The organism is Campylobacter sp. US33a (genome assembly GCF_004378855.1).
In the GTDB taxonomy this organism is placed as follows: Bacteria; Campylobacterota; Campylobacteria; order Campylobacterales; family Campylobacteraceae; genus Campylobacter_D.
The window spans coordinates 115344-171476 of the sequence record NZ_RYYL01000005.1 but is presented as its reverse complement, the minus strand read 5'-3'; the positions used below and the strand labels follow the sequence as shown (position 1 = coordinate 171476).

The following is a 56133-nucleotide window of genomic DNA, read 5'->3' as shown; positions in this document are numbered from 1 at the left end:
TATCAAGGCTTTTCTTATATTTGAATCACTAATTACACCTAAGAATTTATCATTTTTATCCACGATGATGCCAAGGCGAACACGTTCAAGTCCTACGATTTTTAAAGCTTCTTCTATACTAGAATTTGGAGTAAGCTTGAGTTTATTTATATCCAAAATTTACCTTAAGTCAATGAAATTCTTTTGTAAAATTGTATCTAAATTTGCTTTTTTTAAGGTGTCTTTTATGATTTTATTTGGATTTTTTTTACTTTCATAAGGATTTTCTAAATTTTTTAAACACTCTTTAAAATCTTTGCCTTCAAGTTTTTTTAAAGCTTTATCCAAGTCTTGCATAGTGCAATCAATGATATTTTTTGTTCTCAAACGCCCATTTTGACGATCGCCTATATTAATACAAGGGGTTTTAAAAAAAACACTTTCATAAATTCCACTAGAAGAATTTCCTATCATAGCTTTTGAAATTTTCATCAAACTTAAATATCTTTGTGAACCAAGATTGTCAAAAAGTTTAGCTTTGCTAGGATTTTTTTCACAATAAGCTTTTAAAATTTCATTGATTAAAAGTCCGTTTTCATCGGCATTTGCCTTAGTAAAAATCAAACTAGCATTTTCAAGTTTGTCTAAATTTTCTAACAAGTTTTTAATTTCTTTTTGAGTATTTTCTAAATTTAGCGTTACAGGATGATAGGTGATTAAATAAATATTTTGTTTTAGCTTAAATTTTAAAGTATTTTCAAGCTCTTGCTTTTTTAAAAAAAATATATTTTTTATGATAGGACCTGCCAAAGCACCTACATTAAATACACGATTTTCTTCTTCGCCAAGTTGCAAAAGGCGGTTTTTATAAGTTTTGGTGCTTACAAAATGCAAATGTGCCATTTTAGAAATACTATGCCTTATGCTATCATCGATCGCACCTAGAGTGAGCTCCCCGCCACAAAGATGTGCAATAGGAATATTCATCATAAGACACACACTAGCCACGCTTAGCATTTCGTAACGATCGCCTAAAATAACTACAATATCAGGCTCTAATTCGTCAAATGCCTCGCAAAAGCCAATATTTGCTAATCCCATAGCTTTACAAAGACTTATCTTATCATCACTTGCGAGTAAAATGGAGATTTTTTTAGCTATTTTAAATTCCTTTTCTATTTCTTTGTAAGTTAGTCCAAACTCAACACTTAAATGTGCTCCTGTAATGATGATTTGAAGTTCTAAATCTTCATCATTTTCTATTTCTTTACATAAATTCCTTAAAAGATACCATTCAGCCCTTGTTGCACTTACTATCATAATTTTTCTAACACCTTTCTTTGAGGAGCATAAAGCTTTCCGCGTATTTAACATTTGCTAAAGCCCCCCCCCATAAGTACATGCTCTAAATTGCGCCAAAGCTTTCATATTTTCTAAGCTTCTTGGAAAAGGAAAAGCGCCTAATTCACTCTCGTAAATTTGCATAATTTCGCATTTTTTTTCAAAAAATTCGCTAATATCTACAAAAACATTAGGTATAAAACTTTGATTTGCTAAAGCCGGTGCAAATTCACTTTCGCTTAAAGTTTCCATCATCAAAACGCGTTCTATGCTTGGATAGCGAAAACTTTTAGTGCAAGAAAAAGCTATTTCAAAAATAATTCTATGATCGCTATGCACATCATAAGCAAAAGGTAAATACACTATATTAGGCTCAATCTTAGCAAAAATTTCTGCCATTTTTTGCACCAAAAAACCTTTTTTGTAAATATCAACCTTAGCAGGTTTTAAGCCCAAAAAATAAATCCCATTAAAATTATACGCTTCACAAATTTGTTTAATTTGCTCTTCTTTTTTTAAAATATAATTTTTTTCATACTCAGGCTGGCTTGCACTAGTGCAAAATACGCAATAAATTTCATCGTTATTATTTTTATGCTTTAAAAGTGTCCCACCAGCTCCTAGGGTTTCATCATCATAATGTGTCGCAACAACCAAAACCTTTTTATTCATCAATTTCCTTTATAAATATTCGTCTTTTTTAGGCAAATCATTTAAAGTATGTTCATAAAGCAAAATAGCGCCATCATAAGTTTTAATCAAAATTCCTTTTTTATCTGCCTTTAAAACCTTACCGCATTCTAGATTTTTTTGAGAATTTTTTATGATTTTTGCCTTATAAACTTTATAATTTTTACCTTTATAAATAAACTCCGCCCCAATATAAGGATGCGTCAAGGCTCTGATTAGATTATAAATAGCTTCAGTGCTCATTCTAAAATCAATAATTCCGTCTTTAAAATCTCTTTTTCTCCAAGCATTTCCCGCACTTTGCGGGGTAGAAAGTTTGCGCAAAAGCTCTTTGAAATTTTTGTTTTTTAAAGCCTTTTGACTAAGTTTAAGAGTGAGTTTTTCTAAAAGCTTCAAAGCGGTTTTTGTGCTTTTTTTATAAAGACTTGCCGCATCATCTTTTTTTGAAATTTTTATACTTTTTTGGGCTAGGATTCTACCCGTATCTGCGTTTTTATCCATCACAAAAAAGCTCACACCGCTTTGTTTTAAACCTAAAAATAAAGCCCAAATTATCGGATGTCTGCCACGATTTTGCGGTAAAAGTGAAGGATGAAAACCAATGATAGGATAAGCCTTTAAAAGCTCTTCTTTGATTAAATAACTCCAACCCAAACAAAAGATAATATCAGGCTTGCATTTTTTTATAAACTCAATACTTTCTTTATCATTGATATTTCTTGAGTAAAGACAAGGGATATTTTGTGCATCTTTTTTAAGATCGTAAAAGTCTGCATTAAAATCTGATTTTTCTTTTGTTGCTATGCCTACAATTTTTAAATTTTCATTTTGTATTAAAAGTAGTTTTTCTAAAGCAAAATGCGAAAATTCCACACAACCTATAAAAAAAATTCTCATTTAATTTCCTTAATATCTGCCTTAAAATCAATATCGTAAAATTCTTTTTTAAGTATATGATCTAAATTTTCATTTTTTAAAATTTCCTTAGCTTTTCGTGCTGCACCACCTTGTCCGTAAGGATTTATGGTATTTTTTAAATTGAGTTGAAAATCAGATTTATTTAGGCTTTCAAATGCTTTGCAAATGCTTTTATAATCACTTTCACAATCAATCACAGAACTAGCTTTTATCCTTCCTTTTTGGCGATCGCCTATGTTAATTGTGGCGATTTTAAAGCTAGGAGCTTCACAAAGCCCACTCGATGAATTTCCAACAACTGCGTCAATAAATTGCATAGTGCTAAGATAATTTAACGCCCCCATAGAAACAAAAGAAATGGCATTTTGATGCTTTAAAACAAACTCATCAATCATTTCATTAATCACACGATTGTTAGTATCTGCATTTGCTTTTGTAAAAATAAAACCTGTATTTTGCTTTAAACTCTCATTTTCTAAGGCTTTAAGTAAGGCCTGCATTTGAATTTTAGGGCTTTGATTTTCTAAAGTAGTGGGGTGAAAAGTGATTAAAAAATTCTTTTTTTGGAATTTGAAATTTAAGACATTTTCCAATTCTTTTTTGTTTAAAAGTTTTAAATTTACAATATTATCAAGTCCAAAGCCACCTACATTAAAAACACGCTTAGGGTTTTCTCCAAGCTGAATCACTCTTTTAGCGTATTCTTTAGTCGCTACAAAATGAAAATGTGCCATTTTAGAAATACTATGTCTGATAGCTTCATCAATAAGTCCAAAAGTAGCTTCTCCGCCGTGCAAATGCGCGATAGGAATTTTGCAAATCATAGCGCAAGAAGCACAGGCTAAGCTTTCATATCTATCGCCTAAAAGTACCATAATATCAGGTTTTAACTCCATTAAAGCTTCGCTAAAAGAAATTTGTGCTAAGCCCATACTTTTACAAAGCCCAATTTCACTATCACTGCTTAAAAGCATTTCGATTTTTTTATCTATCTTAAATTCTTTTTCTATCTCTTTGTAAGTTAGTCCAAACTCAACACTTAAATGTGCTCCTGTAATGATGATTTGAAGTTCTAAATCTTCATCATTTTCTATTTCTTTACATAAATTCCTTAAAAGATACCATTCAGCCCTTGTTGCACTTACTACGCAAATTTTTCTTTTACTCATTGATTAGCTCATCTTCTTCGTAATTCTTATTAGCCTTTTTGCCTAAATACTCATCATATTTCATCGCACTTATGCCACTGGCTGGGCGTTTGGTGGTAAGATTTTCTTCGCTAAAAATCTCGCCTTTTTTGATTTTTCTCTTAGCCACTAAGCTTTTTCTAGCAATTTTGATATTTTTCTTTTCACTTTTACTCGCTCTTTTTATGCCATCGCCCATTGCACTTTCTATTTCTCTGATTTTAACGCAGAGCTCTTTTAGCTCATTTGGCTCTAAAGACGCTTTATGATCAGGTCCAATCATATTTTTATCAATTGTAAAATGCTTTTCTATCACGCACGCACCTAAAGCTACCGCTGCTAAAGAAATATGTATGCCTTTGGTATGATCTGAATATCCCACGCTTAAATTAAAAGCATTTTTTAAAGTTTGTATGGCTTTAAGATTGACTTCATCAAAGGGTGCTGGATATTCTGTAGTGCAATGAAGTAAGGTGATATTTGATCTTTTTGTGCCATTTTTAACTAAGATTTCTAATGTATTTTCCACTTCACCTAAATTTGCCATTCCAGTTGAGAGAATGATTTTTTTATTTAATTTTGCGATTTTTTTAAGATAAGGCAAATTGGTGATTTCTCCGCTTGGAATTTTAAAAATTTCAAGTCCTAAATCATCTAAAAGATCAATACTTTCTAAATCAAAAGGCGTAGAAAGAAAAGCAATACCACATTTTTTAGCATGAGAAATTAAAATTTTATGTGCGTTTAAATCAAGCTCTAATTTTTTAATCATTTCAAGCTGACTTTCATCTTTGTCGGTGGTTTTTAGCTGATAAGCTGCTTTTTTGGCATTTTTACTTACACAAAGTTCGCTTTTAAAGCTTTGGAATTTTACAAAATCAGCCCCAGACTCTGCAGCGATTTCTATTAACTTTTTGGCTAAATTTAAATCCCCATTATGATTAACTCCAGCTTCGGCTATGATTAAAGTTTTTTTCATTTTTCCGCCTTTGTTTTGCCCCAAAAAGAGCAAAAAAATTATTTTTTTATGCCAATATAAATATAATGATGGGCTGAGCCTTCAAAATTATAAAAATTAATAGGATCATAATCACCTAAAAATAGAGTTTCAAAAGGCTTAAAAAGCTCTGTTAGCTCATCGGTATTTTTAACAAAATGTATATAAGTTGTTTCATTTAAACGACCTTTTATACTCACTTTGCGTAATCCATTTTCATTTTCTTTTTCGCTATTTTTAAAATAATAATTTTTCTCGCTCATCATTGTAGCAAAAAGTATGCCATTTTGATTTAAAATTTCATAAAATTCTAAGATATTTTGTTTAAGCTTTGTTTTAGGGATATAATAAAGGCTTTGATTAGCAAAAATAATATCCATTTTTTCATCAAAAAGCCCCTTAATACTTGAGTTTGGTTCTATGATTTTACAATACCCCCCCCCAGAGTTTTAATCTTTTCATCCCAATTTTTTTGCAAACTTGGCACAATATCCACACCAAAAGGTTTAAAACCTTTACTTAAAAAATACCTAGAATGCACTCCATTTCCGCAACCAAAATCAAGCAAATTTCCGCTTGTAATGCCAAGTTTGTATTTTAAAATTCTTTCATAAAATCGTATTACATGAGAATCAGGATATAAAAGTCCATAGCCATTTTCATCGTATTTTTGAGTGTAAGTTTTGAGTGAGTCTCGCATCGTTCTTCCTTTATTTTAATTTGTTTTTAAGTTTAAATTCATTGAATTCATTTTTATAAAAAAGATCAAGATTATAGTGTTTTTCAACGATCTTCCAGAATTTTTCCCTACTAATGCCTGTAAATTGACAAAAGTCTTCTATGCATTTATTATCGAGTTTGTGATCTTTTTGCTGAATGATTTTTATTGCTTCTTCTCTGCTAATAAGGCCATATCTTACAAAACGAGATGCGTAATCACTTGCCATTGCATGGCCAAATTTTGGGTATTTCATCCAAGCATGTAAAATATATCCTATGCTGTCAATTTGATCAAAATTTTCTGCACAATGGCTTCTATCCCATTCACCTTCTAAATCATTAAATCCACGACTTTTGGCAAAGATATAATTTGCATAAGAATTCCATTTTACAAAATAACTAAGATAAATTGGGTCGAGTTGATTAAGATCGTCTTTTTGAGGATTAAAAAAGAGTTGAAGATTTTCTTCTTTTATTTCATCATCGATAAATTCACTAATATCTAAATCACTCGCTACGCCGTTTTCAAAAATAGCTTTTGCACTAGGGGTCTCTTTATCACCATCCCCCCCCCATACTCATAACTGACATTTTCGCCATAAACAAGCAAAGGAGTGTTAAATTTCAAAGCCATGCCAAAAGGAAAGCTATAAATAAGTCTATCAATAAACCAAGTAGGTTTGCCGTATTTTTCAAAGGTTTTTAACATCACTTTCTTTTGAGTCTTAATATCTGGCTTTAGCGTGATTAGATGACAACCAAAAGTTTCGCTTAAATTCCTTAAATTTTTCTTGCCAGCTTCTGTCATGGTGAAATTATCTTCTACGCTAAAAAGCACAGGATTCATACCTAATTTTTCTTTCATGATATGCACTTGGAGATGTGAGTCTTTTCCCCCGCTTACTGCTATAGCACAATCGTATTCAAATTTGCCATTCATTCTGCGGTATTTATCGCATAGTATTTCAAGCTCCTTAAATCTTGTCCTGTAATCAATCTTTTCTTTGTTTTTGTGATTTATACAAGCTGAGCAAATGTTTTTGCCATTCTCATCTTTGAAAAATTTAATGCCAGGGCGAGTGTTTGGCATCACGCAGTGTTCGCAATAAATCATTTTTTTCCTTTTTTATGAAGTATTGCAAAGTATAGCTAAAATTAATTAAAACGGTATTTTAGGAAAGTATTATTGTGGTGATTTTGGCATAATGAGTTGTAAATTTGTTCATTAAAAATTATTCCACCTATGTTAAAATCAGCATGGATGTTTGAAAATTTTTCTTTAAATTTAAAAAGCATATCATCATCTTTTACTCCGCCACCTAAAAGACAAAAATGAATTCCTTTTTGATGAGCATATTCAAAGAAAAAATCTAAAAGTGCAGCATTTGCGTTAGCTTTTAATTTATTTGCACTTAGATGATAATAGGCTAAATTTTGACACAAGAGAAAAGAGGCATAAGCAAGAATTTCTCCATTTAAACTTGCTTTTATGATTAAACTTTCTTTAAAAGAAAAAAGTTTTTCAAAATAATCTTGGTTGAAAAAATAAAAATCATTAGCATTGTTTCTTTGCATTGTTTTATCATAAAGTTGTTTAAAGGCTGTGGCTTCATTTTGGGTGCAAAATTCAATCTTAAGTTCTTTCCGTGCTTTTTTTACATAAGATCTAATGCGTGGGCTGTAATGCAATCTTATATTTTGAAGTTCTTCGTGTGTGGCTACGACGATAATGCTTTTATTTTTGGTGAAAAAATGAAGTTGCGGTTTTAGTGTAGTGCAGATAAAATCAAAAGGGTGAAAGCGGATAAAAAATGCGATGATATTTTCTTTTAAAGCCTTTTCTTTTAGTTTTTCTAAGGCTTGTTTTAAAAAAGTTAGATCGTTAGTGTTACTATAAAATCCACTGTATCCATAGGGACTTTGTAAATCATAAAATGAGGTATTTGGAATTTTTTCTTTTATTGCTATGGTTTTAAAATAAAAATTATCTTTTTTTAAATTCAAATTCAAAAACTTCGCCATAAAGCTTAGCATAAAAATTTTGAAAATAAATATCATCTTTAAAATGAGTTTGGAGTTTGGGATTTTGCTTTAGAAATTCTGCAAGGCTTGTTTTGCTCATTTTCCAAGCCTCGTAATTTGTAGATCCCCCCCCCCAGTAGCTTTAGGGTTGATTTTTTCGCCTTCTACGATAAAAAGCCTATCAATCAAGCCTGTTTCATCTTCTATGCTTTGAATTTTAAGACTTGTTTGAGTAAAATTATTATTTTTATAAAGTTTTGCAATATCTTCTTTATTTGAAAATCGTATCATTCCTACATGAGTATAAATTCCACCATTTGGAAGTTGAAAATCATCTTTACTCTTATCATAACCCACGATACCTTTTGCTATAGTGCTAGAATAAAACTTACTGCCTATTTTAAGCTTTGAAATAGCCTTATCAAAAATGCGTTTTGTCTTGTTAAAATCATTACAGCAAAGCGAACAGCTATCGATAATACAATCAAAACTCTCATCTTTAAATTCATCTAATTTCACTTCATAATCGCCGGTTAATATTTCATCAATTTGTATGCTTAAATTTTCATCATCTAAGCGCTTTTTAAATCTCTCTACCCCCGTTTTACTCCACTCAATCCCACTTACCCTAAAACCTTCTCTTGCACAAAACCATAAATTAGCTCCTGTACCAAGTCCTAGTTCTAAGATATGAATTTCATTTCTATTTTTAGCATTATAAAAATTCCTTGCGATAAATCTTATTAAGTTTTCGCTAGGGTATTTACCCCATTCTTTGTTAGTAAAAATTTCATTCCATAAATTTGCACTATTCATATTTTGGTTTATCCCATTCTATTATTTAAAATTTGATTTTTCATTTTTATCCTTTAATTAAATTCTAAAACTTCTTTATATTTATCTTGTTTAGTGTTAATGATTTGATTTTTATCGACTAAAAAAGAATTTCCATCTAAATATATTGTCCGCTCCACACTTAAGGTGCTTTCTTTGATATGATTTAAATTTTTAGAAAAACTCACTTAAGTACAATGATAAAATCCGTTTTATATTTTTGCCTTCTTTCTTCTAAAAATTGTTTTAAAAGCACATTTTGTATGATTTATAATTTTTGCCCTTCAATAATATAAAGCTCGTTAAGATTTTTCTCTAAACTTGCAAAACGGGCGATTTTAATGTCGGTGATTTTATAATTTTTGCCATTATAAAGCTCTTTTAAATCCTTCTCATCACAATACCTTATAACACCTGTAAATGCATCACTGCCAAGAGTTGGTTTGCAAAGATGATAGCCTAAACTTTCATTTTGTTCAAAGCCTTCGTTATTAAAACTAGGGGTTATAGAGAAAAATTTACCTCCACTTTTTAGCTTTGACACGGCTTTTTCTACAATGGTTTTAGTTTTTTTAAAATCATTATAAGCTAAAGAATAGCTATCTATCCACGCATCAAAACTCTCATCTTTAAATTCATCTAATTTCACTTCATAATCGCCGGTTAATATTTCATCAATTTGTATGCTTAAATTTTCATCATCTAAACGCTTTTTAAATCTCTCTACCCCCGTTTTACTCCACTCAATCCCACTTACCCTAAAACCTTCTCTTGCACAAAACCATAAATTAGCTCCTGTACCAAGTCCTAGTTCTAAGATATGAATTTCATTTCTATTTTTAGCATTATAAAAATTCCTTGCGATAAATCTTATTAAGTTTTCGCTAGGGTATTTACCCCATTCTTTGTTGGAAAAAATATTTTCCCAGATTTCTTCATTACTGCCGATATTTTTTGAAATTTCTTCGTTGCTTATAAATTTTTTCATTAATTTACCTTTTTAATTAAAAAGAGTTGCTAATCTTGTTTTATTCTTTTTGCCTAAAATACCACAAGATAAAGCTTTTTTAAAGATTTTTGGATGATAAAAACTTGGATCTTGTTCTTTGATATTTTGACAAATTATATCACAAAGTTCTATACCAATAGTATCAATGATATTAAAAATATTTCTTTTATCATAAAGTAAATCATAAATTTTTTGACAGTCTTCATATGGATAATTCCACACTTCTATCATTTTAAAAAAGGTTGAAATTTCATGAAAAAGAAGTAAATTTCCTAAAGCACCACGATTTGTTTTTGAGTGCAAGAGGTAAAATCCTATTTTTTCTAAATCTTTAAGCAAAATATTATCATGTGAGTATTCTACTAAGGGAATAAAAATGGGATTAAAAAAGTGGAGCAAAGCACAATCTAAATCTTTTACACTAAAAGAGCTAGAATTTGAAAAAATTTGATTGTGGTTTTGTTTGAGTTGCGTGATATAGTGAAGTTTTAATTCCAAATTCTCTTCTAAACTTTCTACGACAATGCAACGGGTGATTTTATCAAGTTCTTTAATGACTTGCATTGAACCTTTTTCAAAGGCTGAAAAATCAAGTTTTTTTGACAAAATTTTAATGAATTTATCGCAATCTTGGATACAAATAGGGCTTTTATTATAAATTTTAACTTCATAGCCCATTAAATAAAACAAAGCAGTAATTTGCTTTCCCATATTTCCAAAACCTAAAATGCTAATTTCTTTCATTGTTTTTTCCTTGTTTTAATGAGAGTTTTTGAAAAGATAAGTTGTTTTTCTTCATATGATTTTGATAAAACAGTGTGAGCGCTTACGGTGCAATCATCTGCCAGTATTACATTAGATAAAATACTTGATCTTGTACTTACAAAGCAGTTTTTTCCTATTTTTGCATTTCCATTAAGTGTTGCATAAGGGCTTAAAATACTGCCGTTTCCCACTTGACAATCATGCGCAATGCTAGAATAAATATTACAAATTACAAATTCGCCAACCAAAGAATTTGCACCCACAAAAGCAAAAGGACAAATGATACTTCCTTTGCCTATTTTAGCGTCTTTTGCCACAAAAGCACTGGGGTGAATGAAAGTGAAAAAAGAGCAGGATTTTAGAGAAAGTTTTTTGATGATAGTGTTTCTGATTTTTATTTGTCCTATGGCAATGATAAATTTAGCTTGTGAGATAAAGCGAGTGTCAAAATTATCTTCATTTCCCAAATAAGCTAAATTATAAAATTCATTTTCTTTGATGTCGATATAGCCTAAAATTTCGCAATTTTCACCTTGAAGATAAGAGTAAATTTCTTTTGCAAAACCTCCACTTCCAACTATAATAAGCTTTTTCATGCACTTCTCCTAAAAGAAGTAAAAATGCTAATTCCCCCCCCCCATAATAGAGAGTTTATTATAAAAAATGCTTCTTTCTTCTAAAATTTGAGTGTGTTTTAAATGAGTGTTAGAACCCAAAAAACTACCTTTTTTAACAAAACATTCTCCATTGACTACCGCAGCAGTGGAAATATGACAAAAATCTTGCACCGTGCTATCGTGCTCTATGAGTGCCTTAGAATTAATAATGCAAGCTTTGCCAATCTTTGCATTGACATTGACTAGGGCTTGATGCATTATAATACTTGCCTCATCAACAAAAGCATAAGGTGAAACATAGGCTAGGGGTGATACGATGGTAGGAAGCTTAAAACCTATGCTTTTTAATTTTTCATAAATTTGCATTCTTTTGTATGCGTTTTTAATTTGCCCTATGGCAATGAAGGCAAACTTATAATGCTTAAAAAGATTTTTCAAATCATCATCACAACCTAAAATAGGATATTTAAAAGACTTTTGTGTGGCATCATTAACCACAAAACCTGCAATCTTAAATTTATTTTCAAGTTCTATCACATCAATGCAAGAATTTGCGTGTCCACCTGCACCAATGAGTATGATTTTTTCTTTCATTATTTCACCCTTACACTACTAGGTAAATTCACTAAGCATTTTTCCAAATTTTTAGTCACCAAAAGTTCATCTTTTTGACAAGCTTTAAAAGGTTTAAGGCTTGGCAAACTTTTCCATACTGGACGCACGAAAATATTATTTTCCAAACACTCTTGCAAAAAAATATTTCTTAAATTCTCATTTTTAAAACACAAAGTGTTAAGCCAAAAATTACTTTTTGAATTTTTGCTTTCATCTATGAATTTACAAGCTTTATGGCTTGCAAAAAAATCTTTATAAATTTGTGCTAATTCTCTTTTATTTTCTAAGAAAAAATCCAATTTTTCAAGTCCGGCAAGTAAAATTGCAGCATTTATGTTGCAAAGTCTGTAATTATAGCCTATTTCATCGTGATCGTATTCGTAAGGATGAGGTATTTTGGCGGTTGTGCTTAGATGTTTTGCAAATTTGGCTAAATTTTCATCATCGCACAAAATCGCCCCACCGCTTCCGCCTGTGATGATTTTATTTCCATTAAAACTTAAAATTCCACATTTGCCAAAAGTGCCTAAGGCCTTGTTTTTATAAGTACTTCCTAAGGCTTCTGCTGCATCTTCGATTAAAATAATATTATAATTTTTGCAAATTTTACAAAGCTTTTCTATGTCTGCACTAAGCCCAAAAGTATGCATTACAACGCAAGCTTTGATGTGTTTGTGCGTGGTTTTGTTGTAGGTAAAGCCATTTTTTTGATAAGTATGATTTTCCAAAAAATCTTGTAAGGCTTTAGGACTTAGACTCAAGGTTTCTTCATCAATATCTAAAAAAATGGGCTTAGCGCCTGTATAAGCAATAGCATTTGCTGTTGCTATAAAACTAATACTTTGCGTGATGATTTCGCAATTTTCATTGATATCATTAGCAAGTAAAGCGATATGAAGCGCCGCAGTGCCTGTGTTTGTAGCGATAACAAATTTAGCTTTTGTTTTTTGCTTTAAAGCTTCTTCAAAACGCGTTACAAATTCACCCACGCTTGAAACAAAACCGCTATCAATGCATTCTATTAAATATTTTTTTTCATTGCCTATAAAACAAGGTTCATGCAAGGCAATTTTTTCTTTATCAAAAAGCTTCTTAATAAAAGCAATTTCTTTTTCAAACATTGTAAATTTCACTTTTATAATTTGCTAAATTTTCTCTAAAATATTCTATACTTTGCCTCAAACCTTCTTCAAGACTTATTTTGCTTTGCCAATTAGTCGCGGCTTTAAGTTTGCTTGAGTCGCAGCATAATCTAAAAACTTCGCTATTTTTTGGACGCAATCTTTTTTCATCTTGAATGATTTTTACATTTGAGTTTAGAATTTTTTGTATAAGATCAAGCACTTCTTGCATGGAATATTCAATCCCTGAGCCTATATTATAAACTTCTCCAAAATGATTTAAATTTAAAAGTGAGATAAAGCCCTCGCAAGTATCAAGGACGAAATTTAAATCTCTTGTCGGACTTAAATCCCCAAGTTTTAATTCTTTTGCTCCGCTTAAAATTTGTGTGATGATAGTGGGTATAATGGCCCTTGCGCTCTGTCTTGGGCCATAAGTATTAAAAGGGCGTGCAATATTTACATTTAAATTAAAAGAATTATAGTAGCTAAGCGCCATCATATCCGCTGCGATTTTACTAGCAGAATAAGGGCTTTGAGGTTGCAAAGGGTGTTTTTCGTCAATAGGCACATAAGAGGCTGTACCATAAACTTCACTTGTAGAAGTGTGGATAAAATGTGAAATTTCATTTTTTCTAGCAGCTTCAAGCATATTTAAGGTGCCTTTTACATTAGTATCCACATAGCTTTGTGGTGCTTCGTAAGAATAAGGAATGGCAATTAAGGCTCCAAGATGAAAAATAGCATCCATTCCTTTAGTGATTTTTTCGCAAAAAAAACTATCTCTTAAATCTCCGCTTATAATTTCCATATCTTTTAAATAAGGACTTTTTTCCAAATGTCCCCAAAAATTAAAAGAATTATACTGGCTTAAAGCCCTTACCCGATAGTCTTTTTTAACCAAACTTTCGCAAAGATGCGAACCTATGAAGCCATCTGCTCCTGTGACTAAAACATTCATTTAAAATCCTCTTCTTTTAAAGCCGTGCCAAATTCTATATTCTTAGTGGCACTTTTGCCTAGAATTTCTTTATAAAATTTAGGATGAAGTCCAAAAGAAGGACGCACAGATTTTACATTTTCTTCGCTAAAAATTTCGCCTTTTTTAATATCTTTGCTTGCATACAAACTTCTCGCAAAAGCACGGTTTTTAAGACTTTTGTCATCTAAATTCAAATTACCATCTCCCAAAGCACTTTCAGCTTCTCTTACTGCTTCAACCATGGCCTTAAATTCATCAAAATCAAGGCTAAATTTACTATCTTCACTTTTTATATTTTTATCAAGCATAAAATGCTTTTCTATCACTCTAGCTCCTAAAGCCACTGCCATAACAGGAGCTAAATATCCAAAACTATGATCGCTTAAACCTACTTCAACATTAAATTTTTCTCTCAAACTCACTATGCCTTTTAAATTCATATCAGAAATTTTTGCCGGATAAGCTGAAGTGCATTTTAGAAAGATTAGATTAGGATTTTTAACTTCTTTGAAAATCTCACATATTTTAAAAAGTTCTTCTTCGGTAGCAATGCCGGTTGAAATGATAGTAGGTTTATTTTCCTTAGCGATTAAACGAACGAAGTTTTCATCATTGGCTTCAAAAGAGGCAATTTTATAAGCACACATATCAAAGCGTTTTAAAAATTCCACATCTTCTTTTGCAAATGGGCTTGAAAAACAAAGTATTCCAACATCTTGTGCGGCTTCAAAAATTTGAGAATGCCATTCATAAGGTGTTCTGGCTTTTTCATAAAGCTCATAAAATTTACGCTTATCCCAAAGTCCACCTTTGATGATAAAATCATCTTTATCGCAATTTAGTGTTAAACTATCTGGGGTGTAGGTTTGAATTTTTATCGCATCTGCACCAGCTTTTTTAGCTGCTTTTATTGTTTCTATCGCCGTATCAAGACTTCCTGCGTGATTTGCACTAAGTTCTGCTATTATAAAAACTTTTTCATTTGTATCAAAATTTCTTATTAACATTAAAATAGCCTTTGTTTTTGTTGATATTATATCGGTTTTTTAATTTCGAAATTTAAAAATTTATAGAATTTTATTTTATTATTTTTCAAAAATAATTTTGTTACAATTTCAGATTTTAAAGTTAATTTTTAGGAAAACAAATATTATGAAAAATATTAGAAATTTCTCTATCATAGCACATATTGATCATGGAAAATCAACTCTTGCAGATAGGATTATAAGTGAGTGCGGAGCCATTAGCGATAGGCAAATGAGTTCACAAGTTATGGATACTATGGATATAGAAAAAGAACGCGGTATCACCATAAAAGCACAATCTGTAAGATTAAATTATAAGTTAAATAATGAAAATTTTGTTTTAAATCTCATCGACACTCCAGGACATGTGGATTTTTCGTATGAAGTAAGCCGTTCTTTGGCAAGTTGTGAAGGGGCTTTACTTGTAGTAGATGCCTCTCAAGGAGTAGAAGCACAAACTATAGCTAATGTTTATATAGCACTTGAAAATAATCTTGAAATCATCCCAGTGATTAATAAAATCGATTTACCAAACGCCGATGTAGAAAAAGTGAAACATGAAATCGAGCATATTATCGGTATAGATTGTGAAAATGCCATTTGTGTGAGTGCTAAAACGGGCGTGGGCATAAAAGAACTTATAGAAACAATTATTACTAAAATTCCTGCACCAAAAACAAATGACGAAGCACCAACTAAGGCTTTGATTTATGATTCTTGGTTTGATAATTATTTGGGTGCTTTGGCTTTGGTTAGAATTTATGAGGGTGAAATTGCCAAAAACGATGAAGTTTTAGTGATGAGTACAGGTAAAAAACACACTGTGCAAGATCTTTTCTATCCTCATCCTTTAAGTCCTATTAAAACCAATGCTCTAAAGTCTGGCGAAGTGGGTGTTGTAGTGCTTGGGCTTAAAACTGTGGGTGATGTGCAAGTGGGTGATACGATCACTTTAGTTAAAAATAAAGCCAAAGAAGCAATAGGCGGTTTTGAAAAGGCTAAGGCTTTTGTTTTTGCAGGACTTTATCCTATAGAAACAGATAAATTTGAAGATTTAAGAGATGCTTTGGATAAATTGAAACTCAATGATAGTTCTATCACTTACGAACCTGAAACTTCTTTGGCCTTAGGCTTTGGCTTTAGAGTTGGCTTTTTAGGGCTTTTACATATGGAAGTGATTAAAGAACGACTTGAGAGAGAATTTAATCTTGACTTAATTGCTACCGCACCAACCGTAACTTATGAAATTTATCAAACCGATGGTGAGCTTATAAAAATTCAAAATCCTAGCGAACTTCCACCGGTAAATAAAATCGATCATATCAAAGAACCTTATGTAAAAGCCACTATCATCACACCAAGTGAGTTTTTAGGGAATTTAATCACTCTTTTAAATCGCAAAAGAGGTATGCAAGTAAAGATGGACTATATCACACCTGAACGCGTTTTGCTAGAATACGATGTGCCTTTAAATGAAATCGTGATGGATTTTTATGATAAGCTAAAGTCTTTGACTAAGGGTTATGCAAGTTTTGATTATGAACCTATTGAGTTTCGCGTAGGCGATCTTGTAAAGCTTGATATCAAGGTTGCAGGTGAGAATGTCGATGCGCTAAGCATTATCGTGCCAAGTGAAAAAGCCCTTAGCAAAGGAAGAGAATTGGTAAGTGCGATGAAAGAAATCGTGCCAAGACAACTTTTTGAAGTAGCGATTCAAGCAAGTATAGGTAATAAAATCATTGCAAGAGAAACGGTTAAATCTATGGGTAAAAATGTAACCGCTAAATGTTATGGCGGAGATATTACTAGGAAAAGAAAATTACTAGAAAAGCAAAAAGAAGGTAAAAAAAGAATGAAAGCCATAGGCAAGGTAAATTTACCACAAGAAGCCTTTTTAAGCGTGCTTAAAATTGATTGATTTTACTAAAATGCGAATTTCATAAGGTAAGATTAATGCCAAATTAATTTTTGGCAAAATCTTTGCGTTTAATCCAAGCCGCACACAGCAACCGAAAAAATTGCATCATCTTAAGTCTTTAGTATGGTAAAGTAGTGGTCATCTTGAGCGTCAGTGAAGGATTTCTATGCTTGAGCGTGGTTTTTAGAGTAGAGATTCTTTGTTTCGTTACACTTCACTTAGAATGACAAAGTAAGTTGTTTTAAATAGAGATGTTTCGCTACGCTCAACACATGACAAAATAACTTAAAATGACAAAATGAGTAACTTAAAATGGTGGATTTAGGCAAGGTCTTCGAATGGCTCACAATGATGAGAGAATAACAAAGAATGCTCACAACGACAAAGCACTATATGTAGCTTAAGTTAAATTTGAAATTCTTGTATTTTAACAAGAATTTCATTGTAAAGAATTCTCAAAATATTTAAAATATTTTCATTTTCAAAAAAGCAAAGCAGTTATTTTTATTACCTTGCTTTAAATTTGCTTGAATTCTTTAAATCATTTTCTAAATTCAAGCAAATTTTAAAAAATCTTAGAATTTATATTTAAACCCAACTTGACCACTTACATAGGTTTCGTTTTTACTATCTACTTTACCTGCTAAGATTTGCTTAGCACCAATACCTGCATTAAGACTAAATTTCTCGCTGATATCTACATTACCTCCTATAACAACTTGGGCATAGGTTTTTTTCTTTTCATCGCTTTTCACACTTGGAAGCTCAACGCCGCCTAAAGTTGCCACAAAATCATCTCCGTTATTTAATACATACTGTTCGATTTTTGGAGTGATGAAAAGATAAGATTCTTCACTCATATATTTTCTAAATTCAGCACCAAGTTCTAAACTTAAAGAATTATTACCAGCACTTTTAACATCTTTTCCTGCTATGCCACTTTCTGTATAACTTGGAGTGTGTGCGTAGTAGTAATTTGCTCCCGCAAAAGGTTTGATAAATAAAGTATTATCACTAAAATCAAACACATAACCCACATTAGTACTTAAGCCAAAGAATTTTCTAGTAAAATCTGCACTGTTTATGGTATTAAATCCTGAGTTGAAAATATCTTGATCGCTTGGTGAAAGTTGCCCAAAAGCTTTTACATTGACTTCCACTTTAGGTGCTACGCGTATGTTTGAATAAACACCAAATTGAAAGTTATCAGATTTTTGATTTAAAAGATTGTCTTTAATTTCTGCATCAACATAAGTAAAATATGCTCCTAAGATCACATCATCATTTATCCTTCTATCCATACCTATGGTAGCACCATATAATGCTCCACTTTCGCCATCTATAATATTTGCACCACCAATTACATTTCCCCAAATGCTGTTTTTATAATCATCTATCATTTGTCCATAAATATCATTGGCTGCAAATCTTAAATTTGAAAGCTTGCTTGCATAGTTTCCATAAGGATTATTAAGCATAGCTACACGAGAGCTAATCGATACATCATTAGATACATTGATGCTTGAATTTACACCTGAACTTGCTGAGTTTAAATTTGAGATTGATTTGGCTGAACTTTTGATATCGTTGGCGACTTTTTCGCCTACTTGTTCAAGTTTTATTGCCATAGAAGATTTTGCATCTTTTAAATTTTCAAGTCCATCTAAGATCTTAGAAATAAAGTCTTTGTTGGAAGTTGAGATGCTTTCATCAGCTTGAACAAATATATCATTGCTTACTCTATCAAGTCCACTGTTAGTTATTTGACTGATTTGTTCTGTTTGATCATTATATTTGGCTAGGGTTTTTTGTATATCGATTTTTTCAGCTTCGTTAATTGATGTCCAGTTTAGAAGGTCTTCAAGTATTTCTTTCATGTTTGTTAAACTTGTAATCTTATCTTCTAAAATTTGTTTGTTGTTTTTTGAATCAAGATAAAATTCAAAATTAGGCGATAAAATGAGTTGATTATTTGTTAGTTTAAGTGAATAATGTGTAGGGATTCTAGCAGAGAATGACGACTCTAGTCTTTCTATAGAATAAAATTCTTTATAATAACCATAGTTTGTTAATGAAACTCGACTAAGATCGACATTTAAACCCTTAGTTGCATTAATAAGTATCAAATCTTCTTTTAAGAGTTCTTCGTTTTCGTATTCAATCTCTAAATTAGAGTTAAAATTCGCTTCGCCATTGACTATAATAGAACCTTTAGTATCATAAAGGCTAATTTGAAGATCTTCTGAGTTTAAATTTCCATTGATAGTAAGTGAAGGATTGCTACCTTCTAAGTTTTCATATAAGTCTATAATATTACCTTGTTTCATTGAAGTGAAATCGCCTTCTCCTTTAAAATTGACATTACCATTGATAGAATTTGCTTGAGAGTATTGAAGAAGTATGTTTTCTAGAGTAATTTCTCTAGCACTAAAAGAAGAATCATACATTGATGTTATCATGACAGGTGCTTTGATATCTAACTTGTTAGAACCCATATCGATATATAAATTATCTTGTTCTTCGCGTAAATTAATATTTAAATTTTCTTTTCTATACTCTTCTTTTAAAACAAAATATTTATCTTTGCTATCAAAATAAGTTTCAATATTACTACTATCAAGATCAATACTTTGTGCTAAAGCATTTACGCAAAACAAACTAATCCCCGCTAAAACTTTACTTGCTGAAAGTGAAATTTTTACCATCTTTATCCTTTAAATTGAATGTTGAAAATTCATTATACCCCCCCCCGTGAAATTAGGCTTAAATTTTGTATAGTTGATTAAAAAAAGCAAATGACATATTGATAATTTACGAATGGTAATTTGAAAGATTAAATTTTTAAATAAGTTCGAAGATTTCTTGTGCTAAAAAGCACAAGAAATTTATAACCAAAAATAATAAGCTGCGATTGCGATGATAAAAGAGCAGGCAATATTTAGATAAATTCCTACTTTAACCATTTCACTTTGCTTGATGTGACCTGTACCAAAAACTATGGCATTTGGCGGGGTGGCAACTGGCAGCATGAAAGCACATGAAGCACCGATAGCAATGATTAATGCAAGTCCAAGCTCAGGAACGCCAAAAGCAGGAGCTATGGAGATAAATAGCGGAACCAAAAGTGCAGCTGAAGCAGTATTTGAGGTAAATTCTGTCAAGAAAACTATAAAGAAAGAAATAACAAGGGCAATCAAAAAGACATTTTGATCTTTAATTAAATTTGCAATGCCATCTGCTAAGAGTTTGCTTGCTCCAGAGTCTTTTAAAATAACGCTTAAAGTAATACCGCCACCAAAAAGCATTAAAACACCCCAATCGGTATTTTCTTGTACTTTTGTCCATTTAATAACACCAAAAGAACACACTAAAATCGCAGCGCCAATTGCGATAATACTATCAAAACTGTCAATTTTTTTAAGATTTAAAAGTGAGCTTAAAAAAGGCTCGATCTTGGCACTAAAAATCCATAAAATGGCAACGAAAGCAAAAATGGCTAAAGTAATGTATTTTTTCAGATCCATAGGAATATCTTCAATTTGCATAGTAACTTCTTGTTTAAGCTTCGGTTTGCAAACAGCATAGAGAGTAACTATCATCAAAGGCATAAAGATGATAACCATTGGAATGCCGTATTTTAGCCATTCAGAAAAAGTAATATTTAAATTTGTAGCAACAATAGCATTTGGCGGAGTGCCTACTAAGGTTCCGATGCCTCCTATACTTGCACTAAAAGCAACGCCAAGTAAAACAAAAACATAAGTACTGCGATTTTCTTTTGGATCGACATTAGAAAGCATTCCAAGTGCCAATGGAAGCATCATCGCAGCGGTTGCGGTATTGCTCATCCACATTGATAAAAATGCGGTTACAGAGAAAATATAAAGTATAGAAAGGGCGAAATTTCCACGCGCTAAAGCTAAAACTTTTCTAGCGATGATTTTATCTAACTCTTGATAATGCATAGCTGCAGCTAAAGCAAAGCCACCAAAAAATAAGAAAATATTTGAATCTGCAAAGCTATTTAAAGCCTTAGAAGTGCTCATAAGCCCCATACAAGCTGCCAAAATAGGGATTAATAAAGCCGTAATTGTAACATGCAAAGCTTCGCTTAACCATAAAATAGCCACAAAAATCAAAATTGCCAAAGCTTGATTGATTTTTGTTTCAAAAGGTAAAAAAAGAAGCAGAGCAATGAATATAGCAATATCTGCTATCACAATACTTGCCTTAACAAAAGGTGACATAGGTAAAACTCCTTGTAAAATTTTGATTAATAAAAGTAACAATTATATCTAAAATCTCAATTTTGTGCCAAAAATTTAGAAGATATTTTTGTGCTTTTTATTTTTATAGTGTAACTTTTTTATGCATTAAAGCCTACGGTTTTGACGGTATCAAAACTTGAGTTTAACTCTTTTTGTATGAATTCTAAAAAATCAGTCATTTTGAAAATTCCATCTTTAGATATGGCTACTTTTAAGGCTGTATTTTTAACCACCATAATAATTTGTGCCCCGCTTAACTCATAATTTGCTAAGATATTTTTATCAAATTTTTTATCAAATTCTGCGTTTTTCGGTAAAGCTTTTTCCCATATTAATAATCTCTCTTTAAAATCAGGCTTTTTAAATTCTATTTTATAGTCAAAACGCCTTGAAAAAGCACTATCTAAGCTTTCTAAAAAATTAGTAGTGGCGATGATTACTCCGCTGAATTTTTCAATTTGTTCTAAAAAAATATTTTGCATTTGATTGTGCATTTTATCAGCACCCGAGCTACTTTCAACACGCGTGCTTAAAAATTGATCTGCTTCATTTAAAAGCAAAATAGGACTTTGTTTGCAATTTTGTGCAATTTCCTTATAAGTGTCGAAAATTTTTCGCACATTTTGCTCGCTCTCGCCTACATATTTGCTTAAAATTTTGGAACAATCAAAGCTTAAAACAGCTTTTTTCATTGATTTTGCCATGCTGAGTGCAGACATTGTTTTTCCAGTCCCTGCAGGGCCATAAAAAATGATTTTTGCTTCAATATTTTTATTTGTTTTAATACCCCACTTACTTAAGCGTTCTAAGACTTGTTTGTTTTGTTGTTTTAAAATATTTTGCAAAAGTTCTTTTGTTTTTTGTGGCATTATTACATCGTTAATATCCGTGTTTGGCTCTATAAGTTCAAATATATCTTGTTCTTTTAAAGCATTTTTAAGCTGAATTTTTTTGTTTTCTTTTGGTTCTTTAAAATTAACAATTCTTTGTAAAACTTCATCACTTAGAAAAAAACTTTTAGTAATTTCTCCGAAAGGATTTAAATATTCATCATAATCAACCAAATTTCTTTCAATAAGTTTCGAGTTTTCATCCAATAAATTTTTATTTTTCAATCTTTCAAATTCGCCTTCACTCACCAAAAGCAACAAAGAATTCATCTCTCTTGCGTTTGAATTTTCACCACTGATGGTGTATTCTTCTTTTAAAAGTGCTAAAAAGATAATTTGTTCTTTAAGATTTAAATTGTTTTCTTTGAAAATTTCTGTTAAAACATTGGAAAATTTGCTTGATTTTAATCTTTCTTTAATGTGTTGTTCGTAGTTTTTGATTTGATTTTTTAATTCTTTATTAGTTTTGCTTGAATTTAGAAAACTTAATTTTTGATATAATTCAATGCGGTTAAATTCATCTTTTAAATAATCTAAATAATCTTCATAAGCTCCGGTTTTGGACATATTAAACAAAGGTTTGTTTTCTAGAAATTGTAAAAAATGCTCGCTTAAGCCAATATCGTTTTGCAATAAATTTAAAATAGAGCTCTGCATTTTTCCAAATTCATTATTTTTAAAAATATTTGTATTTTGTGTAACATAGCCAAGATCTATTAAGTGTTTTAAGTCCTTTAGATGATCTAAATATTTGTATTGTGCTTGCCCAAAAATTCCTACCAGCAAGCTAAAGGTATTAACATTATAATTTGCTCCAACATGATTTTTGCAAAGCTCTTGCAAGATTAAAGCCTCGTTTTCATTACATTCTAACTCTTTAAAAATTTGGCTTGTTTTGATATTTTTGCTGTCTAAAAATTCTTTTAATTTTTCCATTATATTTCCTAATTAATTCTTTTTAGAATGATTTTAATTTTATTTTTTTTCTCATAAAAAGATATTTTAAGATCGCATATTTCATATTCAATCTCATAATTTTGAGAATTAATCTTTTGTTTAAAACCGCAACGTGTTTTTTCTAAATTTTTTCCATTAAAAAGAGGTTTGGCTAATAAAATATCGCTTAAAAAATCTTCATAATAATAATTTTTAAAATATTTTGCATTAAATGCAAGCTTAGGATAGCAAGCTTGATTTGCACAAATTTTTTTATCAATTTTGAGTTTAAGGATTAAATGGGCGAGCTTGTAAAGCTCAAGTTTAATTTCTTGCTTGTTTTGTTTTAAAAACCCTGCATCTGCAATTTTAATTTCAGGACTTAAAAGAGCAAAATGCACAGTCTGGGTCTTTGTTTGCGTAGGTTTTATAGCACAAGCGCTTAAAAAAAATATTAAAAATAAAGCAAAATATTTTCGCAATTTCGTAACAACTTATTTTAAATTTTTAAAACTAATATTTAGTTCTAAATTTAACTCTTTGACAAGCTTCATCACGCTTTGAAGATCATCAATTTGCTTTGCAACCACGCGAATTTCTTCTCCACGAATACTTGAAGTTACTTTTAGCTTGCTGTCTTTGATGGCTTTATTGATTTTTTTAGCATTTTCGCTATCAATTGTATCGTTGATTTTTAAATTTAAACGAAACATTGCGCCACTTTCGCGAGAAAGCTCTTTAATGCCTGCAGGATTTATGCCTCTTTTGATGAGTTTTGAAATGATAATATCTTTTAAAACATCAAGTTTTCCTTCGCTTGAAGAACATAGCTTAAATACACTTTCCTTTTCATTTAAATCAATTTCATTTTTAATACCTTTAAGATCGTAGCGACCATCAAGCTCTTTTTTAGCTTGTTCTAAGGCATTTTTTAATTCTTGTTTATTAATTTCTCCGCTTATATCAAAACTATGTTCATTTGCCATTTTCTATCCAAGTTTTAAGATTATTAAATACAATATCGATTAAATTTTCTAAAGATTCGACACTTGCCCAAGCCACATGCGGAGTAATGATAAGGTTTTCTTTGTTTTTGATGCTTAAGAGTGGATGATCTTTTTTCATGGGTTCAAATTCTAAAACATCAAGCCCTACGCGTATGTTTTTTTCATCTAAAATTTGAGCCAAATCTGCCTCGTTGATGATCCCACCTCTGCCAACATTGATTAAAATGGCATTATCTTTTAGGAGTTTTAGCTTTTTTAAAGTAAGTAAATTTTTTGTTTTATCGTTTAAAGGTGCGTGAATGCTTATAATATCACAAGTTGTAAGCATTTCTTCTAGGCTAACTTGCTTGAAAGTAGAGTTGTTATTTTTTCCTGAAGTGGAGTAATAACAAATATTTGCACCAAACATAGTAGAAATTTTAGCCACTTCTTCGCCTATGGTGCCAAGCCCTATAATGCCGTGTTTTTTTCCTGCTAGAGTATGAAGAATTCTGCTATAATCTGTAAATATAGGACTATTGCACCATTGTCCTTGCTCGCACCAAGTTTTATAAAAAGGAATTTGACTTAAAAAGGCAAAAAGCAAAGCAAAGGTATGTTGCACAACGCTTTTAGTTGAATATCCAGCAGCATTTTTTACTATGATGCCTTTTTGTTCTGCGTAAGCGACATCGATATTATTTACTCCAGTGCCTGTTTCAAGGATGAGTTTAAAATTGCAAGCATCAATCACTTCTTTGTCAATGATGATTTTGTTGATCATAATAACTTCTGCATCACCTATCCTAGAAATCACTTCTTCTTTTGGTGTTAAATCATATTTTATAAATTCACCCAAGGTGGAAAAGGCAGATAAGTCACTTCCGCCTAAAGTTGCTGCATCTAAGCATACAATTTTCATTTTTATCCTTTTTGCTAAATTCTTGTGAAATCTAAGGACATTATTTTATAATATGTCCTACAAATTTGGAATAATTATCCAAAATCATACCCCCTTTTCTAAACCCTAAACCACAACCTTCATAAGCAAAGAAAACACCCGCTTGGTAGTATTCATTTTCGTGTTTATTAAATTCTGTGTATTCTTGATAGATGAAGTGATTATTTGCATAAGGTCCCATTTTTTCTTCTATTATGGTGTTGTTTTCAATTATGCTAACATTTGCACCTTCTCTACCAAAAACAGGTTTTTTAACACATTTTTTACCTGCTAAAGGCTCATTGCTTGTTTCTAAAAGTAAAGGATGATTTGGGTAAAGTTCCCATAAAATTTTCAAAATTCCCTTAGATTGAAACAAAAGTGTATAAGCTGGGTTTAAAATAATGGCTTTTTGATTGTTCATAATTTGCGTTAAAAGCATGGCAAGTTCACCTTCTTCTATGGCAATATCTTCCCAAGGAATGAGTTTAAACCAATATTCATAATTAACCCCATCTTTAAAAATTCCATCTTCACTAAATTCTACTTCATCTACATAAGAAAAATTGGTTTCAAAACCTGCTTCGCTGGCTATGTGTTCGAGTAGTTTTGTCGTCATTTCTTCTTCTTTGTTGCCTGCAACGCTAGAAAAAAGAATTTTCCAACCTTGATAATGTTCTTCAAAATCTTCTATGCTTTCATCTAGCGTGATCAATCTTTTAAAATTATCCATCAAGCTTTCATAAATACTGTTAAATTGTGCACTCTCATCCATACCGTTTTGTTTTAAAATGGCCCATTGTAAAATAGCACTTTCAAAAAGAGCTGTTGGAGTATCTGCGTTAAATTCTATGAGTTTGATAGGTTTTCCATCAAGCCCACCAGCTAAATCAAAACGCCCATATAAATGCCAATGCACTTCATTTTCCCAACTCATTTTAATTGCATCAACGAGATTAAAAGGAATGCCAAGTTCATCAAAGCGATTATTATCAATTACTTCTTGTGCGGCGGCTATAAACATATCATAAAGTTCATTGGCCGCTTCGTAGTATGCATTAGCTTCGCTTTCTTTTACAGCGACTAATTTATCACTTACATAAGCACTACCATCATTGTCTGTGTGCCATGAAAAACCTATACTTTCAAGATAATTTTCTTGTAATTTTTCTACTTGTATTAAATTCATTGTAAAACCTTAAGAACCAAAAGATGAGCTTGAACTTGTAGCTTTAGAACCGCCACCAAAAAAGCCTGATTTTGTAGTGCTTGTTCTAGGCGTTGTGCTTCCTGCTTTGTTAAAGCTATTTACGCTTCTTTGATAGGCGCTTTGGTTTGAAAATGCCCCGCGTTGTTGATTTGCAAAATTTTGATTATTAAAGAGTTTAGAACCTATCCAACTTCCCAAAATTGCACCCGCTGCACTTGCAAGCAAGGTTTCACCCAAAGAAAGACCTCCACTACTAACTTGTGCATTATCTTTGGTTAAATTTGAAGTTCCATTGTCGATTTTTGCAGCCTCTTCTTTAATAAGGGCATCCATTTCTTCTTTAGTTAAAACCCTTTCTGTGCCATTGAGATCTTGTAAAACTACTCTTGTTTCGTTGCTTGGGAATTGCTCTTTTATTTTATATTGTCCTGGTGCGGTTTCTTCGATAATAACAAAAGCACCTTGTGTTTGGGCTACTTGACTTAGTGTGTCGTTGTTTTCATTGCTACTACAGCCTACTAACACACCGCTTGCAACTGCTGCTACTCCGCTTATCATACCAATTTGAATGATTTTTTTAATTTTTTTCATTGTTTTTCCTAAGAATTTAAAGATTTTTTGCAAAATTCTAACAAAAAATAATCAATTAACTCTTAAAATTCAAAATATTTAAAAGAAGATAAAGATGCAGGAAATAAAAATGTGTAATTATGATAATAATTATAAAAGAATGTTTTTGTCGGAAAAAACTTTTCTTGAAGAAATTTTAAAATGGAATTTAAGTAAAGTTTATTATATTAGGAAGCATAGCAATTGTAGGTATAAAAGCTAAGTCCATCATTGATATTTTAATAGTAGTGAAAGATCTTGAAAAAGTCGATGAAAAAACCGTGAATTTGAAAATTTAGCTTATGAGTGTATGGGAGAATTTGGTATTCAAAATAAAAGATATTTTCGCAAAGGAGATTTTCATAGAACGCATCAAATTCATATATTTAGAGATGATGATGAGTTAATATCATAAGACATCTTGTTTTTGGAGATTATCTTAATACTTTTAAAGAAAAAGCCAAAGAGTATGAAAGTTTAAAAATCAAGCTTACAAAGCTTTATCCTTATGATATAGAAAAATATTGTGATGGTAAAGATGAATTGGTAAAAAGACTAGAAAGTGAAGTTTTGATTTGGCATAAAAAAGCCCTTTCGGGCTTTTGGGTTAGAGTCTTGACTCGTAGCGTCTAAGCATATAAAGTCTTTTAAGCATTTTTTTGCGTGCTGAAATTTTTTGTTTTTTGCGAATTTCAGTCATAGGCTCAAAAAATCTTCTTGCTCTAACTTCAGTTACAATTAGATTTCTATCCACTTGTTTTTTGAATTTGCGATACGCTTCATCAAAAGACTCGTTAGGATGCACCTTGATTCCTGGCACTATCCTCACCACCTTTCTTTAATTTAAATTTGGGACTTAATTTTAACAAATTTTTATTAAATTTAAATAAAAATTGATTATTGTAATGATGAAAAATTTTCTCCGCCAAATCTCAATAAGGCTGAGCCCCAAGTAAATCCTCCGCCAAAAGCATCAAGTAAAATTAAATCGCCTTTTTTAAGTCTTCCTTCCTCATAGGCTTCATTCATTGCCATAGGAATGGAAGCTGCTGATGTATTGCCATATTTTTGTACAGTTACAACGCATTTTTCATCACTTAAATTTAGTTTTTCTTGTACGGCTTTAATGATGCGTAAATTGGCTTGATGTGGGATAAAAAGATCGATATCTGATGCTAAAATTTGATTTTTGCTTAGAATTTCAACTACATCATTGCTAAGGGTTTGCACGGCTACCTTAAAAACTTCGTTGCCCTTCATTTTCATTGCTAGGCTGGAACAAATATTCGAACTTGATGAGCGTTCTGTCATTAATAAATCGCCAAATTTTCCATCACTTGCTGTATGCACATCGATGATAGGATTTTGAGTATCTAGGCTTACTACTCCTGCACCAGCACCATCTCCAAAGAGTATACAAATGCTTCTATCGCTGTAATCCATAATTGAACTTGCTTTTTCTGCACCTACGATTAAAACATTTTTTTTTGCACCACTTTCAACCATAGCTTTTGCTAATTCAAGCAAATAAATAAAACCTGAGCAAGCAGCCGAAATGTCAAATGCTGTAATATTTTTAAGTCCCAAATTTGCAGCGATTTTGCATGCGGTTGAAGGCATAGTGAAATAATCAGGGCTAAGCGTTGCTACAATGATAGCATCAATATCACTTGGTTTCAAATTTGCTCTTTGTAAGGCTTTAATGGCGGCTTTTGTCCCTAAATCACTTGCATTTTCATAATCTTGAGCAATGCGTCTTTCTTGAATTCCTGTGCGTCTTTGTATCCATTCATCTGTTGTATCGACAAGTTTTTCTAAATCTTGATTACTTAAGATTTTTTCGGGCACATATGCTGCTATACTCTTAAGAGAAGCTTTTTTAGGAATTGAGTTGTTTGATTTCATTTTCTATAACTTTATTTATATTAGATTTACTGAATTTAATGGCTTGAAAGATGGCATTTTTAATGGCTCTTGCGTCACTCTTTCCGTGGCTTATAATCATGCAACCGTCAACACCTAATAGGGGCGCTCCACCATATTCTTGCCAATCAATTTGTTTTTTAAGATTTATAAATGCTTTTTTCATCAATAAAGCCCCAAGTGTACTTAAAAAAGATTTTTTAATTTCTATTTTTAGCATTTTAACTATGGCTCCTGCTACGCCTTCGCAAGATTTTAAGATGATATTTCCACTAAAACCATCACAGACTAAAACATCAATATTGCCATTAAAAATATCTCTACCTTCAGCATTTCCGATAAAATTGTGCATATTTTTTAACAGCTGATGGGTTTCTTTTGTAAGCTCATTACCCTTGCATTCTTCTTCCCCATTTGAGAGTAGGGCAACACGCGGTTTACTTATACCCATTACTTCTTTCGCATAAGCTTCGCCCATAAGAGCAAATTGCAATAAATGTTCGCTTTTGCAATCTACATTAGCTCCAACATCCAAAACCAATGTTTTTCCTTTAATGTTTGGCATTAATGTAGCTATGGCCGGTCTTAATACTCCTTCAATTCTACCAATTTTTAAAGTAGCAAGAGACATACTAGCCCCACTATGTCCAGCAGAAACAACAGCATGAGCTTGTTGATTTTTGATGAGTTCAATAGCTTTGTATATTGAAGTTTCTTTGCGTTTTAGAACGTCTGTTGCGTTTTCTTCCATAGAAAAAACTTCATTAGCTTCTTCATAGGTAATAAATTTTTGTAATTCTTTTGGTATTAAGGGTTTTAAAATTTCAGAGTTACCTACTAAAATAGCGTTAAATTCTTCAGATTGTAAAGCTTGTATAACACCATCTATAATAGGTTTTTCTCCAAAATCACCACCCATTGCATCAATAGCAATGTTTATCATTGGATATTAATATTCCTTAGTTGTAGGATTGGCACGATGTGGAATTTTATAGCTTCCATCTTTATCTTTTATAGGCATAGGAAGGCTAACTTTGTAATGAGTTCTTCTTTTTGCTGCACGAGTTTTACTTACTCTTCTCTTAGGTACTGCCATTTTTTCTCCTTATTTTGTATTACATTTTGAACAATAAAAATAATCACTCAAATAAGCTTCAAGCTCACTTATAGCAATTTCTATTAGATCTATTTGTGAATCAAAAAATTCTATTGTATTGCTAAGCTCATTTTCTTGATCTTTGAATATCCCATCGCTTGCAAAGACTTCTATGTCTTCATTTAGTGAAAGTTCTATTTCCTCACCACAGCTATCACAAGGTCTATAAACAAAACCAGACATTATAGCATTTATTTTAAGCAATTTGGGATTAATTTTTGAAATTTTCCCTTCAAAGATAACATTTTCAAGATTTAACTTGAAGGGATAATCTACTGAATTTATCTTAGAAAAAGCTATTTTCATTAACAAATTTCATTTGGTTTAAAGAAAAAGTCAATTTCGATTTTAGCATTTTCTAAACTATCGCTACCATGAACAGCATTTGCATCAATGCTTTGGGCAAAATCTGCTCTGATTGTTCCCGCTTTTGCTTCCTTTGGATTAGTTGCCCCCATTAAATCTCTATTTTTAAGAACAGCACCTTCACCTTCTAAAACAGAAATTACAACAGGTCCGCTAATCATAAATTCAACTAAATCTTTAAAAAAAGGTCTCTCTTTGTGCACAGCGTAAAAGCCTTCTGCTTGTTCTTTTGTAAGCTGAACTTTTTTCATAGCTGCAATTCTTAAACCATTGCTTTCAAAACGATCTAGAATTTTACCTATAACACCTTTTTTAACAGCGTCTGGTTTAATTATAGACAAAGTTTTTTCCATAAATTACTCCTTTTGCAAATTTTGAAATTTAACTAAAATTCTTTTTTAGATTTTTTTAAAGTTTAGAATTATACTGATTTTTTTTTAAAAAAAGTTAAATGATTTTTAGTTATTGAGTATTATGAGTCAATAACTAAAAATTTTGTGTTTTATTTGCAAGAAATTTTTAAGCAAAAACAGGGGTATCTCCGTTTCTCATACTTGCATCAATATTATCACGACTTGGTTGTCCTGAAGCTACATTGCTCCATACTATACAGCCATCTGTTGGGCAAGCACTTGCGCAAGCTGGTTGATCATTGTGTCCTACGCATTCAACACATTTGTTTGCATAGACATAATATCTATCTTCATTTTCTGGGTTATTTGCATCATCCACAATAGCACCCACAGGACATTCATCTATACAAGAACCACAGGCTATACAAATATCTGTAATTTTTACCGCCATCTTAATCTCCTTAATTTTTGATATTGTCGAAAATATTTTAACATAGTATTCTTAAAAAAACTAAAAATTTTGATAATCAAAAAAATATATATTTTGATAATAAATATTAAAATATTTTTATATAATTTTTTAGTATTGATTAGCATTTTTTAAATATTTAATTAAAATATAGTTGAGGCTATAAAATTACTAAAAATTTTTAATGATATAAAAAATTTAAATATATTATAAGATTTAAATGATATAATTTCCTTACTAATAAAATTTATTATTTAGGAGAAAATTATGGTAGTAACTAAAAAAGCTTTGGATTTTACAGCACCAGCTGTATTAGGAAACAATGAAATAGTTGAAGATTTTAATCTTTATAAAAATATAGGTCCAAAAGGTGCAGTTGTATTTTTCTATCCAAAAGATTTTACTTTTGTTTGTCCTTCAGAGATTATTGCTTTTGATAAAAGATACCAAGAATTTAAAAATAGAGGCATTGAAGTTATTGGTGTATCTTGCGATAATGAATTTTCGCATTTTGCTTGGAAAAATACTCCAGTAAATCAAGGTGGTATTGGTAATGTTCAATTCCCATTGGTTGCAGATTTAACAAAACAAATCGCTAGAAATTTTGATGTATTGTTTGGCGAAGCTGTTGCGTTAAGAGGTTCGTTCTTATTAGATGCTGATGGAACAATCCGCCATGCAGTAGTGAATGACTTACCACTTGGTAGAAATATCGATGAAATGATTAGAATGGTAGATACTATGCTTTTCACAAATGAGCATGGTGAAGTATGTCCAGCAGGTTGGAATAAAGGTGATGCTGGTATGAAAGCAAATCCTAAAGGTGTAGCGGAATATTTAAATCAAAATGTTTCTAAACTTTAATTTTCAAAAAGCCCTTTTTGGGCTTTTCATTCTTTCTTTAATTTGTATTTTTTAATCTTACTTTTAAAATTAATGATATAATCTGATTTATTTTTTTAATATATAAATTATATAAGGATAGTAATGGCAGCAGATGATCAAGAAAAAACAGAAGAGCCCACGAGTAAAAAGATAGAGGATGCTAGAAAAGAAGGCAATGTTCCTAAAAGTCAAGATGCGGCTGCTGTTATAACTTTGATTGTAGCTATTGTGGTTGTTTTGTTTTTGATAGGATTTTTGGGTAATAGAATTGAAAATTTATATAGGTATTATCAAAATTTTATCGGAGTTGAATTTGATATAAGAATTTTACAATCTATAATGATTAAAACAATGTTTGAGCTTATTATTATGCTTTTTCCTATTGTTATCAGCATTATGATAGCTGGAATTGTAGGCAATGTAATGCAGTTTGGCTTTATCTTTACCACAAAGCCTATTACTCCAAATTTGGGAAAGATTAATCCTTTAAAAGGTTTGCAAAACTTATTTTCCTTGAAAAAATTAATAGAATCTGTAAAAATTACTTTAAAAGTTGGAGTTGTTTTTATTATAGCTTTTATTTTTTTATTACAATTTATGAAAGAACTTCCTAAAGTCGAACTTTACAATATTGCTTCGCAAATGATATGGCTTAGAGATAAGGCGATTATTTTGGCTACTATTGTAATCATTGCATTTTTAATTATCAGTATTTTAGATGTTTTTTTAGTGCGTTTTCAGTATTTTAAAAGTTTGCGTATGAGTAAGCAAGAAATTAAGGATGAGTATAAACAAATGGAGGGAGATCCTCAAGTTAAAGCTCGAATTCGTCGCCTCCAAATGGAAGCTGCAAGGCGTAGGATGGTGCAAGATGTTGCAATGGCTGATGTGGTGATCACTAATCCTACACATTATGCAGTAGCAATTCGTTATGATAATACCAAAGAAAATGCACCAAAGGTATTAGCAAAAGGAGTTGATTTTTTAGCACTTCGCATTAAAGAGATTGCATATCAAAATAATGTTTTGGTATATGAAAATCCTCCATTAGCAAGAGAGCTTTATAAACTTTGTGATGTGGGAGATTTAATCCCTAGGGAGCTTTTTAAGGCTGTAGCTGAAGTGTTAAGTTTTGTTTACACTTCAAATCGCCAAAAATTTGCAAGTCGCCTTCAATAATGTTTAATCGGTATTTTTTTGATTAAAATTTTTAATAATTTCAAGTACAGATTTTTGAGTTTGAGTATCTTCTGTATCTATTTTATAGTAAATTTCAACTCTGTTGTTTTCCGTGGATTGTGGATCATTATTTAGAGGTTGATTTACTCCAAAACTTTTGAGGCTAATATTTTTAACATTGACACCACCATTGATAAAATACTCAGCTACCTTTTGTGCTCTTTGATAAGCTAAATTGTAACTTTTTAACGCACTATCACTATTATCTGTATATCCACGAATTTCGATTTGAACTTGAGTGGGAAGTTTAAGGGTCACTTCAACCATTCTTTTAAGGAAATCATTGACATCATTAGAAACAATATCAGCACTGCCTCTGGCAAATTCCACTCTCGCTGGCAAATTAAGGGCTATTTGATTTTCAGATTGGTCTAAAGCAGCTTTAAGTTTAGCTATGGTTTCTTGTTGGGTTGTTATAAGAAGTTTTAGGGCTTCTAGTTCATCTTTTGGTTTTGTTGCTGCACCTTTATATTGTTTTTGATTTTGAGTTTCTTGTTCTATGGTTTGAGAGGGAGTGAAGTCAAAAATTTTAATAAATTCAGTTTTTAATGCTTCAACTTTCGCAGGATTGCTTTCAGAAATTGCCCAAAGAGCAATAAAAAGTGCTAAAAGTAAACTCAAAAAGTCTGCATAAGGTACAGCCCATCTTTCTCCAGCTGGGCATTCTGGACACTTGCGTTTTTTACTCATTTTAAGCTCTTTTATTTATCAAATTGGGAAATACGCACATCATTTTTTCCTAAGAAATTAAATAATTTTGCTTCTAAATCTCTAGGATTTGCACCTTCTGCTATACCTTTTATTGCCTCCATGATAACAACTTGTTCTTTAACCAAATCCATTGCATTAGCTTTAAGTTTAGCACCAAAAGGACCAAAAAGAGCGTAAGATCCAAATATTCCTGTAACTGTAGCGGTAAATGCTCCTGCAATACCCATCGCCATTGCTTGCGGATCTTCAAGTTTTTGCAAAGCAAGCATAAGTCCTAAAACCGCTCCAACAAGCCCCATAGTAGGACAAGTTTCGCCAAATCGTGTCCAGTATTCTGCGCATTCTTTGTAATATTCTTCTAATTCTTCGGTTTGAATTTCCATGCTTTCTTTGATTTCATCAAAATTTTTTCCATCGACCATCATCATCATAGCATTTCTTAAAAATTCGTTTTCAATTTCGTTAGTTCTTGATTCAAGCGCTAAAAGCCCGTCTCTTCTTGCAATGATTGAAAATTCTATCATTTGAGCAATGCGTTCTGGTAAATTCACTTTTGCACCTGTAAATACAATTTTTAATTCTTTATAAGCCGCTTTTACAATTTTTTTATGAGTTGAAGTCATAGCACAAAAGGCTGCGGTAGGGATCACTATAAGAAAGGAGCTTAGATGAATAACATGCAAAGGATTTCCGCCTTCTAAAATATCACCAACGGAAATACTTACAGTAGCTAGAACTATTCCGAGTAAAGTTGAAAGATCCATTAAATTCTCCTTATTTTAAATCGCCCCATTTTTTAGCGATGCTTGAACTTGTTTTTAATTTTACTTTTAATTTTACTATATTTTCCATAATATCACTAGCTTTTTTAACAAAATTTTCACATAATTCATCTTTAATTTCAAAAATTAACTCATCGTGAATTTGTAAAATTAATTTTTTATTTTCATCTAAATCTTTAGCAATTTCTATCATCGCAAGTTTTATGATATCAGCTGCTGAGCCTTGAAGTATAGAATTTATACTTTCTCTTTCATACATAGCCACTTGCATAGGCTTGGCATTTTCAAAGTCAAAATAGCGCCTTCGTCCGCTTAAAGTTATGATAAAGCCATTTTGCTTAGCTTCATTTTTTACTTTTTCAAAATAGTTTTTAATGCTAGTAAAATTTTCAAAATATTTTTCTATATAAGTTTTAGCTAAACTTGCTTCGATTTTTAAATTTTGGCTTAAGGTTTTATAGCCCATTCCATAAATTAAACCAAAATTAATACTTTTTGCCACACTTCTTGTTTCATAATTACTCTCTCCAAATATCATAATAGCTGTTTTTGCGTGTATATCTTCATCATTTTTAAAGGCTTCTAAAAGCTTTTCATCTTCACTAAAATGTGCAAGCATTCTAAGCTCGATTTGAGAATAATCAAGACTTATAAAACTAAAGTCATCTTTAGCTACAAAGCAGGATTTATAGTCTTTTGCATATTGTCCATGTGCAGGGATATTTTGCAAATTTGGATCTTTAGAAGAAAGGCGACCCGTGGCAGTGCCAGTTTGTAAAAAACTAGAATAAATTCTTGAATTTTCATCTTTTAAAGCAAGCTTTAACAAAGGCTCACAATAAGTAGAATAAAGCTTAGCAAGCTCTCTATAATCTAGCAATTTAGCAATCACAGGGTGTTTATCTAAAAGATTATTTAAAACTTTTTCATCAGTAGAATAGCCCGTTTTAGTTTTTTTACCACTTGGAAGCTTGAGTTTTTCAAAAAGCACATCGCCTACTTGTTTTGGCGAATTTAAATTAAGTCTATCTTCGCAAAGCGTGTAAATTTCTTCGCTTAAAATTTTAATCTCATTTTCAAATTTTTTCATTAAAATTTCTAGTGCATTAGTATCTATCTTGATACCATTTTCTTCCATCATCATGATGACTTTTATAAACTCAAATTCACAATTTTTCGCAAGTTCTAGCAAATTAGCGTCAAGATTTTTAAGAAAATAAAGATAAAATCTTAAAGTAATATAAGCATCTTCGGCAGCATACTTACAAGCTTTTTCAAGTTCCACACTTGCAAAAGTTTCACCTTTTTTTACCAAGCTTTCAAAATGCAAAGTTTCATAATTAAAAAGCCTTAAAGCCAAATCATCCATATTTACCCTTAAAGATGGATTTTTAAGCCACGCTAAAATCATAGTATCGGCGTATTTTAAAGGTGTTTTTAAACCAAAATTATTTTCTATGATTTTAAAATCATATTTTAGATTATGTCCTACGATAAAGTGCGAGTATATAAGCTCTATGGCCTTTTTAGCACTACTAAGTGAAATTTGCTTGCCAACCCCTAAATAATTATGAGACAATGGCACATAAAAGCTTTCTTCTTCACTCATGCAAAAACTAAAGCCAACAATTTTTGCTTTCTTAGTGTCAAGTCCTGTAGTTTCTGTATCAAAAGCTATAATACTATCTTTAGGGAGTGAGTTTAAAATTTCAAAAAGCCTATTTTCATCTTGGATCAAAGTAGCTTTAAAGCCTAAATTTTTATCTTTATTATCAGGGTTTTGACGGAGTTTTTTAAGCAAAGCATTAAGTTCAAAACGCTCTAAAATTTCAAGCACTTTTAAAAGAGGTTCATCACTTGGGTAAGATGATTTTTCAAGCATATTATCAAAATTTAAATCTTCATATAAAGAGGCAAGTTTTTTACTTAAAAAAGCATTTTCTTTACCTTCTAAAAGCAAATTACGGCTTCTTTCATTGCGTACCAGCATTAAATTTTCATAAATTCCTTCTATACTACCAAATTCATCAAGCAAGGTTTTAGCTCCTTTTGCGCCTATACCTTTAACTCCTGGGATATTATCCGAACTATCCCCACAAAGTGCTAAAAAATCACGAATTTGACAAGGTTTCACTCCATATTTTTCTAAACACGCCACTTCATCATAGTCGTTTTTAGAAATAGGACTATAAATGCTTACTTTGCCATCTTTTATAAGCTGATAAAGATCCTTATCTTGTGTTACTACACGAACAAAAATCTCTTTATCTTTGCAAGTTTTTACAAAAGAAGCGATGATATCATCTGCTTCATAGCCTTCTTGTGAAATGCTAATAAAGCCCATTTTTTCTATCATCTCTATACAGACCGGAATTTGTGCTAAAAGCTCTGGTGGTGGCGGGGTGCGATTTTGCTTATAATTTGGGTCAATTTCACTACGAAAAGTTTTGCCTTTAGAATCAAGCGCAAAAATAATATAATCACTTTTATGCTCGTTTTTTAAACTATAAATAAAATTAGCAAAACCACTCACCATTCCACTGGCTTCACCTTGAGAGTTTTTAAGTCCTTTAAGGGCATAAAAAAGCCTGAAAAAAAATCCAAAAGTATCAATTATTGTTAAAGTTTTCATTTTTCCTCTGAGTTTGTTTTTGCTTTATTATTCCAAAGATAAGTTTTAAAATAGGTTAAATAGTTTGAAATTAGTATTAAAATTATTTACCTTGTTAAATATGTTTATTTGGAATAATTTTTGCTTATGATTATAATGCATATAGATAATTTAAAATCAAAGGAGCAAGCATGTTTAAAGACATAACGGGGCAGGGTGTAAATACTATAGCTGGTGGAAATATCAATCGCTATGCTCTAAATTTGATCCAGAAAATGTTGAAAGCTTTTTTCTTTCTAGTGCTGCGGAATTTAGAGCTAAGAAAAATAAGGCTATTGATTATCCAAACGACTTATTAAAAGATATAAAAATTTGAAAGGTGAGAGTATGCAAATTAATTCAAGCTACAATAAATGTAAAAGAAGATGATGGAATATCAACTTATAAAGATGTAAGGGATAAAGTTTGGGAAGATTATTTAAATGGAAAAATAGATCTTGATGTATTTTGTAGAACCGGAGCCGCATTTTTGACTGCTTCATTAATTGAGGATTATCAAGAAAGCGGTTCTTTAGATAATATTTTTGGAAAAATGAAAAGAGTTCAACAAGAAAGACTTAAAGCAGATACTCCAAGTGAAATTGCGGTGGAAATTAATAAAGATATTTTTGCGTTAAACAATAACTTTAATGCAGTATTGCCAGGTATGACAAAAGAAGAAAATCAAAGACTAAACAATAAAGCAAAAGATTTTCTTTTTGAAATTTTGCAAGACATAAAAGTTTGATTATCTTGCGTGTGGAGAGTTTTATGAAGATTACAAATGATTGTTTGACTAATGCTTATTTGCAAAAAAGCGAAATTTCAAATCATCGGCAAGAAAATAAAAATTTTTCTGAGATTTTAGAAGATGCCCAAGAAGAAAACAAAAAAGCACCGCCTCATGCAGTAAGTGCAAAAGAGGTGGAGCTCTTAGGTGGTGCTATGTTTGTTAATGCCGTAAGGGAAACTATGTCTATTTAAGGTATTAACGAACCTTTTAAAATCAATTCTGCAATTTTAAGTGAAGTAAGAAGCAAAAGACATAACCAAAGCGATCTTATAAAGCTTAAAGCAATGTTGGAAAAGGATTTGGAGGTTTTGCAAAGTCCTACGGATATCCAAAAAGGATATTTGATGGGAAAGCCTGAAAGTGAAGCACATTTTAGAGCAAGGAAAAACGAGGCAATTGACTATGTAAAAGAATTACTCAAAAATTTAAAAGTTTGATACAATTAGAAAAATTAAATTTTTAGGATTAAAATTGCTTATATACAGACTGATCAATCATTATAAAAATATTTATTATAGAAGTACTAAAAAATTTATATTGATATGGATCAGTTTTGCTTTAACTCCTTTGGTTTTTAGTTTTATTTTCGATCAAATCGCCATTTATGCTACAGGAAAGTTAAGTGCTGATTTATTGCTTATTTTTTTAAATATTTTTACCATTGTTGTTGTTTTTGCTTTGTTGATATTTTTAACCATTACAATGTGGGCTGCATTTGGACATAAGATTGACATTAAAGAAAAATTTGTAATGATTTTAAGTTCTTATGTATTGATATGGTTTGCTTATGGAAATTTGTATTATTTTTCTTGCGATGTGGATAATTACGATAGGATTTTAAAAGCGGATAAGACTTTAAAATTTGATAAATTACAAGAAGAAAGCATAAAGGTGCAATTTCAAACGCCTATTAAAGGAATAGGAAATTTTTGGCAATGGGACGAAAATTTGGGTTTAAAGTCAGTTAATCGAATTGAAGGTTTTTTAGATTGTTTGTATTTTAGCGGTGTAACTATGCTGACTGTGGGTTATGGCGATATTACTCCTGTGAGTCGTTTGTTAAGATTTTTTAGCATTTTGCAAGGCTTTTTAGGGCAAATTATCGTTGTGGTAGCGATGGGAATTTGGGTTAATCAAATCACTGCAAGAAATAAATCTGCTTAATATTTCATTAAATTTTTAGGATATAAAAACTCTTATTTATATTTTTTTGAATTTTAATTATTCTTTTGTTACATTAATATACATTTTTTAAACAAGATAAAATAAGTATTTGGATTTTATTACCAAAGTTTGAAAAAGTGCTATACTTTAATTAAGTTTATTGCAAGTGAAAGGAGTTTGTGTGGGTATTCATAGACGCGATTTTCTTAAGGGTGTAGGGCTAAGTTCTGCGGTTTTAAGTATGCCGGGAATGCTTGGTGCTTTTGAAGGTAAGCTTAAAGGTTCTCAAAAATTTGTTAAAAGCATTTGCGAAATGTGTAGCACTCGTTGTCCTATAGAGGCAAGGGTTGATGAGAATAATAGGGTTTTTATTCAAGGCAATATTTATTCTAAAGCAACAGAGGGTGGAATTTGTGCTAGAGGAGGATCGGGTGTAAGTCAGCTTGTGGATCCTAAGCGTTTAGTAAAACCTTTGATGCGTGTAGGTCAAAGGGGTGAGGGTAAATTTAAAGAAGTAAGCTGGAATGAAGCTTATGAGTACATTAGTGTTAAGCTCAAAGAAATTAAAGAAAAACACGGTGCTAAAAGTGTGGCTTTTGCGAGTAAAACAGGACCTGATCAAACTTTTATGAATCAATTTGCCTATGGTTTTGGTACGCCAAATATTTTTGATCACGGCAATACCTGTCCTTCTGGTTATGCGACAGCTTTGGCAAGTGTTTATGGTAATGGTTCGCTTAGTAGAGATTTCGCAGATTGTAAATTTATGTTAAATTTTGGACATAATGTTTATGAAGGTATGGTAATCTCTTATGCAAGAGGAGTTACTAAGGCTTTAGAAAAGGGATGTAGACTTATTTCCTTAGATCCTCGTTTTTCGGTTCTTTCTTCTAAAGCAGATGAGTGGATACCTATTCGCCCAGGTAGTGATGCTGCGTTTATGATGGCTTTTATCCATACTTTAATTTTTGAAGAGCTTTATGATAAAAAATTCGTTCAAAAATACACTGTAGGTTTTGAAAAACTTAAAGAAAGTATTAAGGATTATACTCCAGAGCGTATGGCTAAAGAATGCGATGTTAGTGCGGAAAAAATCATTTCTTTGACTAGAGAGTGTGCTTCTTATGCGCCACATTGTATGATTGATTTTGGTCATAGAGCAACTTTTACTCCAGAAGAAATAGAATTTAGAAGAGCCATTGCTATTGCTAATGCTTTGCTTGGAAATATAGAAACTAAAGGCGGTTTGTATTTTCCTAAGGGTGCTGCTTTGTATAATAAAATCGCAGGTCAAAAGGTTGCTCCAATTATTAAGGGTTCTATTTTACCAAAAGTGCCCGAGCCAAATGAGCCACGCATTGATGGAGTGGATATTAAAGGTGGAGAATTTAGCAAAATTCCAAAAACCAGAGGAATTTATAGTAAGGTTTATGAGACTATTTTGAGTGAAAAACCTTATGCAATACACGGGCTTTGGATTACAAGATCAAATCCAGTGATGACTGTAAGTAATTCAGATGAAGTGGTGAAAGCGCTTAAAAAACTCGATTTGTTTGTATGCGTAGATGTTTATATGAGTGATAGTGCACAATATGCGGATATTATTTTGCCAGAATCAACTTATTTAGAAAGAGATGAGCACTTCTTATCTGATGACGGCAAAAATCCTGGCTATCAAGTGCGTCAAAAGGTAGTAGAGCCTATAGGCGATACAAGAGCTTCGTGGAGAATTTATAAAGAATTAGCACAAAAAATGGGCTTTGGTGACTTATTTCCTTACAAAGATATTGAAGATTTTAGAATGCAACAAGCTTATGAATATCCTGAAGAAATTTATGAGCTAAAAAGCAAAGGCTTAACAAGTTATGGCATACCGCTTTTAGCACGCGATAAAGAAAGTATTGCAAAATTTGTAGAAAAATATCCAAATTCTAAACAATTTTTAGATGAAGATGGAGAATTTAGCGAAATTCTAAAATGTAAAACAAAAAGCGGGAAAATAGAGCTTTTTGATGAGGTTTTAGAGCAAGCTTGTGGGCGCGGAGCTTTAAAATACAATGATCCTAAATTAAAAGGCGATTCGCAGTTTTATTTTATACAAGGCAAAGTTGCTGTGCATACAAATGGGCATACAGCTAATGTTCCATGGCTTAATGATTTAATGGATAATAATGCCGTGTGGATCAATCAAAATGTTGCAAATAAGCTTGGACTCAAAAAAGGTGATAGTATAAAAATTAAAAGTGAAGTTGGAGAACAAATTGCACAAGTATTGCCTACAGTCGGTATTAGAGAGGATACTTTGTTTGCGTATTTTGGTTTTGGACATACGAGCAAGTGGCAAGAAATTTCTTATGGCAAAGGAATGAGTGCAAGTCATCTTTTAAAAAATATTATTTCTCCTGTGAGTGGCAATAATGTCCATACCATAGGTGTTGATATAGAAAAAATATAGGAGCTAATAATGAAATATGCAATGGTTTTTAATTCTCAAAAATGTATAGGCTGTCAATCTTGCTCTATCGCCTGTCGCAGCGAAAATAAAGTTCCAGAAGGGCTTTATAGACTCCAAGTTAAAATTCAAGGTCCTAAAGGCGTGTTTCCAAATTTGGCTTTTGATTATGAAAGATTTTCTTGTCAAATGTGTGAGAATACACCTTGCGTTAGTGTTTGTCCAACTCATGCTTCTTTTATGGATGAAAATGGTATTGTGGATATTGATGCAAATAAATGCGTAGGGTGCTTGTATTGTATCAGTGCTTGTCCTTATCATGCTAGATTTTTAAATCCGCAAACTAAAGTTCCTGATAAGTGCAATTTTTGCAAAGATACACATTTAAAATTACATGGAGAACCAGCGTGTGTGAGTGTTTGTCCTACAGATGCTTTGGTTTTTGGAGATTTGGATAATATGAATGATCCTATTTATGAAATTCTATCAAAGAAAAATTTCACAAGGAAAAAAGAACATTTGGGAACAAAACCAAAACTTTTTACTATACCGAATAAGAAAGGGGAAATAAAGCTATGAATGAAATTTGGGGAAATGAAAGCGTAAATGCTATTGTGTGGCATTGGCCTATCGCACTTTATTTATTTTTGGCGGGACTTTCTTCAGGTGCTATGATGACGGCTTTAAGTGTAGAATGGATGAATCCTAAACGCAAAGCACCTTGGGATGCTTTTGTTAAGGCTGGGGTTTTGATCGCACCTATTACGATAATTGTAGGTTTGATTGTATTGATTTTTGATTTGACAAAACCTTTAAATTTTTATCAACTTTTAATTCATTATAATCTTAAATCCGTAATGTCTTTAGGTGTTTTGCTTTTGCTTTTTTATACTCCTTTATGTGCAATTTATGCAATTTTGCGTTTTAGACTTACTTTGTCTAAAAGTTTTTTATGGCCTGTGATGAATTTATTTGGCGGAGTGCTTGATTTTTTAGAGAAAAATTCGCTTTGGTTTGGAAGACTTGTTTTTGCTTTAGCGGGCGGAGTTGGTGTATATACAGGCTTTTTACTTTCTGCCATTCAAACTTATCCGCTTTATAATAGTCCGATTTTGCCAATTTTATTTTTAGCCAGTGGTTTATCAAGCGGAATTGCGGCTTGTATTTGTTTTGGAATTTTGTTATTTTCAGAAGAAGTTTCTAAAGAAAAAACCAAGTATCTTTTAACGATGGATTTAAGGGTTATTCCTATTGAATCTTTGCTTTTGTTTGCTTTATTTGTTGGACTTTATTTTCAAGGCGGGGATAAAGCATTGGTAGCACTTAGTGCTTTAAGTGAAGGCTCTTGGGCTATGATTTTTTGGGTTTGTGTGGTTGGTTTTAGTGTTGTGATCCCAAGTGTGATTGCACTTACTGCTTTAAAAAATCACGCTTATAAGGTGAATTTTATACTCTTAAATTCAATTTCTATTATGCTGGGAGTATTTGCTTTAAGAATGTATATACTCTATGCGGGACAGCTTTATTTGGGAGCTTAATAGGATATTAAAAAACCGGTTGAGAGTTTATTGACATATTTATTATAATCAATCAAACTCTCGCCATAACCATTAAAATACTGCACATACCAAAAGATTCCATTATCAAATAAATCATAGCCTATATCAATTTGCACTGCACCTTTATTTGAACTTGTTCTAAGATTGTTTCTTACCATAGCATTGATAAAAAAATCTTTTCCTAAATAAGCCATATTAAGATCGAAATTTCCCAAATACTTTTCAATATCTGGATTATCATCATCTTTTTCATTTTCCGGTATTCGCAACCAAACTCTTGGTGCAATTAAAAATCTATCTTTTAAAAATACGGAACTAAGATAAATTCTATTCCAAGAACGCGACTCTAAGCTCTCATCGCTTTTGCCATTTGATTCGTGTAAAATTCCAAGCCTTACATTTTGCATCCAAGGAAGTTTTTCAAGCTGCATAGGAAAATTAACAAAAAATTCTGGTTTATAATTATTTTCTCTAAAAGGAGAAGAGTGATTATAAGCTTGCCACCACGAAGTTTGAGTGTAAGCGATATAATAGGACTCGCCTAAATTTAGCATATTATCAAAAAGGCGTTTTTTTATGCTGATTTGAAATTTGATTTCTGATTTATTTTGATTGGGTGCAACTTTAGAAAAATTATAAGAAAAAGGCATAAAATAGTTCATTTGATGTGAGCTAATTCCAAAAGGATTAAAAGCCTCATCTTTGCCTAAATAATTTGCTAAAGCAATTTTAGTAAAGTCTTCTTTTTGAGACTTTTTGTTTTTTTCTTGAGTTAAGGCGGTTTTGTCTTGAATTTGCTTATTTTGTATCGCATTTTTTTCTTGAATGCCTAGTTTGTCTTCAGCAAGTTTTTTATAAATTTGCATCGCTTTTTGATAGTCGCCATTTTTTTCATATTCTAGGGCTTTTTGATAGTCATTTGCCCATAAAATGATATTACAAGATAAAATTATGATTATTTTTTTCATTCACACTCGCTTTTGTATTTTTGGAATTCATCGTAAAAATTCAGATTCAAAAAAGGCTTTTCATCTTCGAATTCTACAAATTTAGTCTTAACTTTAGAAAATAAAAGTTGAATTTTTTGTTCGTTTTGATCGAGTAAATTTTTGCAAACATCTGCTAAATCACTGTGATAAAAACCACACAATGAGTGTTTGTAATTTTTACTTTTTGCTATGATAATTTTATAATCTTGTTCTAAAAATTCAGCCATTTTAGAAATTTCTTCTAAACCAATGCAAGGGCTATCCACGCTAATGATAAAAACAAATTCATTTTTGAAATTTTTTAAGATCGAATAAAGCGCAAGCATAGGAGAATGCAAAGGATAATTTAGATCATCTTGTATGATTTTAAATTCTTTATTGAATTTATCATTTTTGGCACTGACAAAAACATACTCAAAAAATTTGGAAAATTTTTCCACTTGAATTTGAGTTAAATTCTTAGAACCAATTTTTAAAAGACTTTTATCTTGCCCCATACGACTTGATTTTCCGCCGCATAAAATAACACAGTTTTTTAACATTTAATCGCTTTTGTTTTTTAGATTTTGAATATGTTGTTCTATTTGCATATCTTCTTCCAAAATATGATTTAAAAGCCATTTTTGCGTGATATTATACAAGGATTCTTTAAGATCGTTTGTGCTTTTGGCATTTTGAATTGTTTTAACCATTTTTCCAATAATATTTTTGTGGGCAAGAATGTGCTCATCATATTTAGGATAATGAATTTTTTTCATCAATTCTTCTTCATCTTTAAAATGTGTTTTCATATAAACAAATAATTCTTGCAATAATTCCTTTATTTTCTCTCTGGAAACAGAATCAAAAAAAGCTTCTTCAACATTTTTTGCCATATCAAAAAATTTTTTATGTTGTGCATCAATGAAACTATTGCCAATCGCATAGGCACTATCCCACTCAGGAACCATTGTTTTCCTTAAAGATTTTGAAGATAATTTTTTAATATATTTTACCATAAAAAAATATTACTTACATTTTTATCTTATAATAACACTTATGAAATATACTGAACTTTTACAAATTGGAAATTATTTACAAAATTATAAAAAAATCGATTTTATCAAACGCATTGATGATAATGTTTTAGAGCTTTGTCTTGATAAAAAAAGATTTATATTTAGTCTTAAAAGAGGCTTAGGAAGCATATTTTGCGCAAATTTGCAAGCAAAAAATTATAGTGCACCTTTTGATTTTATGTTAAAAAAATACTTTTGTGGGGCAAAAATTGACAAGGTAGAGCTTGTAAAAGATAATAGAATTTTAGTTTTTCACACTCATATAGAGAAGTCTTATAAAAGTTTTTCAAGCAAAATTTATTTTGAATTTACGGGTAAAAATACTAATGTTATTATAACTGATGAAAAAGATATTATCATCGAAGCTTTAAGACATATTGATAAAAGCTATAGAATAGTTAAGGTAGGGCAAAAACTTATCCCTTTAAAGCCTTTTAAAATGGATGAAAATTTTATAAAAATTGAAGATTTTGATGCGTATTTTAAAAATAAATTTGAGGAATTATATGCTAAAGATTTAATAATTTGTAAAGAAAACAAAGCAATGCAAATTCGTAAAAAAATTGCTAATTTGGAGCAAAATTTGCAAGATTTAGACAAAGAGGAAGATTTAAATGAATTGGCTAAGTCTTATACGAAAAAGGCGGATATTTTGTTTGCGAATTTGTATAATTTAAAAGATTTTGAGCGAGAATTTACCTTGTGTGATTTTGAAGGTAAAATGATGGAATTTAAACTTGATCAAAGTCCTAAAAATAGTGCTAATCAGTTTTATAAAATAGCTAAAAAATTAAAACAAAAAGCTAAAAATATACAAATTCAAAGAGATAATCTTTTAGACAAGTTAAATACTATGCAAGAGCTTTTGGGATTAATTTTACAAGCAAAGTCAATTTTTGAATTAGAAATTTTATTGCCTAAAAAAACTTTTGCGGTTAAAAAAGAAGAAGCAAATATGGGCGTTGTAAGTTTTTACTTTAATGAATTTAAAATTTGCGTGGGTAAAAATGAGAAAGCAAATCAGTATTTATTGCAAAAAGCCAAAAAGGATGATATCTGGATGCATGTAAAAGATCGTCCAAGTGCTCATGTTTTTATCATTTCTAATAAATTAAATGTTAGCGATGAGGTTTTGAATTTTGGGGCAAAAATTTGTGTGAATTTTTCGAATTTAAATCAAGGAAATTATTTGGTTGACTATACCAGTAAAAAATTTGTTAAAATTAGAGAAAAGGCTTTTGTAAATTATATAAATTACAAAACCATAAGCGTTTTAAAGGAGTAAGTATGCCTGTTTCGCCTATTGGAAATCTCAATTTTGTTAATCAAAACGCTGCCTTGCCTGCAACTCAAGTGGGTAATGAACTTGCAAAAGAAAGTTTTGCAGCACTTGCAAATTTGAATGAATTTACTCAAAAAGAAAAAGTTGTTGATAAGTTAGAAAAAGTGGCTAAAAGCCATGAGATTAATGAAGAGGTAAAAGAAAGGGCTGATGAAGAGGAAAAGAAACGCCACAAAGAAAAACAAGACGAAGAAGGACAAGAAAATCAAGAAGATGAAGAACAAAGTGAAGATGAAGCATCCTTTAAGAGTGCGCAAAAACTTCATCATTTAGATATCAGTATTTAAAAAAAGGAATTTAATGTTTAACAAAACAAGGATTATTTCGGGTGTAATTATGGTATTTGCGGTGCTGGTGGTTGCTTTAATCGATCAGTTTGTGGTGAATTTTATTATCTTTGGAGCTTTATTGTATTTTGCTTTTGAAGAAGCACAAAAGCTCTTTGGGCTTGAAAATGCTAATGTGTGGTTTGCTCTGCTTTGCTTTATTTTGGGTTCTTTTTCTGGCAAGGCTTTATTGATTGGAGTTTTGTTTTTGTTGCTTGTTGTGGGATATTTGGTTTATAAAAAGGCTTCAAATTTAAAACTCGCTTTAATTTATATTTATCCGGTTTTACCTATTTTAGCGCTTTGGCAGGTTTATTTGTCCCATGGAATGTTTGCTTTGTTTTGGTTGATTGTAATTGTAGCAAGTTGTGATAGCGGAGCTTATTTTATAGGAAAAATGATAGGTAAAACGCCTTTTTCGCAAACAAGTCCAAATAAAACTATGGAAGGCGTTATTGGTGGGCTTATTTGCGCGAGCATTCTTGGCACTATTGTGGGTGTTTTTGTGTATGATTTTGGCTTAGCTTTGCTTTGTTCTTTTTTGGTGGGTGTTTTTGCGGTGATTGGAGATTTATTAGAGAGTTATTTTAAGCGCGAAGCTGGGGTAAAGGATAGTGGAGATTTAATACCAGGACATGGGGGGATTTTAGATAGGATTGATGCCGTGATGATTGCTGCGTTTGTAATGGTTGCTTTATTATGATAGTTTTTGGAAGCACTGGCAGTATAGGTGTTAATACCCTAAAACTTGCCAAAGAATATAATATTAAAATTTCGGCTTTATCGTGCGGGAATAATATCGCTTTATTAAATGAGCAAATCGAAGCGTTTAAGCCGCAATTTGTTTGCATTAAAAATGAAAAAAATAAAAGCCTTGTTAAACATAAAAAAGTTTTTGTCGGACAAAAGGGTTTGGAGAAAATTTTACAAGAGTGCGAAGATGATTTTGTTGTCAATGCCATTGTGGGTTTTGCGGGACTTAGAACAAGTTTAAAAAGCAAAGAGCTAGGTAAAACCTTAGCTTTGGCTAATAAAGAAAGCCTAGTGGTGGCAGGCAAATTCTTGCAAAATATGAATATAAGACCTATTGATAGTGAGCATGCGGCGCTGAAATTTTTGCTTCAAAATCATAAAAATAACATTTCAAAGCTTTATATTACAGCAAGTGGCGGCGCTACTTTTGGCTTAAAAATTACTGACTTAGAAAAAGTAGATGCGAAAATGGCTTTAAAGCATCCTAATTGGTCTATGGGTGCAAAAATCACCATAGATAGCGCCACAATGGCAAACAAGCTTTTTGAAATTCTTGAAGCCTACCATCTTTATGGTTTTAAGGATATAGATGCACTGATAGAACCAAAATCTTTGGTGCACGCAATGTGCGAATTTGAAGATGGCTCTAGCACGGCTTATTTTTCTTATCCTGATATGAAACTTGCTATTTCTCAAGCGCTTTTTGAGACTTATGATAAAAAAATTCTTCAAAATATTGATTTTGTTAAACTTCCTAGTTTAAAATTCCACTCAATTAATCTTAAGAAATATCCTATATTTTCTTTGAAAAATGAAATTTTAAAAAATCCTGATTTGGGAGTTATAATCAATGGTGCTAATGAAGTTTTAGTTCGTAGATTTTTAAATTCAGAATGCGGATTTTTAGATATTTCAAGAGGCATTTTTAAGGCTTTAGATTGTTTTGGCACTTTAAAAATACAAAGTCTAGAAGAGGTTTTTGAAATTGATACAAAGGTTAGAGAATTTTGCAATGCAAAGGTTTAGAATGAGGAAAATAGTCTTCTTTTTAGTATATGCTATTACGCTTTTTGGACTTGATTTTACTGTAACACAAAAAGGAAAAAGTTTAGATGATAATAATACGGTTGTGATTTTTGGTGGTATACAAGGCGATGAGCCAGGGGGATTTCACGCGGCAAGCTTGCTTATAAGTGATTATAATATTACTAAAGGTAAAATCATCGTTGCGCCTAATCTTGCTTTTGAAAGCATTATTAAAAGAGGTAGGGGTGAAAATGGAGATTTAAATCGCAAATTTGCAGATATTAATTTTAATGATCCTGATTATCATACGGTTGAAAGAATTAAAAAACTTATTTTACAAGATGAAGTTGGAATGGTGATTAATCTTCACGATGGCAGTGGTTTTTATAGACCAGCTTTTATCAATTCAGAGCTCAATCCTAAGCGTTGGGGAAATTCAAGCATTATTGACACAAGGGAAATTAATGCAAGTAAATATAATCAGCTTGAACACATAGCTCAAAACACTGTTGATAATATTAATCTCGCTTTAGTTGATCCAAAACATCAATATCATCTTAAAAATACTAATACAAAAGAAGATGACGATACGGAGATGCTAAAAGCTTTGACTTATTTTGTTATTTCAAATAAAAAAGCTGCTTTTGCTAATGAGGCAAGTAAATCTTTGCCAGTACACTTAAGGGCTTATTATCATCTTTTGGCGATTGAAGCTTATCTTAAAACCGCTGGAATTGAGTTTGAAAGAAGTTTTGAACTTACTCCGCAAGGGGTTTATGAAGTGATTAATAAAGAGCTTGAAGTTAAACTTTTTAATGATAAAATTTTACTTACCTTAAAAAAACCAAGAGACAGTTTGAGTTACTTGCCAACGCCTATTAATCAAAGTTTAAATTACCAAACAAGTAATGAAATTACCGCGGTTCTTTCGGAAGGAGAATCATTTTTCATTCAATATGGAAATCGTTTTCAAACAAGGCTTTATCCTGAGTATTTTGAATTCAGCAATGCTTTAAATAAAATTACTATGATTATTGATGGTGAAAAAACAAAAGTACCTTTTGCAAGTAAAATTGTTGTGAAAAACAATTTTAAAATTCCTAGAATTAAAGGCGTAAGAGCTAATGTTATCGGGCTTGATATAGGGGCTGATGAAAGTGAAATTTTAATCAACAAAAATCAAATGCAGGAAAAATATTCCATAGATGAAGCAGGAAAGATTTTTAGAATAGAACTTTATGAATTAAGAAATGCAAATTTAAAACAAAACAAAGTTAAAGAAGAATTTACAAAAATCATCAAAAATCCTCCTAAGCTTTCTAAAAATGAACTTGAAATCATTCAAAAAAAAGATAAGTTTCTGGGTTCTATTTTAGTGGAATTTGAATGAAAAATTTAATTCTTGCTATTGAAAGTTCTTGTGATGATAGTTCCATTGCCATTATTTGTAAGGATACTTATGCTTGTATTTTTCATAAGAAAATTTCCCAAGAAAGTGAACATTCTTTGTATGGAGGCGTTGTACCTGAGCTTGCTGCTAGACTTCATACGGCGGCTTTGCCAAAAATTTTAGAAGAATGCAAGGATTATTTTCCAAGATTGTGCGCCATAGCAGTAACGAATGAGCCAGGTTTAAGTGTGAGTTTAATTGGCGGTATAACTATGGCAAAGACTTTGGCTTTAAGTCTTAAATTGCCTCTTATAAGCATCAATCATCTTAAAGGACATATTTATTCTTTATTTTTAGAAGAAAAAGTGTGTTTGAATATGGGAATTTTGCTTGTAAGTGGGGGTCATACTATGGTTTTGTATGTGGATGAAAAGGCTAAAATTCATACTTTAGCTTCAACAAATGATGATAGTTTTGGTGAAAGCTTTGATAAAGTAGCTAAAATGATGAATCTAGGCTATCCAGGTGGCGCAATCATTGAAAATCTTGCAAAAAAAGCTAAAACAAAATCTTTGCATTTTAGTGTTCCAATGCTACATTCTAAGGAGTTAAACTATAGTTTTTCAGGGCTTAAAAATGCTGTCAGACTTGAGATTTTAAAGTATGAAAAATTAGATGAAGAGATCAAAAGTGAAATCGCTTTTGCCTTTGAAGAAGCTGCAATTTTGCATATTTTAAATAAACTTGAAAAAATTTTTAAAATTTATAATTTTCAAAATTTTGGTATAGTTGGCGGCGCGAGTGCAAATTTAAAATTGCGTCAAAGTATAGAAAAACTTTGTTCTAAATTTTCTTGCGACCTTAAACTCGCTCCGCTTGAGTATTGTTCTGATAATGCTTTAATGATAGCAAGAGCGGCTTGTGATGCGTATGTTAGAGAAGAATTTACGGATTTTAAAAGTGAAATTTTAAGTCCCAAAAATACAAATTTTACCATTTTATAAAGGAAGGATATGAAAAAAGGTTTTAGTGTTTTAGAATTAATTTTTGTGATTGTTATTTTAGGGATTTTAGCAGCCATTGCTTTGCCAAAATTAAGTTCTAGCAAGGATAATGCCGAGCTTAGCAAAAGTGCTAGTAATTTAAAAACCGCTATTGGTGATATTACTTTATATGCTTTGAAAAATGATAGTTTGGCAAATACAAGGGTAATGAGCAATGTTGCAGATCTTGAAAGCGTGGATTTAGGAAATATCAATGCAACAACGAGTGTGAAATTTAAAGTAGCTGGCGAGGAAGCTTGCGTAAATTTGGTTTTTGTGCCTAAGGATAATGTGGTGGTTTTGGGAATTTCAGCAGATGAAGAAAGTAAGATTTTGATTGAAAATGTTGCAGCTGCGCAAAGTGAAGCTTTATTCGATCCAAGCAATAAAAGCAAACAAGATGCGCTAAATTCAGCAATGATAGCATTATCTAATGCAAATTTTAAAGCAAATTCAAGCAATAAAACTTGTGTTAGTTTTGTGGGTTCTAAAGCTTTTAAAGACTTGGCAAGTAAGGTTTATATTTTAAATTGATTTAAAAATAATCAAACAAAAGTAAAATTATTTAATTTTTTACTTTTGTGCTTATTAAATGTTTTTTAAGTTGCATTTTTATGATTTTTTCGTTTTCGCTATAAAATTCCACAAAGCCAAATTTTTTATGCAAATTGATTACCTGCAAGTTCTCTCTAAAGGCCTCTAAATAAAGTGTTTTTGCTTGTAAGATATAAAAAGCATAGTAAATACTAATTTGTTCTAAAATTCTGCCTATTCCGCTAACCTTAGAATAAGGATTTGAGTAAAAACCAAATTCTATACTACTAGCATCTTTAAAATGAAAATTTATACTTCCTAGAATTTGATTTTTTACACTAAGACAAAAATAAATTTTTTGATTTGTTGTTCTTAGTCTTTTAATGAAATTTTTGTGTTCATTTTTACTAATAAAATGTTGATGATAAAGATATTTTTTAATTTGCGGAAGATTTCTTAAGCGTCTAATTTGTTCTTTTTTATATTTGTTAAGATGGATAAAATTTTCTAAAGTTATCTTTATCCCCCCCCCCTCAGTTGTTTGTACTGAAGTATCAAAAGAATTTTGAGTATAAATTTTAAGTATGAATTTTTTACCATCTTTGTAAAAAAATGCTGGAAATTCTTCATTGCTTGTAGTTCTTAAAAGATTAAATTGCTCGTTGATGCTTTTATTGATATCCAATTCACTGTCTTTTGCGCTGCGTTTTGGATAAAAACTTTCTTTGCCTTTTTGCTTTTGCGCTTTAATGTTAGGATAGAGTTTCAAAAAATCAACGCACAATTCTAGGCAAAATCTGGCTTGTTTTTCTCTTAGCTCTTCATATAATTCTAAACCATTTAAAATCAATGTTTTTTGTAGGTAAATATCGCCATTATCGGCTTTTTCATCAGCTTCAAATACAGAAAAAACAATTTCATCTCTACCTTCAATCACTTGGTGAAACAAAGGCGACCAACCTTTTCCTTGGGGTAAATTTGAAGCATGAATAACAATATTATGCTTATTTTGTTGTAAAAATTTCTTATCGATAATTTTGTGATAAGAGAGTATAAAGACAATTTCATAATTAAAAATTTCTTTATGATCATAAAAAAGATCGGCATTAATAAGCTTTTGAAGTTCTTTTGCGTAAGGGATAAACCATTGTTTGGGTGAAGTTAAAATAGCAATTTTCATTATGCTGCCTTTAAATAAGGAGACATAAAAATTATCTTATCCCCCCCCCCGTGAAAGTTCTACATAAAACATATTTTCATCCTTTTTAGTTATAGTGAAATCATTTTTCAAATATAAATTTAAAGCCCTTTCATTTTCCTTAAAAACACAAGCTTTTAGATTTTTCACTTTTAGAATTTCAAAGGCATATTTTTTAATTTCATTCATCAAAATCTGTCCCATACCTTTTAAATTGGGATTTGAATAAAGCCCAAATTCGCAAGTTTTTAGAGTGATATTGATAAAATCTATAACGCCTATAAAATCACTATTTTGACTTACTAAAAAATATTTTTTACTCAGATCATTTTTTAATTTATTGATAAAATCTAAGTGTTCTTGAAAACTAAAATTTTTATTTTTCATAAATTGGGAAATTTTTTCATGATTGCGCCATTCATAAACAAGTTTTATTTCTTGCGCGTCAAGTTGAGTAAAATTTTTAAGCTCAATCATAGAAAATCCACCTCATAGCCTTTTTGTGCAAGCCATTTGGCTATTTTTTCTTGATTTTTGGCACAGCAAATTGCTTTAAAATTTGCTTTTAAAATTAGAGCTTCGTTGACTAAAGAGCTCGCTGAAATGATAAGTTTTTTGCTTTCATTCATTAATTTTGCTAAATTGTCGCTATCAATGGTTAATGTGATATTTGGGTGATTTTGAACAAATTTTTGGAGTTTTTTTAAATTTTTATTTGAGTTACTTGTTGCAATAAGAATTTTTTTCTCTTCACTAAAATCAGAAGCGATTTTTGCGGATAAATTTTTAATATCTGTACCACCAATACAGATAAAATAGTCCCAAATTTTTTCTCTTTTTATCTTACTTTCTTTGTAAAATTCATCACGAATTAAAGCATAGGAAAATCCGCATCTTAACTCGCATCTAAAAGGCACTAAATCTTTATAATCGCTCGCTTTTGCATAAGCATTAACATTTAGTAAAATATCACAATAGTGGGCTTTAAAAGTATCATCAAAACTTAAAATTTTAATACCAGTTTCAAGTTTTATGAGTTTTTCATCATCATAGCCAATATCATAATGATCGATGATTAAAAGTTCAAATTTCTCAGCCTTGATAAGATTGATTAACTCATATATACTAGAGCTTGTAAGCTCATAAACAGGATAAGGAATTTCATCAATCAAAGAGCCTTCTAGTGCGATACAGGCAAAGCTTACATCATTGTATTGTTTAGCTAAAACAAGATCGCGTTTGATATGTCCAAAACCTATTTGGCTAGAGCTATCACTTCTAAAAAGAACTTTCATAACTCACCTTATAAAGTATCTTTGCAAATTCTAAATCTTCTAAGGTATCAATATCGCAAACCAAATTCCGCGGTAGTAAATACACACTAGAGTAGGGTTTAAATAAAAAATCATTTTCAAGCCAAGCCTTATTTTTGCCAAAATAAAAAGCTCCAGCATCATGATAGGCCTTAGTTAAGTCCTGCGAGCGGCTTTTATAAAAACTCTCATCAAACATATAAACTTGATTTTTTTCATCTAAATAAAAAGCCCTTTGTATAGGGTAATCAAACTCACTAGCACTAAACAAAAATTCACTTTTATTGTCTAAAAATTTTTCAAAAGCCTTTTTTAGAATTTCACTATCAATTAATGGGGCGGTAGCATAAAGGGCGCAGATATTGTCATAAAATTGCCCTTTTTGGGCTAAAATTTCGATAGCATTTTTAATCACTGCTGTGCTAGAAGTATAATCATCGCTTAAGTTTTTATCACGAACAAAAGGAGCTTTTGCGCCGTATTTGCACGCTATTTTTATAATCTCCTCATCATCGCTTGAGATAATTACTTCATCAAAAATATCAGAACTTAAAGCATTTTCTATGCTATAAGCAATTAAAGGTTTTCCTAAAAAATCAATGATATTTTTCTTTGGAATTCTTTTAGAACCACCACGCGCTGGGATTATACAAAGATTTTTCATTATTTTTCCTTTGGAAATTATGGTTTATTTTACCAAAGTTTAAGTGAGATTTGTATTAACTTTTTATATATTGACTTTATAAAAAAAGCCTTGCTCTAGCATATTTTATTCTTTAATTTATCCGTACTATCTATAATCTCATATTTAACAAAATTTTAATTACATGTCTTTAAATATTTTATGAAGAGAGTAAGTAAGCTTGAAGTATTTTTTGAGACAATAAAAAGTTTAAGTTTTTAAAAAATTTACATGATTTCTCCTATCTCCTTTAGGTTTTTTATCTAAAAGTATATAAGAAATTTTATTTCTTGTTGCCTTCAGAGAATAAAATGAAATAATCCGATTCTTTTGGGCAGCATAATAAAAAGTATTTTGAGTAGGGCTTTTAACGCTTAAATTTCTTAAAATTTCTAAATTTTTATAAATGATTTATTTATGTCTTATTCGACTATTTTATAAAAGCTATTTTTCACTAAATTTAGCATATTTGTTTAAAAAACTATGAATACGGATCATTATTGAAAGTTTTATAGTTATTTTTGAGTATAATGATAAAAATATATTTTTAAGGTTTAATGTAATGTTAAAAAATTTTGTAAACACTTTGGAGATACATGAGGGTGATTTTATATTATTAACAGGTAATTTAACTCATTTGCTGCAGAAAGAAAAAAAGAAACAAAGGCAAATTTTGGATAATTTACTGGATATGCTTTTAGATATGTTAACTCACAAAGGTACCTTAGCTATACATACTTTTAATTGGGATTTTTGCAAAGGATTGGCATATGATATTTTAAAATCAAAATCGCAAACTGGGGCTTTGGGTAATATAGCACTTAAAAGAAATGATTTTAAACGAACAAAACATCCTATTTATTCATTTGCAGTTGCTGGAAAATTTCAAAAAGAATTAATAGCTCTTGAAAATAAAGGTGCATTTGATAATAATTCTCCTTTTGATTTTATGTATAAAAATGGTGCAAAAATGATTATTGTAGATTTACCTTTACAGCATTCTTTTACTTTTGTGCATTATGTAGAAGAATGTTTAAAAGTAAACTATCGTTTTAACAAAAGTTTTAAGGCTTTATATACAGACGAAAAGAGAAAGACGGAGTTGAAAACTTATGATATGTTTGTTCGTAAAGATGGTGTTTTAACCAATGTTAATGGTCTAGAAAGTCTTTTTGTAAAAGAAAATGTAATGGAACTTAAAAAAATTGAAAATATTTATATTAAAAAAATTGACCTATTAAAGGCATATGAGGTTATTGTTGATGATATTCAAAAGAATGGTGCTAAAAATTTAATGAGCTATGCTTAAAAGCTTGTATTCTAAAATTTTTTCTAGAAGTTCTTTAATTTCATAAGCTTGTATATTTAAGATGTTGGCTATATCAATAATATCATTTT

At 31.0% G+C, this 56133-nt stretch carries 64 protein-coding genes and 2 pseudogenes (2 of these 66 running past the window's edge); 21 read left to right on the top strand and 45 right to left on the bottom strand.

What is annotated here, in order from left to right; translation table 11 throughout:
• From ELQ16_RS05355 to pseI, 19 genes and pseudogenes are all read right to left on the bottom strand, one after another.
• Positions 1–156 carry the start of a nucleotidyltransferase family protein gene (locus tag ELQ16_RS05355; protein ID WP_134238534.1) on the bottom strand. 879 nt of this gene lie to the left of the window's left edge, so 156 of the gene's 1035 nt are visible here — the first part of the coding sequence; the start codon lies at positions 154–156; the stop codon falls past the left edge of the window.
• 3 nt (positions 157–159) lie between these two features.
• Complete coding sequence (neuC, locus tag ELQ16_RS05350) at positions 160–1353, bottom strand: UDP-N-acetylglucosamine 2-epimerase (RefSeq protein WP_134238533.1); 1194 nt, start codon at positions 1351–1353, stop codon at positions 160–162.
• A 3-nt stretch (positions 1354–1356) separates the two neighbouring features.
• Positions 1357–1992: a PIG-L deacetylase family protein gene (locus ELQ16_RS05345; protein ID WP_134238532.1), complete on the bottom strand. Its 636-nt coding sequence runs from the start codon at positions 1990–1992 to the stop codon at positions 1357–1359.
• A gap of 9 nt (positions 1993–2001) precedes the next feature.
• Positions 2002–2907 (bottom strand): formyltransferase family protein, encoded by a 906-nt coding sequence (locus tag ELQ16_RS05340; protein ID WP_134238531.1) that lies wholly within the window; start codon positions 2905–2907, stop codon positions 2002–2004.
• Positions 2904–4097, bottom strand: coding sequence for a UDP-N-acetylglucosamine 2-epimerase (gene neuC / locus ELQ16_RS05335; RefSeq protein ID WP_134238530.1), 1194 nt, complete (start codon positions 4095–4097; stop codon positions 2904–2906). Before neuC (ELQ16_RS05335) ends, ELQ16_RS05340 begins: the two co-directional genes overlap by 4 nt.
• Positions 4090–5094 carry an N-acetylneuraminate synthase gene (neuB, locus tag ELQ16_RS05330; RefSeq protein ID WP_134238529.1) on the bottom strand — a complete coding sequence of 335 codons (1005 nt, stop codon included), beginning with the start codon at positions 5092–5094 and terminating at the stop codon, positions 4090–4092. Before neuB ends, neuC (ELQ16_RS05335) begins: the two co-directional genes overlap by 8 nt.
• 38 nt (positions 5095–5132) lie before the next feature.
• Positions 5133–5812: pseudogene (locus tag ELQ16_RS10000) on the bottom strand (class I SAM-dependent methyltransferase).
• 10 nt (positions 5813–5822) lie between these two features.
• Positions 5823–6946 (bottom strand): annotated as a pseudogene (locus tag ELQ16_RS05315) (N-acetyl sugar amidotransferase).
• 41 nt (positions 6947–6987) lie between these two features.
• Positions 6988–7842 (bottom strand): hypothetical protein, encoded by an 855-nt coding sequence (locus tag ELQ16_RS05310; protein ID WP_243832592.1) that lies wholly within the window; start codon positions 7840–7842, stop codon positions 6988–6990.
• Positions 7817–7954, bottom strand: coding sequence for a hypothetical protein (locus tag ELQ16_RS10285; RefSeq protein WP_243832591.1), 138 nt, complete (start codon positions 7952–7954; stop codon positions 7817–7819). The genes ELQ16_RS05310 and ELQ16_RS10285 overlap by 26 nt, the downstream gene beginning before the upstream one ends.
• A complete protein-coding gene (locus tag ELQ16_RS05305; RefSeq protein WP_134238526.1) occupies positions 7951–8670 on the bottom strand; it encodes a class I SAM-dependent methyltransferase in 720 nt (239 codons plus the stop codon). Before ELQ16_RS05305 ends, ELQ16_RS10285 begins: the two co-directional genes overlap by 4 nt.
• Before the next feature lie 53 nt (positions 8671–8723).
• Positions 8724–8876, bottom strand: a complete 153-nt coding sequence (locus tag ELQ16_RS09995) for a hypothetical protein (RefSeq protein ID WP_166739659.1) — start codon at positions 8874–8876, stop codon at positions 8724–8726.
• 80 nt (positions 8877–8956) lie between these two features.
• The gene (locus ELQ16_RS05300) at positions 8957–9676 is read right to left on the bottom strand and encodes a bifunctional 2-polyprenyl-6-hydroxyphenol methylase/3-demethylubiquinol 3-O-methyltransferase UbiG (RefSeq protein WP_134238525.1); all 720 of its coding nucleotides are present in this window, start codon (positions 9674–9676) and stop codon (positions 8957–8959) included.
• Positions 9677–9688: 12 nt separating this feature from the next.
• On the bottom strand, positions 9689–10441 hold the full coding sequence (locus ELQ16_RS05295; protein ID WP_134238524.1) for a 3-hydroxyacyl-CoA dehydrogenase NAD-binding domain-containing protein: 753 nt from the start codon (positions 10439–10441) through the stop codon (positions 9689–9691).
• A complete protein-coding gene (locus ELQ16_RS05290; protein ID WP_134238523.1) occupies positions 10438–11058 on the bottom strand; it encodes a NeuD/PglB/VioB family sugar acetyltransferase in 621 nt (206 codons plus the stop codon). Before ELQ16_RS05290 ends, ELQ16_RS05295 begins: the two co-directional genes overlap by 4 nt.
• Before the next feature lie 27 nt (positions 11059–11085).
• Positions 11086–11673, bottom strand: a complete 588-nt coding sequence (locus tag ELQ16_RS05285; protein ID WP_134238522.1) for an acetyltransferase — start codon at positions 11671–11673, stop codon at positions 11086–11088.
• Positions 11673–12815 (bottom strand): LegC family aminotransferase, encoded by a 1143-nt coding sequence (locus ELQ16_RS05280; RefSeq protein WP_134238521.1) that lies wholly within the window; start codon positions 12813–12815, stop codon positions 11673–11675. The genes ELQ16_RS05285 and ELQ16_RS05280 overlap by 1 nt, the downstream gene beginning before the upstream one ends.
• Complete coding sequence (gene legB, locus ELQ16_RS05275) at positions 12808–13776, bottom strand: 4,6-dehydratase LegB (RefSeq protein ID WP_134238520.1); 969 nt, start codon at positions 13774–13776, stop codon at positions 12808–12810. Before legB ends, ELQ16_RS05280 begins: the two co-directional genes overlap by 8 nt.
• Positions 13773–14804: a pseudaminic acid synthase gene (pseI, locus tag ELQ16_RS05270; protein WP_134238519.1), complete on the bottom strand. Its 1032-nt coding sequence runs from the start codon at positions 14802–14804 to the stop codon at positions 13773–13775. The genes legB and pseI overlap by 4 nt, the downstream gene beginning before the upstream one ends.
• Before the next feature lie 145 nt (positions 14805–14949).
• Between pseI and lepA the strand changes: the two genes are divergently transcribed.
• The gene (gene lepA, locus ELQ16_RS05265; RefSeq protein WP_134238518.1) at positions 14950–16740 is read left to right on the top strand and encodes a translation elongation factor 4; all 1791 of its coding nucleotides are present in this window, start codon (positions 14950–14952) and stop codon (positions 16738–16740) included.
• Positions 16741–17315: 575 nt separating this feature from the next.
• Here lepA and ELQ16_RS05260 read toward each other — a convergent pair.
• From ELQ16_RS05260 to ELQ16_RS05225, 8 genes are all read right to left on the bottom strand, one after another.
• A complete protein-coding gene (locus tag ELQ16_RS05260; protein ID WP_134238517.1) occupies positions 17316–19445 on the bottom strand; it encodes an autotransporter outer membrane beta-barrel domain-containing protein in 2130 nt (709 codons plus the stop codon).
• A 180-nt stretch (positions 19446–19625) separates the two neighbouring features.
• Positions 19626–20987 carry a DASS family sodium-coupled anion symporter gene (locus ELQ16_RS05255; protein WP_134238516.1) on the bottom strand — a complete coding sequence of 454 codons (1362 nt, stop codon included), beginning with the start codon at positions 20985–20987 and terminating at the stop codon, positions 19626–19628.
• Positions 20988–21106: 119 nt separating this feature from the next.
• A complete protein-coding gene (locus tag ELQ16_RS05250; RefSeq protein WP_134238515.1) occupies positions 21107–22834 on the bottom strand; it encodes an ATP-binding protein in 1728 nt (575 codons plus the stop codon).
• An 8-nt stretch (positions 22835–22842) separates the two neighbouring features.
• Positions 22843–23316, bottom strand: coding sequence for a hypothetical protein (locus ELQ16_RS05245; protein WP_134238514.1), 474 nt, complete (start codon positions 23314–23316; stop codon positions 22843–22845).
• A 12-nt stretch (positions 23317–23328) separates the two neighbouring features.
• Positions 23329–23820 carry a YajQ family cyclic di-GMP-binding protein gene (locus ELQ16_RS05240; RefSeq protein ID WP_134238513.1) on the bottom strand — a complete coding sequence of 164 codons (492 nt, stop codon included), beginning with the start codon at positions 23818–23820 and terminating at the stop codon, positions 23329–23331.
• Positions 23810–24742 (bottom strand): D-2-hydroxyacid dehydrogenase, encoded by a 933-nt coding sequence (locus tag ELQ16_RS05235; RefSeq protein ID WP_134238512.1) that lies wholly within the window; start codon positions 24740–24742, stop codon positions 23810–23812. The genes ELQ16_RS05240 and ELQ16_RS05235 overlap by 11 nt, the downstream gene beginning before the upstream one ends.
• Before the next feature lie 40 nt (positions 24743–24782).
• The gene (locus ELQ16_RS05230) at positions 24783–25949 is read right to left on the bottom strand and encodes a glutathionylspermidine synthase family protein (protein WP_134238511.1); all 1167 of its coding nucleotides are present in this window, start codon (positions 25947–25949) and stop codon (positions 24783–24785) included.
• 9 nt (positions 25950–25958) lie between these two features.
• Complete coding sequence (locus tag ELQ16_RS05225; protein ID WP_134238510.1) at positions 25959–26561, bottom strand: UPF0323 family lipoprotein; 603 nt, start codon at positions 26559–26561, stop codon at positions 25959–25961.
• A gap of 200 nt (positions 26562–26761) precedes the next feature.
• On the opposite strand from ELQ16_RS05225, the gene ELQ16_RS10540 reads away from it, so the two are divergent.
• Both ELQ16_RS10540 and ELQ16_RS10535 read left to right on the top strand, forming a co-directional pair.
• Complete coding sequence (locus ELQ16_RS10540) at positions 26762–26878, top strand: GrpB family protein (RefSeq protein WP_208335066.1); 117 nt, start codon at positions 26762–26764, stop codon at positions 26876–26878.
• A 109-nt stretch (positions 26879–26987) separates the two neighbouring features.
• Positions 26988–27212 carry a GrpB family protein gene (locus tag ELQ16_RS10535; protein ID WP_208335065.1) on the top strand — a complete coding sequence of 75 codons (225 nt, stop codon included), beginning with the start codon at positions 26988–26990 and terminating at the stop codon, positions 27210–27212.
• Here ELQ16_RS10535 and rpsU read toward each other — a convergent pair.
• From rpsU to ELQ16_RS05185, 7 genes are all read right to left on the bottom strand, one after another.
• Positions 27187–27399 (bottom strand): 30S ribosomal protein S21, encoded by a 213-nt coding sequence (rpsU, locus tag ELQ16_RS05215; protein ID WP_009649620.1) that lies wholly within the window; start codon positions 27397–27399, stop codon positions 27187–27189. The two genes, ELQ16_RS10535 and rpsU, sit on opposite strands and share 26 nt — an antisense overlap.
• Positions 27400–27476: 77 nt before the next feature.
• Positions 27477–28484 (bottom strand): beta-ketoacyl-ACP synthase III, encoded by a 1008-nt coding sequence (locus ELQ16_RS05210; RefSeq protein WP_134238509.1) that lies wholly within the window; start codon positions 28482–28484, stop codon positions 27477–27479.
• Positions 28459–29445, bottom strand: coding sequence for a phosphate acyltransferase PlsX (gene plsX / locus ELQ16_RS05205; RefSeq protein ID WP_134238508.1), 987 nt, complete (start codon positions 29443–29445; stop codon positions 28459–28461). The genes ELQ16_RS05210 and plsX overlap by 26 nt, the downstream gene beginning before the upstream one ends.
• Before the next feature lie 6 nt (positions 29446–29451).
• The gene (gene rpmF / locus ELQ16_RS05200; RefSeq protein ID WP_070282971.1) at positions 29452–29598 is read right to left on the bottom strand and encodes a 50S ribosomal protein L32; all 147 of its coding nucleotides are present in this window, start codon (positions 29596–29598) and stop codon (positions 29452–29454) included.
• A gap of 9 nt (positions 29599–29607) precedes the next feature.
• The gene (locus ELQ16_RS05195) at positions 29608–29964 is read right to left on the bottom strand and encodes a hypothetical protein (protein ID WP_134238507.1); all 357 of its coding nucleotides are present in this window, start codon (positions 29962–29964) and stop codon (positions 29608–29610) included.
• Positions 29964–30377 carry a nucleoside-diphosphate kinase gene (gene ndk, locus ELQ16_RS05190; protein ID WP_134238506.1) on the bottom strand — a complete coding sequence of 138 codons (414 nt, stop codon included), beginning with the start codon at positions 30375–30377 and terminating at the stop codon, positions 29964–29966. The genes ELQ16_RS05195 and ndk overlap by 1 nt, the downstream gene beginning before the upstream one ends.
• 166 nt (positions 30378–30543) lie before the next feature.
• On the bottom strand, positions 30544–30828 hold the full coding sequence (locus ELQ16_RS05185; RefSeq protein WP_134238505.1) for a 4Fe-4S binding protein: 285 nt from the start codon (positions 30826–30828) through the stop codon (positions 30544–30546).
• Positions 30829–31113: 285 nt separating this feature from the next.
• Between ELQ16_RS05185 and ELQ16_RS05180 the strand changes: the two genes are divergently transcribed.
• Positions 31114–31710: a peroxiredoxin gene (locus ELQ16_RS05180; RefSeq protein WP_134238504.1), complete on the top strand. Its 597-nt coding sequence runs from the start codon at positions 31114–31116 to the stop codon at positions 31708–31710.
• 123 nt (positions 31711–31833) lie between these two features.
• Complete coding sequence (flhB, locus tag ELQ16_RS05175; protein ID WP_134238503.1) at positions 31834–32910, top strand: flagellar biosynthesis protein FlhB; 1077 nt, start codon at positions 31834–31836, stop codon at positions 32908–32910.
• Between the two features lie 3 nt (positions 32911–32913).
• Here the strand turns inward: flhB and motB are convergent, their stop codons facing one another.
• Genes motB through polA form a run of 3 tightly spaced genes read right to left on the bottom strand, consistent with a single transcriptional unit; the run spans position 32914 to position 37095 of the window.
• Positions 32914–33660: a flagellar motor protein MotB gene (gene motB, locus ELQ16_RS05170; protein ID WP_134238502.1), complete on the bottom strand. Its 747-nt coding sequence runs from the start codon at positions 33658–33660 to the stop codon at positions 32914–32916.
• A gap of 11 nt (positions 33661–33671) precedes the next feature.
• Complete coding sequence (gene motA, locus ELQ16_RS05165; RefSeq protein ID WP_134238501.1) at positions 33672–34445, bottom strand: flagellar motor stator protein MotA; 774 nt, start codon at positions 34443–34445, stop codon at positions 33672–33674.
• A 10-nt stretch (positions 34446–34455) separates the two neighbouring features.
• Positions 34456–37095 (bottom strand): DNA polymerase I, encoded by a 2640-nt coding sequence (polA, locus tag ELQ16_RS05160; RefSeq protein ID WP_134238500.1) that lies wholly within the window; start codon positions 37093–37095, stop codon positions 34456–34458.
• 170 nt (positions 37096–37265) lie between these two features.
• Here polA and ELQ16_RS09990 point away from each other — a divergent pair, with 170 nt between their 5' ends.
• The 8 genes from ELQ16_RS09990 to nrfD all read left to right on the top strand — a co-directional run bounded on the left by ELQ16_RS09990 (position 37266) and on the right by nrfD (position 43060).
• On the top strand, positions 37266–37433 hold the full coding sequence (locus ELQ16_RS09990; protein WP_166739658.1) for a hypothetical protein: 168 nt from the start codon (positions 37266–37268) through the stop codon (positions 37431–37433).
• Between the two features lie 20 nt (positions 37434–37453).
• Positions 37454–37861 carry a hypothetical protein gene (locus ELQ16_RS05155; RefSeq protein WP_134238499.1) on the top strand — a complete coding sequence of 136 codons (408 nt, stop codon included), beginning with the start codon at positions 37454–37456 and terminating at the stop codon, positions 37859–37861.
• 23 nt (positions 37862–37884) lie between these two features.
• Positions 37885–38097 (top strand): hypothetical protein, encoded by a 213-nt coding sequence (locus tag ELQ16_RS05150; RefSeq protein WP_134238498.1) that lies wholly within the window; start codon positions 37885–37887, stop codon positions 38095–38097.
• Positions 38098–38190: 93 nt separating this feature from the next.
• Positions 38191–38343 carry a hypothetical protein gene (locus tag ELQ16_RS09985; protein ID WP_166739657.1) on the top strand — a complete coding sequence of 51 codons (153 nt, stop codon included), beginning with the start codon at positions 38191–38193 and terminating at the stop codon, positions 38341–38343.
• A 34-nt stretch (positions 38344–38377) separates the two neighbouring features.
• Positions 38378–39070: a potassium channel family protein gene (locus ELQ16_RS10155; protein WP_208335063.1), complete on the top strand. Its 693-nt coding sequence runs from the start codon at positions 38378–38380 to the stop codon at positions 39068–39070.
• 181 nt (positions 39071–39251) lie between these two features.
• Positions 39252–41525, top strand: coding sequence for a thiosulfate reductase PhsA (gene phsA, locus ELQ16_RS05140; protein WP_243832590.1), 2274 nt, complete (start codon positions 39252–39254; stop codon positions 41523–41525).
• 6 nt (positions 41526–41531) lie between these two features.
• Positions 41532–42101 (top strand): 4Fe-4S dicluster domain-containing protein, encoded by a 570-nt coding sequence (locus ELQ16_RS05135; RefSeq protein WP_134238496.1) that lies wholly within the window; start codon positions 41532–41534, stop codon positions 42099–42101.
• On the top strand, positions 42098–43060 hold the full coding sequence (gene nrfD / locus ELQ16_RS05130) for an NrfD/PsrC family molybdoenzyme membrane anchor subunit (RefSeq protein ID WP_134238495.1): 963 nt from the start codon (positions 42098–42100) through the stop codon (positions 43058–43060). The genes ELQ16_RS05135 and nrfD overlap by 4 nt, the downstream gene beginning before the upstream one ends.
• On the opposite strand, the gene ELQ16_RS05125 is transcribed toward nrfD, so the two are convergent.
• From ELQ16_RS05125 to ELQ16_RS05115, 3 genes are read right to left on the bottom strand one after another with little or no spacing between them, the layout of a single operon-like run.
• Complete coding sequence (locus ELQ16_RS05125) at positions 43057–44049, bottom strand: phospholipase A (RefSeq protein ID WP_134238494.1); 993 nt, start codon at positions 44047–44049, stop codon at positions 43057–43059. The two genes, nrfD and ELQ16_RS05125, sit on opposite strands and share 4 nt — an antisense overlap.
• A complete protein-coding gene (locus tag ELQ16_RS05120) occupies positions 44046–44612 on the bottom strand; it encodes a molybdenum cofactor guanylyltransferase (protein ID WP_134238493.1) in 567 nt (188 codons plus the stop codon). Before ELQ16_RS05120 ends, ELQ16_RS05125 begins: the two co-directional genes overlap by 4 nt.
• Complete coding sequence (locus ELQ16_RS05115) at positions 44613–45020, bottom strand: bacteriohemerythrin (protein WP_166739655.1); 408 nt, start codon at positions 45018–45020, stop codon at positions 44613–44615.
• Between the two features lie 88 nt (positions 45021–45108).
• Between ELQ16_RS05115 and ELQ16_RS05110 the strand changes: the two genes are divergently transcribed.
• Genes ELQ16_RS05110 through ELQ16_RS05080 form a run of 7 tightly spaced genes read left to right on the top strand, consistent with a single transcriptional unit; the run spans position 45109 to position 51542 of the window.
• Entirely contained in the window at positions 45109–46413 is a 1305-nt protein-coding gene (locus tag ELQ16_RS05110) for an NFACT family protein (RefSeq protein WP_134238491.1), read from the top strand.
• Positions 46414–46415: 2 nt separating this feature from the next.
• A complete protein-coding gene (locus ELQ16_RS05105) occupies positions 46416–46757 on the top strand; it encodes a hypothetical protein (protein ID WP_134238490.1) in 342 nt (113 codons plus the stop codon).
• A gap of 13 nt (positions 46758–46770) precedes the next feature.
• Positions 46771–47499, top strand: a complete 729-nt coding sequence (locus ELQ16_RS05100; RefSeq protein ID WP_134238489.1) for a phosphatidate cytidylyltransferase — start codon at positions 46771–46773, stop codon at positions 47497–47499.
• Positions 47496–48575, top strand: a complete 1080-nt coding sequence (gene dxr / locus ELQ16_RS05095; protein ID WP_134238488.1) for a 1-deoxy-D-xylulose-5-phosphate reductoisomerase — start codon at positions 47496–47498, stop codon at positions 48573–48575. Before ELQ16_RS05100 ends, dxr begins: the two co-directional genes overlap by 4 nt.
• Position 48576: 1 nt before the next feature.
• A complete protein-coding gene (locus tag ELQ16_RS05090; protein WP_134238487.1) occupies positions 48577–49965 on the top strand; it encodes a M99 family carboxypeptidase catalytic domain-containing protein in 1389 nt (462 codons plus the stop codon).
• A complete protein-coding gene (tsaD, locus tag ELQ16_RS05085) occupies positions 49962–50969 on the top strand; it encodes a tRNA (adenosine(37)-N6)-threonylcarbamoyltransferase complex transferase subunit TsaD (protein WP_134238486.1) in 1008 nt (335 codons plus the stop codon). The genes ELQ16_RS05090 and tsaD overlap by 4 nt, the downstream gene beginning before the upstream one ends.
• 9 nt (positions 50970–50978) lie before the next feature.
• Positions 50979–51542: a prepilin-type N-terminal cleavage/methylation domain-containing protein gene (locus ELQ16_RS05080; protein ID WP_134238485.1), complete on the top strand. Its 564-nt coding sequence runs from the start codon at positions 50979–50981 to the stop codon at positions 51540–51542.
• Positions 51543–51573: 31 nt separating this feature from the next.
• Here ELQ16_RS05080 and pseH (ELQ16_RS10280) read toward each other — a convergent pair whose 3' ends face one another.
• From pseH (ELQ16_RS10280) to pseF, 4 genes are read right to left on the bottom strand one after another with little or no spacing between them, the layout of a single operon-like run.
• Complete coding sequence (pseH, locus tag ELQ16_RS10280) at positions 51574–52722, bottom strand: UDP-4-amino-4,6-dideoxy-N-acetyl-beta-L-altrosamine N-acetyltransferase (protein ID WP_243832589.1); 1149 nt, start codon at positions 52720–52722, stop codon at positions 51574–51576.
• 36 nt (positions 52723–52758) lie between these two features.
• A complete protein-coding gene (gene pseH / locus ELQ16_RS05065; RefSeq protein WP_134238484.1) occupies positions 52759–53217 on the bottom strand; it encodes a UDP-4-amino-4,6-dideoxy-N-acetyl-beta-L-altrosamine N-acetyltransferase in 459 nt (152 codons plus the stop codon).
• On the bottom strand, positions 53214–54035 hold the full coding sequence (gene pseG / locus ELQ16_RS05060; protein ID WP_134238483.1) for a UDP-2,4-diacetamido-2,4,6-trideoxy-beta-L-altropyranose hydrolase: 822 nt from the start codon (positions 54033–54035) through the stop codon (positions 53214–53216). Before pseG ends, pseH (ELQ16_RS05065) begins: the two co-directional genes overlap by 4 nt.
• Positions 54019–54717, bottom strand: a complete 699-nt coding sequence (gene pseF, locus ELQ16_RS05055) for a pseudaminic acid cytidylyltransferase (RefSeq protein ID WP_134238482.1) — start codon at positions 54715–54717, stop codon at positions 54019–54021. Before pseF ends, pseG begins: the two co-directional genes overlap by 17 nt.
• A gap of 580 nt (positions 54718–55297) precedes the next feature.
• Between pseF and ELQ16_RS05050 the strand changes: the two genes are divergently transcribed.
• Positions 55298–56044, top strand: coding sequence for an AAC(3) family N-acetyltransferase (locus ELQ16_RS05050; protein WP_134238481.1), 747 nt, complete (start codon positions 55298–55300; stop codon positions 56042–56044).
• On the opposite strand, the gene ELQ16_RS05045 is transcribed toward ELQ16_RS05050, so the two are convergent.
• Positions 56027–56133 carry the end of a DUF4910 domain-containing protein gene (locus tag ELQ16_RS05045; protein WP_166739654.1) on the bottom strand. Its footprint extends 1213 nt past the window's final position, so 107 of the gene's 1320 nt are visible here — the last part of the coding sequence; the start codon falls outside the window, past its right edge; it ends in the stop codon at positions 56027–56029. The genes ELQ16_RS05050 and ELQ16_RS05045 overlap by 18 nt on opposite strands.

Bases quoted from the DNA above. Each gene is read 5' to 3' on its own strand.
- ELQ16_RS05115 (WP_166739655.1), bottom strand. From the start codon at position 45,020: ATGGTTCCTGAGTGGGATAGTGCCTATGCGATTGGCAATAGTTTCATT.
- ELQ16_RS05050 (WP_134238481.1), top strand. From the start codon at position 55,298: ATGTTAAAAAATTTTGTAAACACTTTGGAGATACATGAGGGTGATTTT.
- legB (WP_134238520.1), bottom strand. From the start codon at position 13,776: ATGAATGTTTTAGTCACAGGAGCAGATGGCTTCATAGGTTCGCATCTT.
- pseH (WP_134238484.1), bottom strand. From the start codon at position 53,217: ATGATTGAGCTTAAAAATTTTACTCAACTTGACGCGCAAGAAATAAAA.
- ELQ16_RS05280 (WP_134238521.1), bottom strand. From the start codon at position 12,815: ATGTTTGAAAAAGAAATTGCTTTTATTAAGAAGCTTTTTGATAAAGAA.
- motA (WP_134238501.1), bottom strand. From the start codon at position 34,445: ATGGATCTTTCAACTTTACTCGGAATAGTTCTAGCTACTGTAAGTATT.
- ELQ16_RS05250 (WP_134238515.1), bottom strand. From the start codon at position 22,834: ATGGAAAAATTAAAAGAATTTTTAGACAGCAAAAATATCAAAACAAGC.
- ELQ16_RS05100 (WP_134238489.1), top strand. From the start codon at position 46,771: ATGTTTAACAAAACAAGGATTATTTCGGGTGTAATTATGGTATTTGCG.
- ELQ16_RS05110 (WP_134238491.1), top strand. From the start codon at position 45,109: ATGAAATATACTGAACTTTTACAAATTGGAAATTATTTACAAAATTAT.
- ELQ16_RS05300 (WP_134238525.1), bottom strand. From the start codon at position 9,676: ATGAAAAAATTTATAAGCAACGAAGAAATTTCAAAAAATATCGGCAGT.
- ELQ16_RS05295 (WP_134238524.1), bottom strand. From the start codon at position 10,441: ATGAAAGAAATTAGCATTTTAGGTTTTGGAAATATGGGAAAGCAAATT.
- ELQ16_RS05305 (WP_134238526.1), bottom strand. From the start codon at position 8,670: ATGAATAGTGCAAATTTATGGAATGAAATTTTTACTAACAAAGAATGG.
- ndk (WP_134238506.1), bottom strand. From the start codon at position 30,377: ATGGAAAAAACTTTGTCTATAATTAAACCAGACGCTGTTAAAAAAGGT.
- ELQ16_RS09990 (WP_166739658.1), top strand. From the start codon at position 37,266: ATGTTTAAAGACATAACGGGGCAGGGTGTAAATACTATAGCTGGTGGA.
- ELQ16_RS09985 (WP_166739657.1), top strand. From the start codon at position 38,191: ATGTTGGAAAAGGATTTGGAGGTTTTGCAAAGTCCTACGGATATCCAA.
- ELQ16_RS05230 (WP_134238511.1), bottom strand. From the start codon at position 25,949: ATGAATTTAATACAAGTAGAAAAATTACAAGAAAATTATCTTGAAAGT.
- ELQ16_RS05235 (WP_134238512.1), bottom strand. From the start codon at position 24,742: ATGAAAATTGTATGCTTAGATGCAGCAACTTTAGGCGGAAGTGACTTA.
- ELQ16_RS10285 (WP_243832591.1), bottom strand. From the start codon at position 7,954: ATGAGCAAAACAAGCCTTGCAGAATTTCTAAAGCAAAATCCCAAACTC.
- ELQ16_RS05180 (WP_134238504.1), top strand. From the start codon at position 31,114: ATGGTAGTAACTAAAAAAGCTTTGGATTTTACAGCACCAGCTGTATTA.
- ELQ16_RS05150 (WP_134238498.1), top strand. From the start codon at position 37,885: ATGAAGATTACAAATGATTGTTTGACTAATGCTTATTTGCAAAAAAGC.
- ELQ16_RS05125 (WP_134238494.1), bottom strand. From the start codon at position 44,049: ATGAAAAAAATAATCATAATTTTATCTTGTAATATCATTTTATGGGCA.
- dxr (WP_134238488.1), top strand. From the start codon at position 47,496: ATGATAGTTTTTGGAAGCACTGGCAGTATAGGTGTTAATACCCTAAAA.
- nrfD (WP_134238495.1), top strand. From the start codon at position 42,098: ATGAATGAAATTTGGGGAAATGAAAGCGTAAATGCTATTGTGTGGCAT.
- ELQ16_RS05090 (WP_134238487.1), top strand. From the start codon at position 48,577: ATGAGGAAAATAGTCTTCTTTTTAGTATATGCTATTACGCTTTTTGGA.
- ELQ16_RS05260 (WP_134238517.1), bottom strand. From the start codon at position 19,445: ATGGTAAAAATTTCACTTTCAGCAAGTAAAGTTTTAGCGGGGATTAGT.
- ELQ16_RS05225 (WP_134238510.1), bottom strand. From the start codon at position 26,561: ATGAAAAAAATTAAAAAAATCATTCAAATTGGTATGATAAGCGGAGTA.
- plsX (WP_134238508.1), bottom strand. From the start codon at position 29,445: ATGATAAACATTGCTATTGATGCAATGGGTGGTGATTTTGGAGAAAAA.
- pseG (WP_134238483.1), bottom strand. From the start codon at position 54,035: ATGAAAGTTCTTTTTAGAAGTGATAGCTCTAGCCAAATAGGTTTTGGA.
- ELQ16_RS05285 (WP_134238522.1), bottom strand. From the start codon at position 11,673: ATGAAAGAAAAAATCATACTCATTGGTGCAGGTGGACACGCAAATTCT.
- ELQ16_RS05240 (WP_134238513.1), bottom strand. From the start codon at position 23,820: ATGGCAAATGAACATAGTTTTGATATAAGCGGAGAAATTAATAAACAA.
- flhB (WP_134238503.1), top strand. From the start codon at position 31,834: ATGGCAGCAGATGATCAAGAAAAAACAGAAGAGCCCACGAGTAAAAAG.
- ELQ16_RS05185 (WP_134238505.1), bottom strand. From the start codon at position 30,828: ATGGCGGTAAAAATTACAGATATTTGTATAGCCTGTGGTTCTTGTATA.
- ELQ16_RS05340 (WP_134238531.1), bottom strand. From the start codon at position 2,907: ATGAGAATTTTTTTTATAGGTTGTGTGGAATTTTCGCATTTTGCTTTA.
- pseH (WP_243832589.1), bottom strand. From the start codon at position 52,722: ATGAAAATTGCTATTTTAACTTCACCCAAACAATGGTTTATCCCTTAC.
- neuC (WP_134238533.1), bottom strand. From the start codon at position 1,353: ATGTTAAATACGCGGAAAGCTTTATGCTCCTCAAAGAAAGGTGTTAGA.
- ELQ16_RS05290 (WP_134238523.1), bottom strand. From the start codon at position 11,058: ATGAAAAAGCTTATTATAGTTGGAAGTGGAGGTTTTGCAAAAGAAATT.
- ELQ16_RS05210 (WP_134238509.1), bottom strand. From the start codon at position 28,484: ATGAAATCAAACAACTCAATTCCTAAAAAAGCTTCTCTTAAGAGTATA.
- motB (WP_134238502.1), bottom strand. From the start codon at position 33,660: ATGAGTAAAAAACGCAAGTGTCCAGAATGCCCAGCTGGAGAAAGATGG.
- neuC (WP_134238530.1), bottom strand. From the start codon at position 4,097: ATGAGTAAAAGAAAAATTTGCGTAGTAAGTGCAACAAGGGCTGAATGG.
- ELQ16_RS05255 (WP_134238516.1), bottom strand. From the start codon at position 20,987: ATGTCACCTTTTGTTAAGGCAAGTATTGTGATAGCAGATATTGCTATA.
- neuB (WP_134238529.1), bottom strand. From the start codon at position 5,094: ATGAAAAAAACTTTAATCATAGCCGAAGCTGGAGTTAATCATAATGGG.
- tsaD (WP_134238486.1), top strand. From the start codon at position 49,962: ATGAAAAATTTAATTCTTGCTATTGAAAGTTCTTGTGATGATAGTTCC.
- rpmF (WP_070282971.1), bottom strand. From the start codon at position 29,598: ATGGCAGTACCTAAGAGAAGAGTAAGTAAAACTCGTGCAGCAAAAAGA.
- ELQ16_RS05080 (WP_134238485.1), top strand. From the start codon at position 50,979: ATGAAAAAAGGTTTTAGTGTTTTAGAATTAATTTTTGTGATTGTTATT.
- pseI (WP_134238519.1), bottom strand. From the start codon at position 14,804: ATGTTAATAAGAAATTTTGATACAAATGAAAAAGTTTTTATAATAGCA.
- ELQ16_RS05195 (WP_134238507.1), bottom strand. From the start codon at position 29,964: ATGAAAATAGCTTTTTCTAAGATAAATTCAGTAGATTATCCCTTCAAG.
- lepA (WP_134238518.1), top strand. From the start codon at position 14,950: ATGAAAAATATTAGAAATTTCTCTATCATAGCACATATTGATCATGGA.
- pseF (WP_134238482.1), bottom strand. From the start codon at position 54,717: ATGAAAAATCTTTGTATAATCCCAGCGCGTGGTGGTTCTAAAAGAATT.
- ELQ16_RS05105 (WP_134238490.1), top strand. From the start codon at position 46,416: ATGCCTGTTTCGCCTATTGGAAATCTCAATTTTGTTAATCAAAACGCT.
- polA (WP_134238500.1), bottom strand. From the start codon at position 37,095: ATGAAAACTTTAACAATAATTGATACTTTTGGATTTTTTTTCAGGCTT.
- ELQ16_RS05120 (WP_134238493.1), bottom strand. From the start codon at position 44,612: ATGTTAAAAAACTGTGTTATTTTATGCGGCGGAAAATCAAGTCGTATG.
- ELQ16_RS05345 (WP_134238532.1), bottom strand. From the start codon at position 1,992: ATGAATAAAAAGGTTTTGGTTGTTGCGACACATTATGATGATGAAACC.